This is a genomic window from Acinetobacter sp. TYF_19 (assembly GCF_043105125.1).
GTDB lineage: Bacteria > Pseudomonadota > Gammaproteobacteria > Pseudomonadales > Moraxellaceae > Acinetobacter > Acinetobacter johnsonii.
This window is the reverse complement of record NZ_JBICLH010000075.1, coordinates 1-57671: the sequence shown is the minus strand read 5'-3', so window position 1 is coordinate 57671 and position 57671 is coordinate 1. Positions and strand designations below refer to the sequence as shown.

The 57671-nt window shown below is 41.8% G+C and carries 51 protein-coding genes and 2 pseudogenes (1 of these 53 running past the window's edge); 28 read left to right on the top strand and 25 right to left on the bottom strand.

Annotated features, from left to right (window positions below):
• A protein-coding gene (locus tag ACF8FD_RS11090; RefSeq protein ID WP_205667964.1) for an HlyD family efflux transporter periplasmic adaptor subunit crosses the window boundary here: on the bottom strand, window positions 1-223 show its 5' portion. 800 nt of this gene lie to the left of the window's left edge; 223 of the gene's 1023 nt are visible here — the first part of the coding sequence; it begins with the start codon at window positions 221-223; its stop codon lies off the left edge, out of view.
• Window positions 224-333: 110 nt separating this feature from the next.
• Here ACF8FD_RS11090 and ACF8FD_RS11085 point away from each other — a divergent pair, with 110 nt between their 5' ends.
• Window positions 334-969: a CerR family C-terminal domain-containing protein gene (locus ACF8FD_RS11085; protein ID WP_058869465.1), complete on the top strand. Its 636-nt coding sequence runs from the start codon at window positions 334-336 to the stop codon at window positions 967-969.
• Window positions 970-985: 16 nt separating this feature from the next.
• Here the strand turns inward: ACF8FD_RS11085 and ACF8FD_RS11080 are convergent.
• Together ACF8FD_RS11080 and ACF8FD_RS11075 are read right to left on the bottom strand one after the other, a co-directional pair.
• Window positions 986-1438 (bottom strand): annotated as a pseudogene (locus tag ACF8FD_RS11080) (transposase); the annotation flags it as partial.
• Window positions 1439-1614: 176 nt separating this feature from the next.
• Window positions 1615-3846: an NADP-dependent isocitrate dehydrogenase gene (locus ACF8FD_RS11075; RefSeq protein WP_125273353.1), complete on the bottom strand. Its 2232-nt coding sequence runs from the start codon at window positions 3844-3846 to the stop codon at window positions 1615-1617.
• 514 nt (window positions 3847-4360) lie between these two features.
• On the opposite strand from ACF8FD_RS11075, the gene uraH reads away from it, so the two are divergent.
• Entirely contained in the window at window positions 4361-4759 is a 399-nt protein-coding gene (gene uraH, locus ACF8FD_RS11070) for a hydroxyisourate hydrolase (protein WP_148825897.1), read from the top strand.
• Between the two features lie 81 nt (window positions 4760-4840).
• On the opposite strand, the gene ACF8FD_RS11065 is transcribed toward uraH, so the two are convergent.
• Window positions 4841-6544 carry a M61 family metallopeptidase gene (locus ACF8FD_RS11065; RefSeq protein ID WP_058869769.1) on the bottom strand — a complete coding sequence of 568 codons (1704 nt, stop codon included), beginning with the start codon at window positions 6542-6544 and terminating at the stop codon, window positions 4841-4843.
• 178 nt (window positions 6545-6722) lie between these two features.
• Between ACF8FD_RS11065 and ACF8FD_RS11060 the strand changes: the two genes are divergently transcribed.
• The 3 genes from ACF8FD_RS11060 to slyD all read left to right on the top strand — a co-directional run bounded on the left by ACF8FD_RS11060 (window position 6723) and on the right by slyD (window position 10081).
• Window positions 6723-8033 carry a D-alanyl-D-alanine carboxypeptidase PBP6B gene (locus tag ACF8FD_RS11060; protein ID WP_078424945.1) on the top strand — a complete coding sequence of 437 codons (1311 nt, stop codon included), beginning with the start codon at window positions 6723-6725 and terminating at the stop codon, window positions 8031-8033.
• Between the two features lie 125 nt (window positions 8034-8158).
• Complete coding sequence (locus tag ACF8FD_RS11055) at window positions 8159-9460, top strand: NAD(P)/FAD-dependent oxidoreductase (protein ID WP_234304851.1); 1302 nt, start codon at window positions 8159-8161, stop codon at window positions 9458-9460.
• Between the two features lie 138 nt (window positions 9461-9598).
• A complete protein-coding gene (slyD, locus tag ACF8FD_RS11050) occupies window positions 9599-10081 on the top strand; it encodes a peptidylprolyl isomerase (protein ID WP_004696728.1) in 483 nt (160 codons plus the stop codon).
• Window positions 10082-10146: 65 nt separating this feature from the next.
• Here the strand turns inward: slyD and ACF8FD_RS11045 are convergent, their stop codons facing one another.
• Together ACF8FD_RS11045 and ACF8FD_RS11040 are read right to left on the bottom strand one after the other, a co-directional pair.
• Window positions 10147-10425: an acylphosphatase gene (locus ACF8FD_RS11045; protein ID WP_234304850.1), complete on the bottom strand. Its 279-nt coding sequence runs from the start codon at window positions 10423-10425 to the stop codon at window positions 10147-10149.
• Window positions 10422-11891, bottom strand: coding sequence for an NAD(P)H-hydrate dehydratase (locus ACF8FD_RS11040; RefSeq protein ID WP_234304849.1), 1470 nt, complete (start codon window positions 11889-11891; stop codon window positions 10422-10424). The genes ACF8FD_RS11045 and ACF8FD_RS11040 overlap by 4 nt, the downstream gene beginning before the upstream one ends.
• Window positions 11892-11913: 22 nt before the next feature.
• On the opposite strand from ACF8FD_RS11040, the gene queG reads away from it, so the two are divergent.
• Both queG and bioB read left to right on the top strand, forming a co-directional pair.
• Window positions 11914-13008 carry a tRNA epoxyqueuosine(34) reductase QueG gene (gene queG, locus ACF8FD_RS11035; protein WP_392453391.1) on the top strand — a complete coding sequence of 365 codons (1095 nt, stop codon included), beginning with the start codon at window positions 11914-11916 and terminating at the stop codon, window positions 13006-13008.
• 301 nt (window positions 13009-13309) lie between these two features.
• Window positions 13310-14299 carry a biotin synthase BioB gene (bioB, locus tag ACF8FD_RS11030; protein WP_058869775.1) on the top strand — a complete coding sequence of 330 codons (990 nt, stop codon included), beginning with the start codon at window positions 13310-13312 and terminating at the stop codon, window positions 14297-14299.
• Window positions 14300-14366: 67 nt separating this feature from the next.
• Here the strand turns inward: bioB and ACF8FD_RS11025 are convergent, their stop codons facing one another.
• Window positions 14367-14603: a hypothetical protein gene (locus ACF8FD_RS11025; protein ID WP_159127959.1), complete on the bottom strand. Its 237-nt coding sequence runs from the start codon at window positions 14601-14603 to the stop codon at window positions 14367-14369.
• Between the two features lie 601 nt (window positions 14604-15204).
• Here ACF8FD_RS11025 and ACF8FD_RS11020 point away from each other — a divergent pair.
• Complete coding sequence (locus ACF8FD_RS11020; RefSeq protein WP_125273346.1) at window positions 15205-16842, top strand: long-chain-fatty-acid--CoA ligase; 1638 nt, start codon at window positions 15205-15207, stop codon at window positions 16840-16842.
• Window positions 16843-16910: 68 nt separating this feature from the next.
• Here the strand turns inward: ACF8FD_RS11020 and ACF8FD_RS11015 are convergent, their stop codons facing one another.
• The 4 genes from ACF8FD_RS11015 to prpB all read right to left on the bottom strand — a co-directional run bounded on the left by ACF8FD_RS11015 (window position 16911) and on the right by prpB (window position 20783).
• Window positions 16911-17837: an alpha/beta hydrolase gene (locus ACF8FD_RS11015; RefSeq protein ID WP_205668113.1), complete on the bottom strand. Its 927-nt coding sequence runs from the start codon at window positions 17835-17837 to the stop codon at window positions 16911-16913.
• 271 nt (window positions 17838-18108) lie between these two features.
• Entirely contained in the window at window positions 18109-18570 is a 462-nt protein-coding gene (locus tag ACF8FD_RS11010; protein ID WP_205667956.1) for a DUF2147 domain-containing protein, read from the bottom strand.
• Between the two features lie 189 nt (window positions 18571-18759).
• Window positions 18760-19896 (bottom strand): 2-methylcitrate synthase, encoded by a 1137-nt coding sequence (gene prpC, locus ACF8FD_RS11005; protein ID WP_058951806.1) that lies wholly within the window; start codon window positions 19894-19896, stop codon window positions 18760-18762.
• Window positions 19897-19898: 2 nt separating this feature from the next.
• Window positions 19899-20783: a methylisocitrate lyase gene (prpB, locus tag ACF8FD_RS11000; RefSeq protein WP_062033198.1), complete on the bottom strand. Its 885-nt coding sequence runs from the start codon at window positions 20781-20783 to the stop codon at window positions 19899-19901.
• A 246-nt stretch (window positions 20784-21029) separates the two neighbouring features.
• Here prpB and ACF8FD_RS10995 point away from each other — a divergent pair, with 246 nt between their 5' ends.
• The 3 genes from ACF8FD_RS10995 to ACF8FD_RS10985 all read left to right on the top strand — a co-directional run bounded on the left by ACF8FD_RS10995 (window position 21030) and on the right by ACF8FD_RS10985 (window position 23285).
• Window positions 21030-21680, top strand: coding sequence for a TetR/AcrR family transcriptional regulator (locus tag ACF8FD_RS10995; RefSeq protein WP_078388813.1), 651 nt, complete (start codon window positions 21030-21032; stop codon window positions 21678-21680).
• A gap of 121 nt (window positions 21681-21801) precedes the next feature.
• Window positions 21802-22722, top strand: coding sequence for an ornithine carbamoyltransferase (gene argF, locus ACF8FD_RS10990; RefSeq protein WP_004981801.1), 921 nt, complete (start codon window positions 21802-21804; stop codon window positions 22720-22722).
• A gap of 89 nt (window positions 22723-22811) precedes the next feature.
• Window positions 22812-23285 carry a hypothetical protein gene (locus ACF8FD_RS10985; protein WP_004981805.1) on the top strand — a complete coding sequence of 158 codons (474 nt, stop codon included), beginning with the start codon at window positions 22812-22814 and terminating at the stop codon, window positions 23283-23285.
• Window positions 23286-23312: 27 nt separating this feature from the next.
• Here the strand turns inward: ACF8FD_RS10985 and ACF8FD_RS10980 are convergent, their stop codons facing one another.
• The 8 genes and pseudogenes from ACF8FD_RS10980 to rpiA all read right to left on the bottom strand — a co-directional run bounded on the left by ACF8FD_RS10980 (window position 23313) and on the right by rpiA (window position 31239).
• Window positions 23313-23666 (bottom strand): YnfA family protein, encoded by a 354-nt coding sequence (locus ACF8FD_RS10980; protein WP_005401079.1) that lies wholly within the window; start codon window positions 23664-23666, stop codon window positions 23313-23315.
• Between the two features lie 87 nt (window positions 23667-23753).
• The gene (clpA, locus tag ACF8FD_RS10975) at window positions 23754-26030 is read right to left on the bottom strand and encodes an ATP-dependent Clp protease ATP-binding subunit ClpA (protein ID WP_234304848.1); all 2277 of its coding nucleotides are present in this window, start codon (window positions 26028-26030) and stop codon (window positions 23754-23756) included.
• A gap of 9 nt (window positions 26031-26039) precedes the next feature.
• Window positions 26040-26456 (bottom strand): ATP-dependent Clp protease adapter ClpS, encoded by a 417-nt coding sequence (gene clpS, locus ACF8FD_RS10970; protein WP_004981811.1) that lies wholly within the window; start codon window positions 26454-26456, stop codon window positions 26040-26042.
• Window positions 26457-26473: 17 nt separating this feature from the next.
• Window positions 26474-27220: a DUF6776 family protein gene (locus ACF8FD_RS10965; RefSeq protein ID WP_004696694.1), complete on the bottom strand. Its 747-nt coding sequence runs from the start codon at window positions 27218-27220 to the stop codon at window positions 26474-26476.
• A gap of 79 nt (window positions 27221-27299) precedes the next feature.
• Entirely contained in the window at window positions 27300-28355 is a 1056-nt protein-coding gene (argC, locus tag ACF8FD_RS10960) for an N-acetyl-gamma-glutamyl-phosphate reductase (protein WP_171522870.1), read from the bottom strand.
• A gap of 107 nt (window positions 28356-28462) precedes the next feature.
• A pseudogene (locus ACF8FD_RS10955) lies at window positions 28463-29575 on the bottom strand (GGDEF domain-containing protein).
• 181 nt (window positions 29576-29756) lie between these two features.
• On the bottom strand, window positions 29757-30440 hold the full coding sequence (locus ACF8FD_RS10950; protein ID WP_148825882.1) for a SprT family zinc-dependent metalloprotease: 684 nt from the start codon (window positions 30438-30440) through the stop codon (window positions 29757-29759).
• A 127-nt stretch (window positions 30441-30567) separates the two neighbouring features.
• Window positions 30568-31239 (bottom strand): ribose-5-phosphate isomerase RpiA, encoded by a 672-nt coding sequence (rpiA, locus tag ACF8FD_RS10945; RefSeq protein ID WP_125273336.1) that lies wholly within the window; start codon window positions 31237-31239, stop codon window positions 30568-30570.
• Between the two features lie 107 nt (window positions 31240-31346).
• On the opposite strand from rpiA, the gene ilvA reads away from it, so the two are divergent.
• A complete protein-coding gene (ilvA, locus tag ACF8FD_RS10940; RefSeq protein ID WP_205667953.1) occupies window positions 31347-32885 on the top strand; it encodes a threonine ammonia-lyase, biosynthetic in 1539 nt (512 codons plus the stop codon).
• 40 nt (window positions 32886-32925) lie between these two features.
• On the opposite strand, the gene ACF8FD_RS10935 is transcribed toward ilvA, so the two are convergent.
• Complete coding sequence (locus tag ACF8FD_RS10935; RefSeq protein WP_062033183.1) at window positions 32926-33420, bottom strand: hypothetical protein; 495 nt, start codon at window positions 33418-33420, stop codon at window positions 32926-32928.
• Between the two features lie 149 nt (window positions 33421-33569).
• Between ACF8FD_RS10935 and ACF8FD_RS10930 the strand changes: the two genes are divergently transcribed.
• Window positions 33570-34223: a TrkA family potassium uptake protein gene (locus ACF8FD_RS10930; RefSeq protein ID WP_058869788.1), complete on the top strand. Its 654-nt coding sequence runs from the start codon at window positions 33570-33572 to the stop codon at window positions 34221-34223.
• Window positions 34220-35569, top strand: a complete 1350-nt coding sequence (locus ACF8FD_RS10925) for a TrkH family potassium uptake protein (protein WP_234304846.1) — start codon at window positions 34220-34222, stop codon at window positions 35567-35569. Before ACF8FD_RS10930 ends, ACF8FD_RS10925 begins: the two co-directional genes overlap by 4 nt.
• A 61-nt stretch (window positions 35570-35630) precedes the next feature.
• Here ACF8FD_RS10925 and ACF8FD_RS10920 read toward each other — a convergent pair whose 3' ends face one another.
• From ACF8FD_RS10920 to ACF8FD_RS10910, 3 genes are all read right to left on the bottom strand, one after another.
• The gene (locus ACF8FD_RS10920; protein ID WP_392453386.1) at window positions 35631-36776 is read right to left on the bottom strand and encodes a phospholipase A; all 1146 of its coding nucleotides are present in this window, start codon (window positions 36774-36776) and stop codon (window positions 35631-35633) included.
• A gap of 17 nt (window positions 36777-36793) precedes the next feature.
• Entirely contained in the window at window positions 36794-39733 is a 2940-nt protein-coding gene (locus ACF8FD_RS10915) for an insulinase family protein (RefSeq protein ID WP_234304845.1), read from the bottom strand.
• 158 nt (window positions 39734-39891) lie between these two features.
• Window positions 39892-40341: a GNAT family N-acetyltransferase gene (locus ACF8FD_RS10910; protein ID WP_004696669.1), complete on the bottom strand. Its 450-nt coding sequence runs from the start codon at window positions 40339-40341 to the stop codon at window positions 39892-39894.
• Between the two features lie 139 nt (window positions 40342-40480).
• Here ACF8FD_RS10910 and ACF8FD_RS10905 point away from each other — a divergent pair, with 139 nt between their 5' ends.
• From ACF8FD_RS10905 to ACF8FD_RS10870, 8 genes are all read left to right on the top strand, one after another.
• On the top strand, window positions 40481-41485 hold the full coding sequence (locus tag ACF8FD_RS10905; RefSeq protein ID WP_078425062.1) for an adenosine kinase: 1005 nt from the start codon (window positions 40481-40483) through the stop codon (window positions 41483-41485).
• Between the two features lie 14 nt (window positions 41486-41499).
• A complete protein-coding gene (locus ACF8FD_RS10900) occupies window positions 41500-41811 on the top strand; it encodes a Rieske (2Fe-2S) protein (protein ID WP_010326961.1) in 312 nt (103 codons plus the stop codon).
• Window positions 41812-41829: 18 nt separating this feature from the next.
• Entirely contained in the window at window positions 41830-42447 is a 618-nt protein-coding gene (locus ACF8FD_RS10895; protein WP_010326962.1) for an OB-fold-containig protein, read from the top strand.
• A gap of 687 nt (window positions 42448-43134) precedes the next feature.
• Window positions 43135-43326: a cytochrome oxidase putative small subunit CydP gene (cydP, locus tag ACF8FD_RS10890; RefSeq protein ID WP_004696660.1), complete on the top strand. Its 192-nt coding sequence runs from the start codon at window positions 43135-43137 to the stop codon at window positions 43324-43326.
• Window positions 43326-44906, top strand: coding sequence for a cytochrome ubiquinol oxidase subunit I (locus tag ACF8FD_RS10885; protein ID WP_205667950.1), 1581 nt, complete (start codon window positions 43326-43328; stop codon window positions 44904-44906). The genes cydP and ACF8FD_RS10885 overlap by 1 nt, the downstream gene beginning before the upstream one ends.
• On the top strand, window positions 44903-46048 hold the full coding sequence (gene cydB / locus ACF8FD_RS10880) for a cytochrome d ubiquinol oxidase subunit II (RefSeq protein ID WP_004696656.1): 1146 nt from the start codon (window positions 44903-44905) through the stop codon (window positions 46046-46048). The genes ACF8FD_RS10885 and cydB overlap by 4 nt, the downstream gene beginning before the upstream one ends.
• Window positions 46049-46072: 24 nt before the next feature.
• On the top strand, window positions 46073-46174 hold the full coding sequence (cydX, locus tag ACF8FD_RS10875) for a cytochrome bd-I oxidase subunit CydX (RefSeq protein WP_002120988.1): 102 nt from the start codon (window positions 46073-46075) through the stop codon (window positions 46172-46174).
• A gap of 3 nt (window positions 46175-46177) precedes the next feature.
• The gene (locus tag ACF8FD_RS10870; protein WP_004696655.1) at window positions 46178-46480 is read left to right on the top strand and encodes a cyd operon YbgE family protein; all 303 of its coding nucleotides are present in this window, start codon (window positions 46178-46180) and stop codon (window positions 46478-46480) included.
• 54 nt (window positions 46481-46534) lie between these two features.
• On the opposite strand, the gene ACF8FD_RS10865 is transcribed toward ACF8FD_RS10870, so the two are convergent.
• Both ACF8FD_RS10865 and ACF8FD_RS10860 read right to left on the bottom strand, forming a co-directional pair.
• Entirely contained in the window at window positions 46535-47149 is a 615-nt protein-coding gene (locus ACF8FD_RS10865; RefSeq protein WP_004981851.1) for a MarC family protein, read from the bottom strand.
• Window positions 47150-47161: 12 nt separating this feature from the next.
• Window positions 47162-49222 (bottom strand): choline transporter, encoded by a 2061-nt coding sequence (locus ACF8FD_RS10860; RefSeq protein ID WP_234304844.1) that lies wholly within the window; start codon window positions 49220-49222, stop codon window positions 47162-47164.
• Window positions 49223-49769: 547 nt separating this feature from the next.
• On the opposite strand from ACF8FD_RS10860, the gene betI reads away from it, so the two are divergent.
• From betI to ACF8FD_RS10830, 6 genes are all read left to right on the top strand, one after another.
• On the top strand, window positions 49770-50396 hold the full coding sequence (gene betI, locus ACF8FD_RS10855) for a transcriptional regulator BetI (protein WP_178927704.1): 627 nt from the start codon (window positions 49770-49772) through the stop codon (window positions 50394-50396).
• On the top strand, window positions 50389-51861 hold the full coding sequence (gene betB / locus ACF8FD_RS10850; protein ID WP_234304843.1) for a betaine-aldehyde dehydrogenase: 1473 nt from the start codon (window positions 50389-50391) through the stop codon (window positions 51859-51861). Before betI ends, betB begins: the two co-directional genes overlap by 8 nt.
• A gap of 120 nt (window positions 51862-51981) precedes the next feature.
• Complete coding sequence (gene betA / locus ACF8FD_RS10845; RefSeq protein ID WP_392453383.1) at window positions 51982-53646, top strand: choline dehydrogenase; 1665 nt, start codon at window positions 51982-51984, stop codon at window positions 53644-53646.
• 498 nt (window positions 53647-54144) lie between these two features.
• Window positions 54145-55779 (top strand): malate dehydrogenase (quinone), encoded by a 1635-nt coding sequence (mqo, locus tag ACF8FD_RS10840; RefSeq protein WP_178927707.1) that lies wholly within the window; start codon window positions 54145-54147, stop codon window positions 55777-55779.
• A gap of 72 nt (window positions 55780-55851) precedes the next feature.
• The gene (locus tag ACF8FD_RS10835; RefSeq protein WP_392453382.1) at window positions 55852-57126 is read left to right on the top strand and encodes an MFS transporter; all 1275 of its coding nucleotides are present in this window, start codon (window positions 55852-55854) and stop codon (window positions 57124-57126) included.
• Window positions 57127-57182: 56 nt separating this feature from the next.
• Window positions 57183-57668, top strand: a complete 486-nt coding sequence (locus ACF8FD_RS10830) for a hypothetical protein (RefSeq protein ID WP_234304840.1) — start codon at window positions 57183-57185, stop codon at window positions 57666-57668.
• The last annotated feature ends 3 nt before the right edge of the window (window positions 57669-57671 follow it).

The window sequence follows — 57671 nt, the reverse complement described above, 5'->3', positions numbered from 1 at the left end:
GTTCGGCAAGAACCTGACCTTTTTGAACGCGATCACCTTCTTGAACAGCCAAGCTTTGAATACGTCCAGCCGTTTCAAATGCCAGCGAGACTTGTCGAATATCGACATTGCCATATAGCACCAGATGATCGGGATCGGCTTTGTCTCGACTGAACCACAAAAATGCAGCCGCTACAGCAATCAGCAATACCCCAACCAGCAGTATGAACTTACTTTTGTTCATGTACACCAAACCTTCGCTTAGTTTTAATACAAGTTTAAATTTAATTTAAACTATAACAATTCAATTAAGAAAGATATACTTCAAGTCTAAATTTTGATGCAGAGTAAATAATGTCTAGAGCTGGACGTAGCGATGGTGATTTAACCAAATCGAAAATTTTGGATGCTGCTGGCCGCCTAATTGCTCAGGATGGTTTTGCAAAAACCACGAGTAAAGCCATTGCCAAGCTGGCCGAAGTCGATTTGGCTGCCATTAACTATCACTTCGATGGTCGTGATGGCTTATATCGTGCCGTACTTGCCGAAGCACATACGCATTATATTGATGAACAAGAACTCTTGACCTTGCTTAACAGCTCTAAAACGCCTACTGAAAAACTGGAAGCTTTTTTTGAAAGCCTGATCGGTAAGCTGGTTGAAACCGATGTCTGGCATAGCAAGGTGTTTGTTCGTGAACTTTTTTCACCGACCACCCACCTATACACGTTTATGCAAAATGATGGTGCGCGAAAGTTTCTTTTTGTCAAAAAAATTATTAGCCAAGTTTCAGGCATTGATGAAAATCACCCTGCACTTTTGCCTTGTGTACTCAGCACAGTCGCGCCTTGTATGATGCTGATTTTGGCAGATGCAAATGGGCCAAGCCCACTTAAAAATGTCTCCAAGCTTGAACCTGCGCTTTTGGTCAAACATCTCATGACCTTTTCAGTCGCAGGTTTACAAGCCGCTAAACAACTTTATCTTTGATAAACCAACTGTCCTTATGTAATTTAAAACCATAAAACCAACCCGTACTACTTTTTCCACGGCCGGCCAAGCCTTTAAATACACAATGCCTTTTAATCCGAAGATTATGGCAAACTACCAATTTAGTGGAGTCAATGATACTGATTCCCGTATCTTTTCCTTTCACCTGGTGGAAGAAACTACTCAGAGCTTGCAAACAACGGGGCATGATTTCAATAAATCGGTTGTAGCTAAGCAGTTTAGTAAAAGCAGATTTCCAGAATGGAACGATCATTTGGCAATAAAAATATTTGAAGAATCTAAAACCAGATTGATGAAATAAAATGACAATGGTCATTGCTTCAGACAAGCTCAAGGCTGACTTTTTCAGCTTGGATTTTTGATCAGAAATTAAAGCTTTTTCTAAAGATTCATTAAATGTTTTGCAGAAATCGTCCAAAATACAAAATAATTCGGTAATATGATCCATCGAGAAGCCTTGTTTTATAACATTTTGTATTGAGAACCAATATGTTATAAATTCAGGGCTTTTTTTCTACTCTTTTTTATATCGAACTCAGGTTAATTATATATTTATGAAAAAAAGCCGACGCATATGCATCGGCTTTTTCACTTCATCGGTAAATTTACCGATTTAGTTATGACTTAGATCGCGTCAAGTGCAGCATTCAAAGTCTCACTTGGACGCATTACTGCATTCACTTTAGCTTGATCTACTGCGTAGTAACCACCGATATCAACCGATTTACCTTGTACTTCAGTAAGTTCAGCAACAATTTTGTCTTCGTTTGCAGCTAAAGCTTGTGCAAGTGGGGCAAACTTCGCTTTTAACTCAGTATCTTCATCTTGTGCAGCAAGTGCTTCTGCCCAGAATTTTGCCAAGTAGAAGTGGCTGCCACGGTTGTCCAATTCACCAGTACGTCGTGATGGAGACTTGTCATTATCCAATAATTTGCTGGTCGCTTGATCAAGAGTCGATGCAAGTAATTTTGCACGAGTATTATCTTCTTTAATCCCCATTTCTTCTAAAGAAGCAGCAAGTGCAAGGAACTCACCTAAAGAATCCCAACGTAAGTGGTTTTCTTCAACAAGTTGTTGTACGTGTTTAGGCGCAGAACCACCCGCACCAGTTTCATACATACCGCCACCCGCCATTAACGGAACGATAGACAGCATTTTCGCGGAAGTACCAAGTTCCATAATTGGGAACAAGTCAGTGAGGTAGTCACGTAAGATGTTACCTGTTACAGAAATGGTATCTAAACCACGCGCAACACGCTCAAGCGTATAACGCATCGCACGCACTTGAGACATGATTTGAATGTCTAAACCAGTCGTGTCGTGATCTTTTAAGTATTTTTGAACTTTTTTGATCACTTCGTTTTCGTGTGGACGGTACGGGTCTAACCAGAAGATCGCTGGCATGCCAGAGTTACGTGCACGTGTTACTGCAAGTTTAACCCAGTCGCGAATTGGTGCGTCTTTCACCTGACACATACGCCAGATATCGCCTTCTTCCACGTTTTGAGTCATCAACACTTCACCAGTGTCAATGTCGGTGATGTTTGCAACACCCGCAGCAGGAACTTCAAAAGTCTTGTCGTGTGAACCGTATTCTTCAGCTTTTTGCGCCATCAAACCTACGTTTGGCACAGTACCCATCGTACGTGGGTCGAAGTTGCCATTCCATTTACAGAAATTGATCATTTCTTGGTAAATACGTGCGAAAGTCGACTCTGGCATTACAGCTTTACAGTCATAAGGCTTGCCGTCAGCACCCCACATTTTACCGCCACCACGAATCATTGCAGGCATAGAAGCATCTACAATTACGTCGTTTGGAGAATGGAAGTTGGTGATGCCTTTTGCAGAATCCACCATTGCAAGTGCAGGGCGGTGTTCTTGGCATGCGTGTAAATCTTCGATGATTTCTTCACGTAAAGAAGTTGGTAAGGTTTCGATCTTTTCATAAAGACCCGCCATACCGTTGTTGACGTTAATGCCAAGTTCTTCAAACAATTTACCGTGTTTTTCAAACGCTTCTTTATAGTAAATTTTCACACAGTGACCGAAAACGATCGGGTGTGAAACTTTCATCATGGTTGCTTTTACGTGTAAAGAGAACAAAATGCCTGCTTCTTTACAATCATCCAGTTGTTTTTCATAAAAGTCGCAAAGTGCTTTTTTGCTCATGAACATAGAGTCGATGATTTCGCCATCAAGTAACGCTACTTTTTCTTTCAATACAATGGTTTCACCAGAATGAGTGATGAGTTCCATTTTTACGTTACGTGCGCGGTCAAGCGTCATCGATTTTTCGCCATGGTAGAAGTCGCCTTCATTCATGTGTGAAACGTGAGTTTGTGACCATTGCTTCCATTCACCCATAGAGTGCGGGTGTTTTTTCGCGTAGTTTTTCACTGCAGCAGGTGCACGACGGTCAGAGTTACCTTCACGTAATACAGGGTTTACAGCTGAACCAAGACATTTGCCATAGCGTGCTTTAATCGCTTTTTCGTCTTCAGTGGTCGGGTTTTCAGGATAGTCAGGAATCGCGTAGCCTTTTGATTGAAGCTCTTTGATACATGCTGTTAACTGAGCAACAGAGGCACTAATATTCGGGAGTTTAATGATATTAGTATCTGGATCTTGGGTAAGACGACCTAGTTCTGCAAGATTGTCTGGGACTTTTTGCTCTTCTTTTAGGTATTCAGAGAATTCTGCGAGAACACGTGCGGCAACAGAGATATCAGTTTTAACGATCTCTACACCAGCAGGTTTAGTAAAGGTCTCAATGATCGGCAGTAGCGAATAAGTCGCTAGCAATGGCGCCTCGTCGGTCAGTGTGTAAATGATGGTTGACTTTCCACCAGCCATATATAGCCCCTTGCGTTAGATTGAGTTTTTTAGGGTGATGAGCTTCTGGCTCAACCCCTGCGAACCGATGTGCTTGAATAAAACCCTGAAAGTATCGTCCCTCAGGGCTTTACAGTCAACGTAATATCCAGTGATAACGACATTTCGCCAGAAAATACCACTACAGCCTTCGTTTTTCAAAATCACGTCTTTCCACAAGGCTTTAGCGTTTGCTTAGCAAATAAACAAATTTTTTAGCGAAATGTGTTGTTCACCTCATTTAGATCATAACACCTGATACTTTTCACATAATACAGTCTTCAAATACTTTTTATAGTCTTGTAGCCCTACATGCATAAGCATGACTTTTCTCAGCGCTAAATTTAAACAGGCAAAGCAACCCAACATGCCAAAGCTTAAATATTAATACATAAACCCTCTACGCCTACTCCTCTATTTTTACATTTTTAAACCTATGTTTTTTATAGGGTTGGTTAAACTGAATCTTTTTTCTGCAACGGTAAGGGTCAATTCAATGCTAAAAATGCTGCTTCCGCTCATTGGACTTGGTTTTTCTTCTTGGTGTTTTGCTCAAAATCCATTGAGCGTTCATGTGCTGAATTTGGAAAATGGTCTCCCTTCTGCCAATGTCAAAGTGACACTTGAAGCCCAACAAAATGATAAATGGACAGAAATCAGCTCAAGCACGACCGATGACCAAGGTCGAATCAATGATTTATATCCCAAAGATACGGCCTTACAAAAAGGTGTATACAAAGTTACCTTTAAAACGGGTGATTGGTTTCGCCAAAAAAATCAGCGCTCATTCTTTCCAGAAGTGCCCGTGGTATTTGTAATTGATGGCTCATTGGATCATTACCATATCCCGCTGTTAATTAGCCAATATGGCTATTCCACTTACCGTGGTAGTTAATGCACATAAATAAGCGCATAAAAAACCGATGTCTAGGCATCGGTTTTTGTCTGTACAGAATCAAATAAAGTGGCTTAGGGATTAAGCCTTGAACCACTTCTCTGCTTTCGCTTGGTCTTCAACTTTTAATTCAACTTCAGTCAGCTCTGAGCCAGCAGCTTTTACGTCAAAGCTCATCAACTCATCACGGCGGAATGCCAAAATGTTATACGTACCTTCTTGCTTGGCATACTTTTCTACCAGTTTCACCGTTGCTTTGAGACCATCAATCGCAATGATCACATCATGGGCAGAAAGGCCAGCTTGAGCAGCAGCACCATCACGACGTGCGCTTTGCACCAATACACCTTCTGGCTTATCTACAAGCTTTAAACCTAACGGCAATGACTTATCATTTTTCAGGCTATAACTTAAACCAAACTCAGGGAAAAGTTGATCCAGCGGCAACTCATCTGTGGTGTTAATTAAGTGATTGATTTGCTCAATCCAGTTGTCACCTGTCAGTTCATTACACAACTCAACAATCGTACGCTCATGTACTTGTATGCCTTTTTGCGCGTTCTCATAAAGTTTACGCATAAGTGCGTCTAGGCTTGAACCACGTAAGCGCAAACCTAAATCTAAGCATAGTGCAACCAAACAACCTTTGTTGTAATAGCTGGTGCCTGCATTGTTCGAGTTTTCATCCTGACGGTAAAATTTCACCCATGCATCGAAGCTAGACTCAGACACCGACTGAACTAAACGACCCGGGTTTTGTAAATAACGATCAATCTGCGTTTTGAGTAGTTTGATATATGAGGCTTGGGAAATCACACCACTACGTAGCAAAATCAGGTCATCATAATAAGACGTGAAACCTTCAAAAATCCAAAGCAAAGAGGTATAGCCTTCTTTGTTCAGATCATAATTAACAAAATTTTCAGGACGAATGAATTTGACCAACCATGAGTGGAAGTATTCATGGCTACATAAACCTAAGAAACGTTGATAGTCTTCAGACGGCTCTTCAGGCTCATTGGCTTTTGGTAAGTCTTCACGTGGGCTAATCAAGCTGGTTGAATTTGGATGCTCCAAACCACCATAACTATTTGCTGTCGCCATCGTCATAAAGGTGTAGTTTGAAAATGGCGCTGAGCCAAACATTGAGATTTCCGTTGCACAGATTTTTTCAATGTCTTGCTGCATACGTGCAGCATTCATGGCATGTTTACCTGACACCACAAACTCGTGCGGAATACCATTGGCTTCAAAACCAAACCGAGTCTGTTCAGCCAACTCAAATGGTGCATCAATCAACTCGGCATAGTTTTTGGCTTTTAAGGTAAAACGACCTTTAACGAGGCTTTTTGAAGCCATACCAGTAGCCAATTGGAAGTGTTTTAGCTCATCAGGAAGGAACAGTTCAACTTCAACTGCTTTGTCCTCTTGACCCTCCAAACCTAAGCAAGCACATGCAGGATTTACATATAAACGGGTTTGATCTACATACGCGCCGCGCACCGACAGATCATAGGCATAGACATCATACTCAACCGTAATCAGTTCATGGTCGGTATTAAAAAGACGCCATTTATTCTTTTCAAATTTTTGAATTTCTAACAAACGCCCTTCTTCATCATAAGCACGAACCGACTCTATATGCTTTGAAAACTCGCGAATGAGGTAACTACCCGGAATCCAAGTCGGTAATGAAAGTACCTGTGTTGGGTCTGCTACAAAACGTAAAGTCACGTGTATAAGGTGCTGACGATAATCGTCAAATTCGATCTGATAATGCAACATAATGGGCGATACAAAAAAAATGAAAGGAGTTATAACTTAGCTTAGCATTATTTACGCCAGTTTTGCGTCACAGTCACATTTGTCTGCATTTTTGACTGGTCATTGAGGAAAAAAAGGCATAGCATTTGCAGCTGTTTTAGGTTTAAAAGTCACGGAATGGCTTGGTTAGGGAATTTCATTGAAAGCTGTCATCTACTTCATCGCTACACTCTTCGCCTTATGTTCAAGTTTCACTCAAGCGGCATTGCTCAATATTGTTCCTGAAACAGTTGAAGCTCAAGCTTGGACAGTTTTTGACAGCCAATCGGGGCAAGTCATTGCAGAGCATAATAGTCATGTTCAACGTGCGCCCGCTTCGCTCACCAAAATGATGGTGGCGTATATTGCACTCAAAGAAATTAATGCAGGGAAGCTCAATAAGAGCGAAATTCTTACCGCAACACCTGTGGTCAGTACGGTGATGTGGGATGAGTCCCAAATGTACTTAAAACAAGGTGAACAGATTTCTGTGGATCAACTTCTAGCGGGTTTAGTGGTCATGTCTGCCAACGACGCAGCAGTGACTTTAGCGGAACGCATCTCGGGTGATATTCCAAACTTTGTTGCACGAATGAACCAAGAAGCCAAAGCACTGGGAATGACTGAAACGCATTTCCAAAATCCTGCGGGTATCACCATGCCAGAGCACTATTCGACTGCACATGATTTAGCGCTATTAGGCCAAGCCTTGGTGAATGAAACACCAGACTATTTACACTATTCAAAACAGCAAAGTTTTAGCTATAACCAACGCTTTCACCGTGCAACCAATATTCTGTTAAAACAAGACCCGACAGTAGATGGCTTAAAAACAGGTTATACCAAAGCAGCGGGATATAACTTAGCACTGACAGCAAACCGCCCGACCATGAATCCAGACAATCCAAACCGTCGCTTGGTGGTCATTGTTTTGGGTACAGAAAGTGCAGCTAAGCGTGCTGAAGTTGCACACAACCTCATGAATTTGTCTTATACCTATACTCGTAACGAAGTTGCGCTGAAAGATAAGCAAATTATTGCTGAACTGCCAGTAGTCAAATCGACGTTGAAAATGTTCAAAGTGGAAAGTAAGCAACCGAAAATTGTGACTACATCACTGTACGATCAACCATATGCCATTGACTTACATGCCTTTGACCAGACCAACCAACGCATTATGCTCAATACAGGCAATGGTACTATTCAACGCATTGATCCATTAGAGTCCACAAAAACGCATTTCAATATTGAAGTGTTGCAAAACAAGCTGACCGCTCCGCTGGCTGAAGTGATGCAACTGGCGAAAGTGCAGGTCTATCAAAACAATCAGCTCATTCAAACGTTCACCATTGAAGAAGATGTACAAATTGAAGAAGCCAATATTTTCCAGCGTCTAATGTTTTGGTTCAAAGGCTTGTTTCCATTTTTATCAAGCGATGAACCTAAAGTAAAAACCTATACACTCGGTTAAGTTCGAGCAGTATCCCGAGTTTTATACTTTATGTAACTTGTAAGACAATCTAATTATCAATAAATCAAGAAGATGGCATATTCAATGTCATCTTCTTTTTTTTAATAATAAATAGGTTGCTTTATATGGCTGTACAAACAGAACAAGTGCCACACCATATTGTTATTATTGGCGGTGGAGCTGGTGGTCTAGAGTTAGCAACGCAACTCGGTGACAGCTTCGCAAAATCCAAGTGGGTGAAAATCACCCTCGTCGATCAAAACCTCACCCACATCTGGAAACCCTTACTCCACGAAATTGCGGCAGGTACACTCAACCCAAGTGTTGAAGAAATTAATTATTTTGCACATGCGTCTAAGCATCACTATGAGTTTGTTTTGGGTCGTTTTGTCGGCTTAGACCAAGAACATAAACAAGTAAAACTTGAAGCACGCCAATATGCCAAACAAAGCACGGAAACCACGCAGTTTGAACTCAACTACGACACCTTAGTCCTAGCCGTCGGTTCGACCTCTAACGACTTTGCGACCGAAGGCGCTAAACATTACTGCCACTTCCTCGACAGTCGCCAGCAAGCTGAAATTTTCCAGCAAGACCTTCTACATTTGTATTTAGATGCACAAAACCGCCCCGAAACACGCGCACTCAATATTGTGATTATTGGTGCAGGTGCCACAGGAGTCGAGCTTGCTGCCGAATTGGTCCATGCGAAAAGTACCTTTTTTAAATACGGTCTCAATAAAATTGACCCAAACAAAGTCAAAGTGACCTTGATTGAGGCAGCGGATCGCATTCTTCCCGCCCTATCCACCAAAATGGCAACACACACACATACCCAATTGGAAAAGCTTGGCGTTGAAGTCCTCACCCATCACCGTGTTGCCAAGTTAGATAAAGACCATGTCTATTTTGCCAATGGCTCACAAATCGATGCCGATCTTAAAGTTTGGGCAGCAGGCGTCAAAGCACCTGTCGTTTTAAATGCGCTTGAAGGTTTTGAAAAAGATGCGATTGGCCGTCTTAAAGTCTATGCGACTTTGCAAACCCGTTCCGACCCCAACATTTTTGCCTTTGGTGATTGCGCCCACTGCCAGCCTGCGGCCGATGAACCAGTCCTTGGCCCACGCGCTCAAGTGGCCAGCCAACAAGCTGCCTTTTTGGTTCGAGCGCTCAAAGCGCGCATTCGTGGTCAGTCTTTGCCGATGTTTAAATTTTCTGACAAAGGCTCTTTGGTTTCCCTCAGTCAATATAAAGCTGTGGGCGAGCTACTGGGCCAAGTCAATGTGCAAGGCGTGCTGGCAAAAACCATGTATGTTTCTTTATATCGACTCCATCAGGCCACCTTACATGGCTATACCCAAGCTGGGCTGATGACTGCAAAAGACCTGATGAATAAAAAAGTCGGTCCGAAAATAAAATTGCATTGAAATCTAAAAATGCGTCCCCACTAATAAAAAAACGCCATAAGAACGTGGAAAATGCAGTTTTTTGCTAAATTTAGTCTACAAAAGCTGCTTTTCACTTTATGATATACCCCTTAAATTCTAAATGAATGGACGAAAAACATGACTGCTATCGCAAATGATCACGTGGTTTCTTTCAACTACAAATTGACTAACGCTGAAGGCGAAACGCTAGACCAATCACAAGGTGAACCACTTGCATATTTGCACGGCGCAGGTAACATCATCCCAGGTTTAGAAAATGCATTGCTAGGCAAAACTGTAGGTGAAAAATTCACTGTTACTGTTCCTGCTGCTGAAGGTTATGGCGAATACAACCCTGAACTCGTTCAAGAAGTTCCAGCGCAAATGTTCCAAGGCGTAGACAACATCCAAGCGGGTATGCAGTTCCAAGCTCAAACTGATGATGGCGTTCAAATCGTAACTGTAAAAGCAGTTGAAGGCGAAAACGTAATTGTTGATGCGAACTTCCCACTTGCTGGTCAAGACTTAACTTTCGAAGTTGAAATCGTAGAAATCCGCGATGCAACTGAAGAAGAATTACAGCACGGCCATGCGCACGGTGCTGGTGGTCACCACCACTAAGATTTAACATCTTAAAAAAGGGCGAAAGTTAAACTTTCGCCCTTTTTTTATTTTTGAATACTTAGTCATTCGCGACGTATTTGAAAATCTGTAAATCTTTGCTGTTCTGAAGCAAGTTCTATGATGAACACATCCGTGACTACCGCATGAGTTGGCCCGACTTTAGCGAGATTCACCAGTTCGGCAACCATACCATCATCACCCAAAAGCAACGCTTCAACTGCACCTGAAGCCAAATTCAGTACATAACCCTTTAAACCTAAAGCAACAGCATATTGTGCAAACCAGCGTCGATATCCAACACCCTGAACTTTTCCCGATATGGTCAGTTTTACTGCTTTCATACTGTATGCTCTCGGTTCACGACCGTATAAATAGCTTGACTCATTTGCTGCGCTTGTAAACCACGCTCACCTTGCTGAGCCAAAAGGTCACCTGCTTGGGCATGTAAGGTCACAATTTGATGTAATGCAATGTCATCTTTCAACTGTGCTTTTAAACTGGCAATCATGCCTGCCAATACATCACCCATTCCACCTGTCCCCATCCCCGGATTACCTGCGGTACAAATCCAAAGTTGCGTATCTAAAATCAAGCTTCCTGAACCTTTCAGCACCCATTGCCCTGCATATTTTTCTTGTAAAGCATAAATAGCTGCGATACGGTCGGACTCCACCGCTGAAGTACTGATACCGAGTAAAGTCGCAGCCTCCCCAGGATGCGGTGTTGCGTACACCTGTTTACCAAGCTTTACTGGCTTCTCAGCCAAAAACCATAAAGCATCTGCATCTAATACCACCTGCAAAGCACTGGTTTGAATGAGTGGAAACCATGCATCAAACTGCTGCTGAGCCCACGAGTCTCTTCCCAAGCCCATACCAAAACTGACTGCATCCACATGTGCCACCAACGCTGTACGCTCTTGGAGCGACATTTGGTTAATATCGCGCAGCATAATATTGGGTGCACGAGCTAAAATTGCAGTATGGTGTTTTGCATCACATACCACGGTCACCTTGCCAGCACCCGCATGAAAGGCAGCTTCAGCGGCTAACATCACTGCACCCCCCATCTGTGCATGTCCCCCAATCACCAGTACGTGCCCATAGCTTCCTTTATGTCCAAAGGCTTGACGCGGTACAAGGTGCACATGCTGTGGAGCAAGTGAAGCTAAAGGTTTTAAAGCATTGTCTACAGGAAGTAGCGAAATAAGCTCAACGACTCCTGCATAAGCTTTACCCAGCCCAGTAAATAAACCCGCCTTTAAGCCCAGAGCCGTAAAGGTATAATCGGCGACAACTGCACAAGGTAAAGCTTGTCCCGTGTTGGCCTGCAAACCACTTGGAATATCAACCGCAATTTTTAAACCTGTTTGTCTATTAATCTGCTGAATCACTGCCTGCCAGTCTGAACTGAGTTCACGGTTTAACCCAATGCCAAACAAAGCATCAATATACGCATCATAAGGGTGTTGAAAAGCAAAACCGGTATGAATCATTATCCCCTGTTGCACAGCTGCTGCATGTGCTTGTTGCAGTGAAGTAGACTCTCCCAAAGCAGCTGCATAAATTTCAACGTCATAACCTTGCGCGGCTAGATACGATGCAATCAAGTAACCATCACCTGCATTGTTGCCTTGACCACAACACACCGCAACGCTTTTGACTTGCTGCTGTTTAAGCCTAGGCAGCATATGTTCAGTTGTTGCCCATGCGACTTGTTGCATCAGCCCATAAGCGCTATTTTGCTGCGCGAACCAACGTCCTTCCCATGCTTGAATCTCACTGCTGTGGTACACTTGCTGATGCATGATTTTTCCTTTGTTCTTGGTTATGACAACATCCACATCTTCCTCAAAAATCCCTGTAGATCAATATGATCCAGAGCAGCTTAAGGCTTGGATTAAAGCTGAAGCACTGGCTTTGGGATTTTCTGATTGTGTCATCGCCAAACCAGATGCTCAAGTTGAATTGCCGCGTTTTAAAAAATATTTAGAACTTGGTTATCATGGTGACATGCATTTTCTTGCTGAAAACTTAGAAAAACGCGCAGATCCAACACTGCTTGTTCCGGGCACCAAAAGTATTATTTGTGTGCGTATGGATTATTTGGTAGCCGTTCCTGAACCACGTCTTGTGCCTTTTGCACCAAATAGCGCCATCATTGCGCGTTATGCACGCGGACGTGACTATCACAAAGTCATGCGTGGGCGTTTAAAGACCCTTTCTCAGAAAATCAAAGCCAAAGTTAGCGATTTTGAATCTCGCCCCTTTGCAGACTCGGCACCCATTTTTGAAAAATCATTGGCTGAAAATGCGGGCATGGGCTGGGTCGGTAAACACACCTTACTCATTCATAAAACATCAGGCTCATTTTTTGTTTTGGGCGAGCTCTTCACCTCTTTAGAGCTACCTTTTGACCAAGCCACCACCAAACACTGTGGTTCATGTAGCGCGTGTATTGATATTTGCCCGACCCAAGCCATTGTTGAGCCTTATTTATTAGATGCGCGTAAATGCATTGCCTATTTAACTATTGAGTTTCAAGGCATTATTCCTGAAGAACTACGCCGCGGTATTGGTAACCGTGTGTTTGGTTGCGATGACTGTCAGCTCATTTGCCCATGGAATAGCTTTGCCAAAACCACACCAATTGATGATTTTAACCCGCGTCATGGTTTGGATGACATTCAACTAATTGACCTTTGGCAATGGGATGAAAACACTTTTATGGCAAATACAGAAGGGAGTCCCCTACGTCGTACAGGCTACCAAAACTTTATGCGTAACGTCGCGATTGGTCTAGGTAATGCACCATTTTCAGATGAAATATTGCAGCAATTACAAGCTTCTCGCCCAGAGCTTAACGATATTGTGCAAGTCCATATTGACTGGGCCATCCAAGAGCAACTGATGAAAAAGCACTAAAACTTGCTTCAAACAGACTCAATCAATAAAAGTTCAATCAAATAGCCATTTGCTTGCATAATTTTATTTATTTTATCTATTTAGCTGCATTTTCAGTGTAACTCAAAATCCAAATAAATAGAATTTTGTGGCCAAATTTCCGGAAAAACGCTCAACTTTGCAACTATTTTTACAATCTCATAAAAAGATAAAATTAAAAACATAATCGGGAGATACTATTAAAAATGAGCAATAATGCCTTTTAAGTTGGCACGTTAAATGTATGATGTATACAAGTTAGAATTAAAAATGGATCGCCATTATGAACCTACGCAATGATTGGACGCGTGAAGAAATCGAAGCTTTGTATGATCAGCCTTTTCTTGATCTCGTCTTTCAAGCGCAGACCGTACATCGCCAACATTTCCAAGCCAACACCATTCAAGTCAGTACTTTATTGTCGATTAAAACAGGTAAATGTCCTGAAGACTGTAAGTACTGTTCTCAGTCAGCACGTTATGACTCAAAACTTGAAGCCGAAAAACGCATTGCTGTAGACAAAGTGATTTCAGAAGCCAAAGAAGCTTTAGCCTCAGGCTCATCTCGTTTTTGTATGGGCGCAGCTTGGCGGAATCCACATGAACGTGACATGCCTTACGTACTAGAAATGGTTAAAGAAGTGAAAGCTCTTGGTTTAGAGACTTGCATGACTTTAGGGATGCTGAATGAGTCTCAAGCTGGGCGTTTAAAAGATGCAGGTTTAGATTATTACAACCATAACCTCGACACTTCACGCGAGTATTATTCACATATTATTAGTACTCGTACCTTTGACGATCGTTTAAATACCTTAGAATATGTCCGTCAAGCAGGTATGAAAGTGTGTAGCGGTGGTATCGTTGGTCTAGGTGAAAAGAAAGAAGACCGTATTGGTTTATTGCAAGAGCTTGCAACCATGCCAATTCATCCAGAATCTGTGCCAATCAACATGTTGGTTCCAATTGAAGGCACGCCACTGGCAGATGTTGAAAAACTCGATTTGACGGAATGGATTCGTACCATTGCTGTTGCGCGCATTATCATGCCGCACAGCTATATCCGCCTATCTGCAGGTCGTGAAGCACTTTCTGACTCAGACCAAGCACTTGCATTTATGGCGGGGGCAAATTCGTTGTTCTCAGGTGAGAAACTACTGACCACACCAAATGCAGGCGAAGGTAAGGACCGTCAACTGTTCACTAAATTAGGTTTAGTAGCAGAAAAGCCAAAACCAACGGTGGCAGACCTTAGCCTAGATGCCATGGCAAGCTAATTCCCAAGATTTACTAAGCATAAAAAAGCTCCTTATTCAGTATGGGGCTTTTTTAATGTCTATCTATTTAACCTTCAGGCGACCGAGCAAAATTATGCGCAGTAATTAAAATACCATAACTGGCATTCAGATAATCGCCTTGGAAGATCTCATCTTCACCATTGGCATGGCGTACAGTTAACGTTTGGCGAATCGCGTCATAGTGAAAAGAATCAAAACACTCTTGATGCTGACACAGCCAACTTAAGGTATCACTCAAATTATCATCGACAATATAAGTCTGTGCTTGAAAATTTTTAGTCATCATCCGAATACGCTAACACTGTTATTGGGCTATTGTAAGCCGTTCTGCGTCAATTCAGTCGAACTAAGCCATAAAAAAATACAGGCATTAAAAAGTGAGCCTACGCTCACTTTTCCTTAAGATGATTAGTCGGTTTTAGAATCACCACACTTTCGGCATTCCATATGCTCCCCTATTTCAGTCATTTGTTCATATTCATAAACGTGGATGCAAAATAATTTTTTAAACAACTGAAGCATTTTTAACTCCTGTAAATGATTTTTTAAAAATTCGCTTCTTAAAATAGGTATATCTTCCTGAAATACCCACAACTCATATCTCATGAGCTATACACAGTTTTAAACATACTTTTTATAAATTTCAAGTGCCTTTTGTCGAATAACAGCATAAAGTGATAAATGGTCATTTACTTTTTTAAATGATGCTTTTCATTTACTTGTGGTTCTGCATCACATCATTTTTTAAATGATGCTGAGATTGAAAGAATGCTTGATTTAAATTTGGATCAAGCTAGGATAAAAATACACTGAATGCTCAAAACAGATGTTTCGAGCAACCAATAAAGAATTTGATAAAAAAGCAACGATAAGGATATTTATACATGCTTGGACGTATGATGTTTCAACCGCTATTAATTAGCAATCTTATTGATCACGCAGAACGCTACCATGCGGATACAGCCATTATTTCTAAAAATACAGACGGCAGTATCACTGAAACCAACTGGGCCAACGTCGCAGTCAATTCTAAGCGATTTGCCAATGTACTCAAAGATTTAGGGCTTTCTCAAAGTGACCGCGTGGCGACCATCGCATGGAACAACCATCGTCACCTAGAATCTTGGTATGCGATCTCTGGCAGTGGTTATATTTGCCATACTATCAACCCACGTTTATTTCCAGAACAACTGATTTTTATTATCAATGATGCCCAAGACCGCGTGGTGTTATTTGATAAAACCTTTGCGCCACTTATTGCTGCAGTAAAAGCACACTTACCCCATGTAGAACACTTTATTTGCCTAGATGCCACAGATGATGCTATTGCAGAAAAAATTGCCGATGTAAAATTTTATGATGACTTGGTCAGCAAACAGTCTGAACAGTTCACTTGGCCAAGCTTTGATGAGCAAACTGCAAGCTCTTTGTGCTATACCTCAGGCACAACTGGAAATCCAAAAGGTGTACTATATAGCCACCGCTCCACCATTTTGCATAGTTTTGCCATTAGCCTACCCGATTCTCTCAATCTGTCTGCAAATGACATTATGTTGCCTGTAGTGCCAATGTTCCATGTTAATGCTTGGGGTACACCTTATGCAGCAGCTATGGTCGGTTGTACGGTTGTATTACCAGGGCCAGGCTTAGATGGGCCAAGTTTAGTGAATATGATTGACACATATAAAGTCACTGTGGCTTTGGGTGTACCAACCATTTGGCAAGGTTTACTGGCAGCAGCCAAACAAACAGGCAGCCAGCTAGCAAGTATGAACCGTAACGTTGTCGGTGGTTCAGCCTGCCCACCATCCATGTTAGCGGCCTTTAAAAATGACTATAACTGTGACACCATCCATGCATGGGGCATGACCGAAACCAGTCCTTTAGGCTCTGCCAACCAACTTAAAGCCAAACATCAACAGCTCTCTGAACAAGAGCGTTTCAAGCTACGTCTTTCTCAAGGCCGTCCGCCTTTTGGCGTAGATTTACGTCTTACCGATGAAGAAAAAGGCAACCATGAAATTGTCCGCGATGGTGAGCAGATTGGAAATCTACAAATTAAAGGCCACTGGATTATTGACAGTTACTTTGGTAAAGATGAATCTGCCCTCACGACCGATGGCTGGTTTGACACAGGTGATATTGCAACCTTAGATGAAGACGGCTTCTTATGCATCAGTGACCGCTCTAAAGATTTAATTAAGTCTGGCGGCGAATGGATTTCATCGGTTGAACTTGAGAACCTTGCGATGGGACATTCAGACATTCTTATGGCAGCCGTTATTGCAGCTGAACATCCAAAATGGGATGAGCGTCCTATTGTCATCGCTGTGAAGAAACCCGATAGCACGGTCACTGAACAAGGTGTCTTAGACTACTATACTGATAAAATTGCGAAATGGCAGATCCCTGACCGTGTGATTTTTGTCGACAGTATTCCACTGAGCGGTACGGGTAAAATGCTAAAACGTGAACTCCGTGCTCAATATGGCCAAGTACTACTGGAACAAAATCCTGTTTAACGTTGTTGAGAATAAAAGCCTGATCATATGGTCAGGCTTTTCTTTATGTTCGGATAGTTTAAATACCATCAATACAATTTATTTGAAAGCACGTCTAATAAAGATGCTTTAAACACCTCACCATGCTTTAGATTTGGATAGATTAAAAATTTAGCCTCTACGCCCTGCTGATCGAATATAGACAAAATTTCTCTATTTTTATTGATGCCATTTGCATCAAAATTAGCGCTTTGCTGTGCTCCAGTATGTATTAAAAGATCACCTTCCATCAGCCATACATGTTTTTGTGGCTCTTTGACTAATTTTACGGCTCTAATTTTTTGCATCATGCGCTCATCCGCCCAAGAAAGTGATGGACTTGCAGCAAAGAAATGGCTGAAATAACGACCATCGAGCAAGCTATCAAGCACAAAAAGCCCTCCATAGGAATGCCCCCATAACGCTCTTTTTTGCGCATCCAGCTTTACATTCTGCTCAACCCAAGGAGCGATGTCCTTCAAAATCACATTTCTAAAATCAGCACTTCCCCCGCTCATTCGCTCTGGATTTCGTGGATCTTGGGCGGGTTTTCCAGTTAATAAATCTGCTGGAGTATAGTCAAGTGAACGAAGAGCTGTGGCAAATGGCAAATTGGTTTTATAACCAATAGCAACCAATACAGGGGCATCATTTTCATACAAAGACTTAAGTATTTCTTCATTCAGATAGGACATCGCAGCGTTCCCATCCAGCATAAAGACCGATGCACACGCGTTCTGCTTCTTCTGTACTGTCTTTGGAATACCTAACCAAACGCTATAAGTTTTATTTGGATCTGTAGTTGTAAATTCTTTGACTTTAAAACTGTAATACGCCGAGCCTATTTCTGCAATATTGGCAGGCAAAGGTTTTATTTCAGGTTTCGCATAAGCACTTAAGCTTGTACCCAAGATCAACAACGAACCAAAAATTCGCAAAAGCACAGTAATAAAAATCTTTCTATAAAGATGAGTCATTTTTCGTATATACAGCCATGAGATACCGAAGCTTAATACACAATAATAGTTATCATTATCAATTAAGTAAATCTTAATCATCTCTCTGTCATGACGTACATCTCATCGATTAAATAGACTACATTTTCTTTGACCACGCACTCCGAAAGATGATTTTTCCTTTTTATACGGATTCAACAAGTCTAGAAAATACCCTTCCAGCTTTTTTATCACTAAAAAAAAGCCACCGCACTATGAAAGTTCAATGGCTTTATCGATACAAGCAAAAGACTTAAAGCTTTTTCCATGTCATGTTGCTCAAACCTTTCGCATCTTTTGCTGTGGCTTGTACCTTCATCTGATCTTTACCAGCATTTAACTGCGCAATATTGATGTTATACACACGGCCATCTTGAGGATTCAGCCATTGACCTTTTGCGAATTTTTGACCTGTTGCATCACCCACTAAGCCATTCAGCACTTGCATACCAAAAATCGGTTTATCCTTAAGTCCACCCTGACACTTACTGCACACATCACTTACAGGCACCCCAGCCAAAGGATAGTACTTGGTCACCACTGCGCTATATTGTGATGTTTTAGAATTCTTACGAATCACAATATCTGAAATGTAATACCCAGTCCGATCATCAATCACTTTCCATGTTCCAATAAGCGGGTCAAATGGCATGGCTAAAGCAGAATGAGACAACCCCAAAAACAGTGCTGATGCACACAAAAACTTATGTTTCATAAAGTAAATTACAATAAAAATGAAGAAATAAACGGTCGAGATTATAGCAACTCTATTCTTTTATTTACAGATTATTTCATTAAAATTAAATATTTATATGAATTAACCCCTGAGAAAAATCAACAAAAAAATTGCATATAAAAAAAGCCTCCGAAGAGGCTTTTTTTAATAATGTATCAGAGCTTTATATTAAGCCGCTGAACGTTCTTCAATTGGCACCACTTTACGCAGTTCAGGCCCCGTATAATCCGCACTTGGGCGAATAATACGGTTGTCCGCACGTTGTTCCATCACATGAGCAGCCCAACCCGTGACACGGCTCATCACGAAGATTGGTGTGAAGAGTTTGGTCGCAATATCCATGAAGTGGTATGCCGATGCATGGAAGAAGTCTGCGTTACAGAACAGTTTCTTCTCACGCCACATCACTTCTTCACAACGGACTGAAACTGGGTACAGGACCGTGTCACCGACATCTTTGGCTAAGCGCTCTGACCAAATTTTAATGATGCCATTACGTGGGTCATTGTCTTTGTAGATTGCATGTCCAAAGCCCATGATCTTTTCTTTACGTTCCAATTTGCCCAGCATTTCACGCTCAGCTTCTTCAGGTGACGTCCAGTTTTCAATCATTTCCATCGCTGCTTCATTTGCTCCACCATGTAATGGACCACGTAGTGAACCAATTGCACCGGTAATGCATGAATGCATATCGGATAAGGTTGATGCGCATACACGTGCGGTGAAGGTCGATGCATTGAATTCATGCTCTGCATAGAGGATCAGTGATACGTTCATCACTTGCTCATGCAGTTCATTTGGTTTTTCACCACGAAGTAGGTGTAGGAATTGAGCACCGATTGAATCGTCATCGGTGTTTTCTTCAATGCGTACGCCATCATGGCTAAAGCGGTACCAGTAGCAAATGATTGCTGGAAGGGTTGCAAGAATGCGGTCTGCAACATCTTGCTGTTCTGCAAAAGATTGTTCTGTTTCTAGGTTGCCCAGCATCGATACGCCCGTGCGCATCACATCCATTGGGTGTGAATCTGCTGGGATACGCTCAAGGACTTCTTTAAGTGCTTGTGGCAGTTGGCGCAGTGATTTGAGTTTAGCTTTGTAAGCGGTGAGTTGTTCTGCTGTTGGCAGTTCACCAAAGAAGATTAGGTAAGCGACTTCTTCAAACTGGCAGTTTTCTGCTAAGTCTTGGACGTCATAACCACGGTAGGTTAGACCTGCTCCGCTTTTGCCTACGGTTGATAGTGCTGTCTTTCCTGCGACTTGTCCGCGCAATCCTGCGCCTGTGAGGACTTTTCCTTCAGCCATTTTTAATTCTCCTGTTTAAACAGCTTGTCTAATGTGTTTTCAAAGGTGTGATAATCCAGAAATTCGTAGAGTTCTTTGCGCTGTTGCATTTTGTCGAGAACGTTGACTTGGGTACCGTCATTGCGAATGGCATGCATGACTTCCAGTGCTGCTTTTTGCATGGCACGGGTCGGTGACAGTGGGTACAGCACCATCGAGATGCCTTGTTCTGCCAGTTGTTCTTTGGTGTAGTATGGGGTATCGCCAAATTCGGTGATGTTGGCCAATACAGGGACACCGACTGCATCACAGACGGTTTTGTACATGGTAATGTCAGTCATGGCTTCGGCAAAGATCGCATCAGCACCGGCTTCTACACAGGCACAGGCACGGTCAATTACCGCTTGTAGGCCTTCTTTTTGTAGAGCATCGGTACGTGCCATCACCACAAAGTTTGCATCGGTTTTAGCATCGACAGCCGCTTTTACGCGGTCGACCATTTCTTGTTGGGTGACGATTTCTTTGTTTGGACGGTGGCCACAGCGTTTTTGTGCTACTTGGTCTTCGATGTGCACTGCGGCTGCGCCTGCGGCAATCATTTGTTTCACAGTGCGGGCAATGTTAAATGCCCCACCCCAACCGGTGTCGATATCGACCAGTAATGGGGTGTCTACACGTTCGGTAATACGACGTACATCTTCCAAAACATTATCCAGACTGGTCATGCCTAAGTCAGGCAATCCATAAGAGTAGTTGGCTACACCAGCACCCGAAAGGTAGATGGCCTTGTAGCCCACCTGTTTCGCCATCATTGCTGCATAAGCATTGACTGTACCGATAATTTGTAATGGTTTTTCCACTTCTAGTGCTTGTCTAAATCTTAAGCCTGCAGATTTTTGTTCTGTCATCGTCCTTTCCACGGCATTTACTTTAATTTTCGAGTTTTGAGTATAGCCATAATGACTGAATTGGCTATGACATTTTAGAATGAAAACTCTAAAACTTTAGTCCCATGGTTCACGCTTTTATTGTGTAATTTTCTTCCACGCACTGAGGTTTAGTGGTAAACAGTTAAGCCCCAAAACAACAATGTGTACATATTTTTGCTATGATAGCAACTAGAGATCCACATTTATTAGGCTGTTGTTAGTTATATGCACGACTCAGTTCAACTAGAACCCCTTACACGTGACATACCTCACACAAAACGAGGTCATGAACGCTGTCTTGCATTTTTATTAAGTGCAAACGAGTTGTTTTTGCAACATGGCTACGATGCAGTTTCACTTGATGATATTGTCAATCATGCGGGTGGTTCAAAAGCATCGATTTACAAATATTTTGGAAATAAAGACGGTCTTTTTACAGCCATTTGTGACTACCGTCGTGAGCTGTTTTTTAAAGATATTTGTATACCTTTTGATTTTACTAAGGACAATTTGCGCGTTTATTTAATACAAACCATTTTAAATATTCAAACGCATCTTGTGCTTCCAGAAAATGCCTCTTTTTTAAGACTCATTATGGAACAAGTACAACGTAATCCACAGTTGGCCTTTCATATTCACAAACAAGGGCCTAAACATATTGAAGATGCCGTGGCTTGTGTTTTAACCAAAGCAGATGAAATAGGCATTATTCGATGTGAACACCCGAATTATTCTGCACAGCTTTTTTTTGGCATTGTGCGTGAATTAGAGTGGCGAGTACTCATGAACATCTATGTTGAAGAAAATGAACAAGAAAATCTAGAATATGTTCATTATTGTGTAGATCGTTTCTTAGCAGGTCATCAAAAAGTCTAGTTTTTTTGCAATTTCCTTTGCATATAGTATATTAATCGACTCTCTTTTTTCTTTTCACCAACCAACAACTAATTGTTGTTCTGTACCTATTTCGGTTTTCAGCAATTATTGTGGAGTAACAATGGCTCTACGTCACTTTCTTACCTTACGCGATTTATCTACTTTAGAACTGAACCAAGTTGTGCAACGCGGTATCGAACTAAAGCGTAAACAGCACAACAGCGAAGTATTCCAACCGTTTGTTGGTAAAGTCATGGGTATGATTTTTGAAAAATCGAGCACCCGTACCCGTGTATCGTTCGAAGCAGGCATGAGCCAGTTTGGTGGCAGTGCAATTTTCCTCTCTCCACGAGACACCCAATTGGGTCGTGGTGAACCCATTGAAGATTCAGCACGCGTGATTTCAAGCATGTTGGATATTGTGATGATCCGTACTTTTGGACATGACATTGTTGAACGTTTTGCCTCTTATTCAAAAGTTCCTGTGATTAATGCTTTAACCGATGATCACCACCCTTGCCAACTACTTGCAGATGTTCAAACTTTTGTTGAACACCGTGGGCCCATTGCAGGCAAAACGGTCGCGTGGATTGGTGATGGCAACAACATGTGTAATTCATATATTGAAGCTGCACATATGTGGGGCTTCAAATTAAAAATTGCTGCGCCTAAAGGTTATGAACCCAAAGCAGAATTTTTAAGTGAATTTGCGCATTGTGCAGAACTGGTGAACTCAGCTGAAGATGCTGCCGTAAATGCAAACCTCATCGTGACTGATGTATGGGCAAGCATGGGCCAAGAAGAAGAGCAAAAAATTCGTGAAGCTGCTTTTGCAGACTATCAAGTGAATGAACGTCTTATGGATCTTGCTCATCCTGATTGTTTATTTATGCACTGCTTACCTGCGCATCGCGGCGAAGAAATTTCTGAAAAGATGCTCGACCATAAAAATGCTGTAGTTTGGGATGAAGCTGAAAACCGCTTACATGCTCAAAAAGCACTGGTTGAGTTTTTAATCAATGAAAATACCAAGAAAGATTAATTAATTTTCCAACGAAAAGCACCTAAGGGTGCTTTTTTTATACGGGCAAAGCTATAATCGGAACATAATTTTTATAAGCGACACTTTCCATGCATTTCAAAAAAACTGGCCTGTGCCTTGCTACAATTCTAAGCTCTACTTTTTTTCAGGTTCAAGCCTCAGAGTTTGATGACTACTTACAATCCAAACAAATCATTGATCAAAATTTTAAAATTAAGCAACCAGAAACGTTGAATGAAATATTAACGGTATTAACCGCAGAAGATTCTCGAACCCTCCCAATTGAAATTGATAACAACACCATCATTGAACAATTTAACCTATATGCAGACCGTACCGAGCTTAAGGGTTTGATCATTACCCCTGATTTCGCGCAGTTTGAACAAGATTTAGGCACAAAAGAAGTTCAAAAAGTGATTAAAAAGAATGTTGTGCAAAACTGTAATACTTTCTTCGAGCATCAATATCAACGCCATAACCCCTACATTGTCAAATTACAGCTCAGCTCTGAGAAAAATAGCTACGATTTAGAATTAAAGCAAAAAGATTGTGGCATCAAATAGTACCTTTTTAGCGATTGGTTCCCTACTTTAGCGAACCAATCCTTGCGGTTGTAAGATAATCATGGCCGCACCAATCAACACCACTGCCCCACCCATTATGTCCCAACGGGATAAATAAACTTGATCGACATAACGCAACCATAGCAATGCGGTAAAAATATAAATTCCGCCATAAGCGGCATAAATACGTCCTGATGCAGCCGGATGTAAAGTCAACAACCAGACAAAAGCACCTAGCGCTAAAGCTGTAGGAATCCACAACCAATGACTTCTTCCCTGATTTAAAATCAAATAAGGGAAATAACAACCTAATATTTCCATCACAGCGGTTACCAAAAACAGCACAAATGTACTTAAAACTTTCGTCAATTGAATATCCATGCAACCTACTTTTATTACTTCTAACTGTTAAATACTTCTTCAATAAAAAACCCGTGCGAACACGGGTTTTAAATTATGTAGCGATCTTTAAGCAGGTTCAGCCGTTTGATCTTCAAAAACTTCAAGTTTTAAACCCACCGCTTTACCATTTTCGTTCTTCACAGAGACCGCAACATTACCACCATGTTCTGCAAGCTCACCAAATAGAATCATTTCAGCCAGTGGTTTTTTCAAATGCTCTTGGATGAGTCGTTGCATTGGGCGAGCACCCATTAAACGGTCATAGCCATTTTCAGCCATCCACTCACGCGCACTTTGATCCACTTCTAGAATGACTTTTTTCTCATCCAGTTGCGCTTGGAGTTCAGTTAAGAACTTATCTACTACGTTTTCAATTACTGTCGTTGGTAAAGCTTTAAACTGAATCACGCTGTCTAAACGGTTACGGAACTCAGGAGAAAATGCTTTCTTCATCGCATCTTGGTTATCATTACTGTTGTCTTGATCCATGAAGCCAATACTCACGCGAGAAATACTTTCCGCGCCAATATTTGTGGTCAAGACCAACACCACATTACGGAAGTCTGATTTACGACCATTGTTATCGGTCAATGAACCATGATCCATGATTTGTAGCAATAAGTTAAACACGTCTGGATGCGCTTTTTCAATCTCATCTAGTAATAATACACAGTGCGGATTTTTATGAATCGCATCGGTCAACAGACCACCTTGATCAAAGCCCACATAACCTGGAGGCGCACCGATCAAACGTGAAACCGCATGGCGCTCCATGTACTCCGACATATCGAAACGAACCAGCTCAACACCCAGTAATTTCGCAAGCTGCTTGGTGACTTCTGTTTTACCTACCCCAGTTGGGCCTGCAAAAACGAAACTACCCACAGGTTTATCTGGTGTTTTTAAACCAGCACGCGACAGCTTAATTGCTGAGCCTAAAGCTTCAATGGCTTCATCTTGACCAAAGACCACACGTTTTAAATCACGTTCAAGATGCTCAAGAACGGTCTTGTCATCTTTTGACACAGTTTTGGGTGGAATACGTGCAATTTTCGACACGATATCTTCAATATTTTCCACGGTAATTAAGGTGTCATCTTGTTCGGCTTTCAGACGACGTTGCGCCCCTGCTTCATCAATAACATCAATGGCTTTATCCGGCAAGAAACGATCATTAATGAACTTCGCAGACAGCTCAACCGCAGAAATTAAAGCTTTGTCATCATATTTAACATGATGAAAATCCTCAAACTTGCTCTTCAAACCACGTAGAATATCAATCGTTTCTGAAATAGACGGCTCATTGACATCAATCTTTTGGAAACGGCGTGAAAGTGCATGGTCTTTTTCAAATACCTGACGATACTCTTGAAAAGTGGTCGAGCCAATGCAGCGCAAAGTACCATTTGCCAATGCAGGTTTAATTAAATTCGATGCATCCATAGTGCTGCCCATGCTTGAGCCTGCACCAATAATCATGTGTATTTCATCGATAAATAAAATTGCATCAGGTTTCTTTTTTAAGGCATTTAATAGTTGTTTTAAACGTTTTTCAAAGTCACCCCGGTATTTGGTTCCTGCCACCAAAGCCCCAATGTCCAAACTATACACTTCAGCATTTGCCAATGGTTTCGGTGCTTTACCATTAACAATGAGCCAAGCTAAGCCTTCAGCAATCGATGTTTTACCGACACCAGGATCACCGACCAATAACGGGTTATTTTTACGACGACGGCATAGAATTTGTGCTGCACGCTCAATTTCTTTTTCACGACCAATTAAAGGATCCGTTTTACCCTTTTGTGCCTCAACATTTAAGTTGCTCGTATACAGCTCTAAAGGGCCTACGTTGCTTGAACTAGCAGATTCACCATCGAGATCTTCAATTTCTTCTTCCACTTGCACTTCGTCTTTACGTGTGCCGTGGGCCAAGTATTGTGTCAGAGTTAAACGGTTAATTTGATGGCGTTTTAAGAGGTAGACTGCAAAAGAGTCACGCTCAGAGTACATAGCCACTAAAATATCTGCGCCTTCAACTGTACGATCACCACCACTTGATTGCACATGGAAAATTGCACGTTGTAAAATACGGTCAAAACTTTCAGTTGGATGCGGAGCTTGGTCACTGTTTTCGCCCAGTTTAGGGGTGTGCTGCTCTACATATTCTTCAAGCTCTTTGCGAAGCACAATAATATCTGCACCACAGGCTTTCAATGCATTTACGGCCGAATCATTATCGAGTAAAGCCAATAATAAATGTTCAACGGTTAGGAATTCATGTCTCTTTTGTCGAGCCATACTAACAGCCAAACGTAAGGATACTTCTAATTGACGACTGAGCATGGAACCCCCTTAATCTTTCGGCTCAATCTGACAAAGTAAAGGATGACCTTGAGACCGAGCGTAATTATTGACTTGGTTTGCTTTTGTTTCCGCGATGTCTCTCGGGTAAACGCCTGCAACACCTTTTCCTTCATAATGTACAGTTAGCATTACTTGAGTGGCTTGGTCAAGATTCAAAGCAAAGTATTGTTGTAAAATTTCAATAACAAAGTCCATTGGGGTGTAGTCATCGTTCATTAAAACGACAGCATAGAGTGGCGGACGCTTAAGTTCTGGTGGCGCGGTTTGGACAGCGACATCCCCATTTTCTTCTTCATGCGGTTCATCATTGCTCAAGCGCGGGCTGATATGCCAATCGACATAGCCAGATTCATGAAAAGACTGCTTGATTTCATTTAAACACGTTGAACGCTTAGAGATACCCATAAACTTACAATTCACAATTATTGTGCATTCGCCTCAGCCTGAGGGATTTCAGAGACAAATGCAGATTGACTTTCTACGGCCTCACCACGTGACCAACTAAAGCGTCGTGTCACTGGTGTGCTACCTGTTAAACGGACTTCGATAAACTGTGGCGTAAAGCCTTTAGGCATCGTCCAACGCCCTGTTAAGCGCTCATAGTTTTCAAAGTTAAAGTTTTTGTCTTCAAGAGGCACAACTAAAACCTCTGTACCACGAATGAGTCGGAGTTCAACTGTACCTGAAGCTGCACGTTTAGATGGACTAACTTGAACCAAGTCAAGTTGATATTCAAATGCATTTTCAGGCAACGGTTTAATCGCAATATGCTGCACAGCCAGTGGAATACCACCGCGTTGACGCAAAACCTCACGGTAAATCACAGCAGTGGTTTCAGATTGCGCTTGTTGATCCAAAGCTTTTTGCAATGACAAATACAGCTCATTTGAATTGGTTACAGCAACGTCACGCTCCTGAACAGCAGCATTATAGTTTTTATTTAAAGCATCCAGACTGGTCTTTTGCTTTTGTACCACTTCCACCAGTTGCTCAGCATCTGCATCAAAACCTACCACCGTTAAACCCTGACGATGTCCGACGGTATAGCCCAATACCCCACTTGCAACCATCAATATTGCAGCACCAATTGCCAAGGGCTTATTGGTCTGTAAAAACGGCTTTGCAGGTTCAGGCTGTTGTGACGTCATATTTGTGTCAGTGTTCGGCATCGTCATCTCTTATTTTGATTCAATTCAAAACACACATTTAAATCGAAATCTAAATGTGTGTGAAGTTTTAAAACGTTTTTTATGGTAATAAACCAATTCCGTCTAGGCCTGCAGTTTCAGCAAACCCAAACATTAAGTTCATGTTTTGAACGGCCTGACCTGCTGCCCCTTTAACTAAATTGTCTTGTACAGAAATGACCACTAATTTTTTCGGTTGTGGTTTATACAGCGCAATACGTAGTTGATTTGCACCCCGCACAGAACGTGTCTCTGGTGAACTTCCCGCAGGCATCACATCGACAAAAGCTTCATTGGCATAAAACTGTTCATATAAACTTTGCACATCAGCAGCTTCACCCGCATCGGTTAAGTCCACATAAATCGTGCTCAGCATGCCACGAATCATGGGCACCAAATGCGGAACAAACAAAATGTGGTTAAACACCTCTTTTAAGCCTGAAATATTTTCCAACGCTTCCACAATTTCAGGATGATGACGGTGACCTGCAACGCCATAAGCTTTGAAATTATCTGCATTTTCAGAATAGATCATACCAAGGCTGGCTTTACGACCTGCACCAGACACACCCGATTTTGCATCAATAATAATACTTTCAGGTTTAACCAATGTGTCGTTTTGCTTAAATAACGGCGCTAAACCCAGTTGTACTGTCGTTGGATAACAACCAGGGTTACCAATGACATTGGCTTGTTTAATCTGCTCACGGTTTAATTCTGACAAACCATAAACCGAGTCTTTCAGTAGCTCAGGGCACGCATGTTGCATACCATACCATTTTTCAAACTGTTCTAAGTCTTGTAAACGAAAGTCTGCGGCAAGGTCAATCACTTTAGTATTTGCAGCCACCAGCTCTTCGGCATACTTCATGGCAACGCCATGCGGTGTCGCAAAGAACACCACATCACATTTTTTCAGTTCATCAATATTCAAATCTGAGTATTTAAGTTCGGTATGTCCACGTAGGCTTGGGAACATATCATCTACACGGCGACCGTCTTCTGTACGCGATGTTAATACGCTTACTTGCACATTTGGGTGTCGTAGTAAAAGACGCAACAATTCAACGCCTGTATAACCTGTACCGCCGACAATACCAACTGAAATCACGTGTATTACCTCAAACTTAAACTGTCCATTTCGTAACTGCCTAGTATGACAGGAAGTTTCTGCTTTCTAAACTGTTTTACTTGGAATTTATGCGTTTTTACTGCTATCGACACCTAATGAGACACATCCAATAGGCTCTGTGCAGGCTCAAAACCAATCTGATTTCGCCCCGCATGTTTCGCCTGATATAACAATTGATCGGCAGCATGTATGGCGTATTTTAAGTTGGAATGATGTACTGCAGCCAGTCCAAAACTTGCTGTCACGGCAATATTTTTTGAGGATAATCGTGCATCGGCAATACCTAAACGAATACGATTGACAATATTTTAAGCCAGCATGGGGTCATCAATTTGCAATAAGACAATGAACTCTTCCCCGCCAAAATGCCCCACCAAGTCGTGCGCACGAACATTTTGCCCAATAATTTCACCGACTTGTTGTAAAATTTGATCACCCACCAAATGCCCATAGGTATCATTTATTTTCTTAAAATGGTCAATATCACACATGAGCAAGAAATAAGGTTGTTTAGAGAGCTGATGCAACTTTCGTTTAGCGGTTTCGTTAAAGCCACGTCGATTGAATAAATGTGTTAGCGGATCTCTTAGCCGCTCATCATTGAGTTGATGGATAATATCGCGTACCAAGGTTCCGAGCAGCACTATTGCAAACCACATACTTAAGATAATGCTCGCAGCAAGCATCATCAGCCACCAAACTGAATTTGCCAGCATGTCTGCTTCGATATTTCTTAAAAAGAGAAAAATAATGATTCCGCGAACAAAGGTATACAGCACAATAAACAAGTAAGAAAAATCGACTATTTTATTGAGCAAATCAATCCCTTGATAATGTTTAAACATTGAAAACAAAACCAAAGACTCAACTAATGCAATTGAAATGTTCAGAATCAGCATTCTGATCCACAGTTGATCATCTACATAGGAATAATAACTGAGTGAAAGTAAAGCCATCACGACCAAGGCCAAACACCAATATGGACGTGCATTGGCATTCTTTCTTAAGCCCATGGCATAGGCGCTGGCCCATGCACCAAACAAATACATACTGCCTAAAATGGGTGCCGACAAAGCCAACTGCTTATTCGACATAAAACTTTGTGCCGCCACAGAAAACGAAGGCACAATATATCCAAGCCCGAGCCACAATAAATATGAGGGAGCTCTAAAAGCAAAATGACATATTAAAAGCAAACTTCCCATTAAAATCAGGCAAGCTGGAACGATTAATATAAAATAGTGGATATCTGTAAAATTCACATTTGAGGTCTTTGGACTGAAATTGAGGAATGTTTACCTTAGATCATGAAGTTTAGAGCATTTTTTGAATAACGCTCAATCGGTCAAAAGAAATTATTTTTAAATTTTGCACGTAAAATTAACTTTAAACGCTTGCCCACCAATACGGCAATGCGGTTGTTTTTAAGGTTTTTCGATGCTGTTGAAAAGCGGCATCATATTTAGCAACTTCAGCCCAAAAACGTGCACTATGATCAAAATGTTGCGTATGTGCGAGTTCATGCACACAGACATAACGGGTAATGGCTTCAGGAAACAACACTAAAGCACTGTTAAGCATAATGTCGTGTTTGGCACTACAACTCCCCCAGCGGGTCTTGGGTTGACGAATTGAACATTGTGCAAATTTTAAACCAGTTTCATGACTAATCTGTTGCAAATAAATAGGCAAGTGCTGTTTGGCATATACAATCACAAAAGATTTTAAATAACTTTCAGGCTGACGGTCACTGATCCAAAGCTGGTGATTATCCTGATCCAAAATATACGCATTTTTTTGTGTTTTATAGCTCACCGTTAAAGCATTTTGGCGATTAAATAAGCGCAACTCTATGGGAAGGGTTTGATCTATCTGTAGCAGACTGGCTTGTTGCTTCTGCCACGTTTCAACCATCCACTGTTCAGATTGATTTAAAAAATCCTGAATTTGCCGTTTGCTACAAAATTTAGGCACGGTTAAACGAATTTGAGTCGGTTCAACACGAAGTCGTAACCGGGTCGCACGTGCATGATGGGTGATTTGAATTTCAGGTAGGTCTGCTAAGGTCATTAATATTATTCTTTTATTGAATCATCCTCCCGACCCTCCTTTTGAAAGGAGGGAGAAAAACATAAGATAAAAATGTTTTTGCTTTTAGCCCCTCTTTTTCAAAGAAGAGCTTAGGGAAGATTTAAAATTAAACAGCGGTACGTTCTTCAATACCGCTGTCTGTTGCAACAACTGCCACATCTGCTTTATTGATTGCAAAAATACCATTACACACTACACCTGGAATGTCGTTAATGGTTTTTTCAAGCTCAAGCGCATTTAAGATGTTCAGGTTATAGACGTCTAAAATCACGTTACCGTTATCCGTCACCACGCCTTCACGGTAAGCAGGATCACCACCGAGCGCTACAATTTTACGTGCCACAGCTGAACGAGCCATTGGAATCACTTCAATCGGAAGTGGGAAGTCACGCCCCAATTGATCAACCCACTTAGAATCATCAACGATACAAACAAATTTTCTCGCAATTGAAGCCACAATTTTCTCGCGAGTAAGTGCGGCGCCACCGCCTTTGATCATATGCATATGACGGTCAATTTCGTCTGCACCATCGACATAGGCATCTAAACCGCCGACAGAGTTCATATCAACCACTTCAATGCCTAATCTCTTTAAACGCTCAGCCGTTGCTTCTGAACTTGCCACAGCCGCTTCAAGCTGAAGTTCTGGTAAAAGTTCAATTAAGAAATTAACGGTGCTGCCTGTACCCACCCCTAAAATGCCACCTTTAGGTAAGTGCTTTAAGGCAGCTTTTGCAGCAGCTTGCTTTTTTTCATCTTGGGTAGCATACAGACTCATAATTTGGCTCAACTATTTTTTGACATTTGTTGCTGATTTTACAGCCCAAATGTACAGGGGTTTGTTACAATGATCTTCTATTTTAAACTGTTAAATGGGAAATTAACATGCTGTCTCGTTTGGTTCGACAAATATTACAAGCAACAGTCTACGATGTTGCAATCGAAACTCCACTCGAAGCGGCACCTCGAATTAGTGAGAAACTCAATAACAACATTCGTTTCAAACGCGAAGACTTACAACCCGTCTTTTCATTTAAGCTGCGCGGTGCCTATAACCGCATTAGCCAACTTCCTAGAGCTCAACTTGAACGTGGTGTGATTACTGCATCTGCTGGCAACCATGCCCAAGGTGTAGCACTGTCAGGTAAAAAACTCGGCATTCGTGCCATTATTGTGATGCCGAAAACCACCCCAGATATTAAAGTCCAGGCGGTCAAACGCTTAGGCGGTGAAGTGGTTCTCCACGGCGACTCTTTTGATGTTGCAAACAAATACGCAATTCAACGTGCCGCAGAAGACGGTATGAGCTTTATTCCACCCTATGATGATGAACTGGTCATGGCAGGTCAAGGCACGATTGGCAATGAAATTTTGCGTCAATGGCGCGATGTCGACTACGTTTTCGTCGCTGTGGGTGGTGGCGGTTTGATTGCTGGTGTAGCAGCCTACTTAGGCGATGTTGCACCACATGTCAAAGTCATTCCTGTTGAGTATGACGAATCTGCCTGTTTAAAAGCCGCATTTGAGGCGGGTGAACGTGTGGTGTTGCCTCAAGTCGGTCTATTTGCCGATGGTACGGCTGTCGCGCAAATTGGTGAAAAACCATTTGAAGTGATTCAATTACAAAAGTCGGATAACTCAGGCCCGATCGTTGAACGTGAAGTGGTTTTGGTCAATACCGATGAAATTTGTGCCGCAATTAAAGACACCTATGATGAATGCCGTAGCATTGTTGAACCATCAGGTGCAATGGCCTTGGCAGGGATTAAAAAATATGTTGAAACTCACGAGTTGATTGGGCGAAACATCGTCTCAATTGTATGTGGTGCCAACATGAACTTTGACCGTTTACGTTATATTGCAGAACGTACTGAATTGGGTGAACGTAAAGAAGCTATTTTTGCTGTGACCATTCCAGAGAAAAAAGGTTCATTCCTGAATTTCTGCCGAGCACTACAAGGTCGTAATATCACCGAGTTTAACTACCGTGCGAGCGATGCCAGTGCAGCACAAGTCTTTGTCGGGATTAGCTTAAAAGGCGGCGAAAAAGAGCGTCACGATATTTTTGAAGCGCTGAAAACTCAGTTCGATGTCGATGACTTATCTGATGATGAAGTGGCAAAACTGCATATTCGCTACTTGATTGGTGGTCATGCAGACCTTGAAAATGAGCGCTTGTTCCGTGTTGAGTTCCCTGAACGTCCAGGTGCGCTGTTAATGTTCCTCGAACGCCTTGGCCCTACGCATAACATTACCCTATTCCACTACCGCAACCACGGTGCTGCGGAAGGTCGTGTCCTTGTTGGTTTAGAGGCAAGTGATGCTAAACAAAACCCAGATGGTTTGATTGAAACCTTAGAAAGTATTTCGTATCCATATGAAGAAATTACCAATAACCTAGGTTATCAACGTTTCTTAAAATAAAAGATTCAATACATACATAAAACCGCCCTTCGAGGCGGTTTTATTCTATGAGCTGCATCGGCTCTTCATCACCGAACGTGTGATTATATGTAACAATAATTCTATCGATCAGCTCATCATTATGCGGTACCAACAGCCAATAAGGGTTTTCCCGCTCAATAACCAGCAAACTGAGTTCATATGGCTCGATAAAAATTTTAATGTGGTTAAAAATAACATCAAAACTAAACTCAAAATCATAACCATGCATGTCTGAGGTTTCTTCTTCCTCACTGTCATACATTTGATAAAAAGACGCCATATCATCATTAATTTGGTTTTTCAGCTCGTCTAAGTCAATACCTAACTGTTGGAGTCGATGGCATTCATCAATACCATTTTGTCGAAAATCATCGAGTTCTATTTTTTGAATGTTTGAATAATCGCTATTCAACCAACGTACAAAGTGCTCGAACTCATCTTGTTCTTCTGGAATTGCGGTATCATTCAATTCTGGAAACGCGATCCTGAGGGATTCATACAGTGTCTTCCGCATTTATATACTCCTTTGGATGAGTGATATATTGGTATAAGGCAAAGCGCGGTTGAGCGAAAATAGCGTGTCTGTATAAAGATGACATCTTGTGAAATTTGGCACAACATTCGTTAACAATCGATGTATAAAAAATTTAAAGGAAAGATGACATGGCGCAATTTGCAGTGATTGGTTTAGGAAGCTTTGGAGCCACAGTTGCAACTCAACTCATTGAACTGGGACATGATGTCATTGGTATCGACAGTGAAAAAAAATATGTTGAAAATATTTCTGAGCAGGTGACCCATGCTGTCATTGCCGATGCAACAGATGAACATGTCCTCGATGAATTAAATATTAAAAACTGCGATGCCGTGGTGGTCGCAATTGGTGAAAATATTGAAGCCAGTATTTTGTGTGTACTGCACCTCAAAAATATTGGGGTTGAAAAAATTTGGGTCAAAGCCAAATCGAAGTCGCACCATATGATTTTAAGCCATTTAGGGATTAGTAAAATTATTCACCCTGAAGAGGACATGGGCGTGCGGATTGCGCAGTCTTTATGCTACCCCATGGTCAGCCGCTATATGGCACTTGAAGATAACCACTATATTGTCAAAATTGAAATTGATGAAAAACTACAAGGGACTCGCTTCCGCCAACTGATGGATCAAGCACCTGATGTGAAAACCTTACTCCATAAACGTGGCAAAGACGTTTTGTACAGCATTGACCCCAATTTAATTTTACAAGTGGGTGATATTCTAGTTGTTGAAGGTTTAGTTGAAACATTACGTCGTCTTTCAGCACGGTTCAAATCATGAAAAAAGTCAAAGAATGGCAAACCCCCAAAAACAGCACCATTAATTTAAGCCCGCCCAGCCTGCTGGCTTTGGGTTTTTTGAGCTTTATTATTATTGGGACTCTATTATTAAAGTTACCCATTTCACACTACGGTGAACTCAGTTGGATTAACTCTTTGTTCACCGCCAGCTCAGCAGTCACCATTACGGGACTGTCTGTGGTGAATGTCGGTGAAACTTTTACCGTAACAGGTAAAATCATCATCATGCTACTGATTCAAATTGGTGGCTTAGGCTTTATGACTTTTGCAATTTTAGCCGCACTGAGTCTGTCGACCAAACTCGGTTTAAAGCAACAAATCATGGCGCAAGAGACCATTGGTCAAACCAGCTTATCCAAAGTATCCTTCACCATTAAAGGTGTACTGCTATATTCCTTCTTTTTTGAGGCGATCGGCACGGTTATTTTGACCATTGCATGGTTAGAAGATTACAATTTCAATCAAGCTCTGTTTTATGCGGCTTTTTATAGTGTATCCGCATTTAACAATGGTGGCTTTTCACTGTTTCCCAACAGTCTAATGAACTTCTCGGGTCAGTATCTCATTACCTTTACCATCAGTATGCTATATATCATTGGTGGGACAGGTTTTGTGGTGTTAATGGACATTAAGCGCAGCAAGCGCTGGAAAGGCTTAAGTACCAATAGCAAACTGATTTTATCCACCATTGCCGGTTTGAACCTGATTGCTTTTGTTCTTTTATGGACGATTGAATCGAACAATCCCCTCACTTTAGCGCCAATGAGCTTAGGTGACCAAGCTTTAAATGCATGGTTCCATGCCACCGTGCCTCGTTCATCGGGTTTTAACAGCCTCGATTTGGCACAAATGAAAGATGCCTCGACCCTCGTGACCATGTTACTAATGTTCATTGGGGGCGGCTCGATGAGTACCGCAGGCGGGATTAAAGTAGGTACTTTTATTATTGTTTTACTCAGCGTGATTAGCTTCCTTCGACGTGAAGATGAAATTCGCGTGTTCAATCACTCCGTTTCTCAGAAAACCTCTTTCAAGGCGATGGCTGTTGTCTCTATTACCGCGGCACTTATTTTCTTAGGCATCTTTAGTTTATCTTTAATCGAACCTAATCATCAGTTTATGGATTTGTTATTTGAAGCCATTTCCGCTGCTTGTACTGTCGGTTTGTCACGTGGCATCACCGGTGAACTTCAACCTGCAAGTTTATTTATTCTGATGCTCTTGATGTTTGCAGGTCGTTTAGGTCCTTTAACGCTAGCCTACCTAATTGCGACACCGAAAAAGAGCCGCCTAAAACACCCAACTGCCGATATTCAAATTGGTTAAAACACCTAACACTTAAACATAAAAAACCACGTATCAAACGTGGTTTTTTTATGTTTCTAAATTAGTACCAATTCATTAAGGAAACACCCAAGCCCACATAAGTCGCTCGGTGGTTATAATCAATTAAGCTTTCGCCATAACCATCAAATAACTGCAAATGGCCACGCAACTTCCCTGAAATAGGGAAAGCCCAGTCAAACTGTGCAGCACCACGTGAATCATCACCACCTTTTAAACTATGGCGAAGCATGAGTGAAAAATCATGTTCATTCCAACGGTAGAATGCAGTTAAGTCACCCCGTCCGACATAATCCTTAATATCAGGGTTATTATCATCACCTGCATCTTCGTCTAGACGGTACCAAGGGCGCAGCATGAGCGCAAAGTTGTCTCTTTCAAAACCCACATTCAACATGACACGGTTCCAACTACGTGACAGCGGATCGGAACGACCATTAGACTGGTGGTTGAAAGTTAATCCCAGTAAGCGACCATTTAAACCCAACAGTTCATAATTGGTACGGAAAACCAAACTGGCTTCAGGCTCATAGTTGGTTTCACGGAACGGACGTGATTCTTCACCGTTATACACCTGCCAACGAGAAGACTGGGTATAACCCAACCAAACATCGCCATTGTCTCCAAATAAGTTCTCGACTGCTTTGGTTTTTAAAGACAGTTGAAATTTCGCTTCCATCGACTTCAGGTTTTGCTCTCGATCGGCATTTACAGTATTGTTTTCATTTGGGCTCGATGGACGTTCATTTTTATCTGTCGTCCAAAAACCAGGCATTAAGTACACAGGTTGATAAGCACGAATATTCCAAGTCCCTAATTTACTTTCGGGTGAAAGCTCCCAACGGCTATCCATTAAAGATAAATTCGGGGATATTTTAGGACCTTCAGAAGCGAAAACAGAGCTCACACCTTGTGCAATCTTCCCTGTGATATTTTCAGGTTCTGGCGCAATTTCCATGGCTGCACGTTGCTCAGAAACAATGCGCGGCTTTACTGCTTCAGGAATTTTGAATAATGCATCATAACAAGCCAAACGGTCTGCATTAGATGCTAATGCAACACATGCCTCGGCTGTTGCAGGAGTTGCAGGTACTTCGGAAATTTGTGCATGTGTTTTAGCGACACCCAAAGTACTGAGCACAGTCATGCTCAGTACTAAAGTTGAACGCTCAAATGATTTGAACGCCATATGACCCTCTTATTGTTTTACTGAACTTGTTGAATACTAAAACCTAACTCAATTAAAGTATCACGCTTCGCCATAGGTGCAACCACGGCTTTCGTTGGTTTTTGTTCAAGCAAGTATTGTACCGCCACACGTTGCAAGTCCTCTAAACTCACAGCCAAAAGACGGCTACGTAACTGCTTACGGAAGGCTGGTGTACGTGCATGTAAAAGTGCATAACATGCCGTAATCGCTTCACCCGCTGGTGAACCTGGTTTGTCCATACCCGCAATCAAACCTAAAATTGCTTCTTCAAGCTGATGAGGCTTTTGCTCAGTATTGAGCAACCATTGCACACTGGCTTCAAAGTCATTGAAGGTTTCAGCCAAACGCGGGTCACGATAGCTATAGAAGCGGAATGAACATGCATTGCCGTCATAGCTTGCGCCACCACCATAAGCCCCACCTTTTTCACGAATCGCACTGTGTAAGAAACCATTACGCAAGTACGCTGCCAGTACCATTAGCGGTGCAGCATCTGGATGTGACACCTCAACGGCTTGATAAGCCGATGAACAGAATTGAACATTGGCTTGAATTAACCACGCCTCATCTGCATCGGTATCGATCTGCTCAGCCGTTTTCAAACTCACAGTTTGCTCAGGAATGGCTAACTTGTCCCACACATTTTGAACTTCTTCAACCAAACGGTCTGACTGATGTTCTTCACAAACCAGTAAGAACTGTTTTGGTGCTTGTAAAAGTTTCAAATGAATCGCTTTTAATTCATTGATCAAATCATCATAAGCTGCTGCATCTTTTTCAATACGGCTGACTAAATCGCCTAACCAGTTTAATGCACCCAAGCCTGTGTTGTGATAATCACGTTTTGCCAAAGCACTGTGGTTACGTCCTGCAATTTGCATGGCATAACTGTGTCCTGAACCTGACAGACGAGATGCCCAACGCGTTTTACGTTGTTGCAATAACTCAACAATTCGATCTTTTTCGTCAAAACGCAGTTGTTCAAATGCCAGTTTCAACAAAGCGATACTGTCAAAATTACTCACCAACGATTTTGTGGTCAGCGTTAACCATGCACTGATTTGATTTTTGTCATTTACTTGAGAACGTAAAGAGGCACCCATACCTAAACCACCACTCACCGCAGTTTGCAGTTGTTGTAGTTCTAGATAGTCATATTGACCTGCACCAACTTCACCCATCAAAATGGACAGCAAGTTAAAGTAAGGCGACTGCACTACATCTTGCGGAATTTGGATCAGCACTTGATTGTAGTAAATGCCGTTCGTACCTGCATGATAAAGATTTAACGGATAATCGATACGATTTGAGATAATCTCACGCAACTGCCCTTGTACGATTTGCAGTTCAGCAGGCACATCTTCCAAACCCACTTTTGGCAGAAGGTTAAGGTCATCTGGGGTATCTTGACGGACTTTGAGTGCTTCAGTTTGTGCTTCAATTTCTGCTTTTTCAGCGTCTGTTAGCTGCGCACCAATTTCGGCTAAACGTGCTTTTTCTGCCGCCGCTTCCACCGCTGATTTATTGGCATCAGGCACCAAAGTCATTTGTACACGGTGCGGGTTATCAATCAAATAGGTTTTGATTAAGTTTGACAACCACATTGGATCTTTCAGTTCTTCTTTTACCGCAGCAATGGCTGAGTCCACATCCCATACAGTGACTGGGTCGCTGTGGTGAATCGCACTGCCCAAACCATTTAAAATCAGGCTTAGACCATAAGGCATGCCGTCGCCATTGATTTCACGTTGGTGCAATTCAATTTGATGTAAAATCGCATCGACCATGTTTTGATCGACAGGTTTTGCAGCAACGTCTTCCAAAACTTTAAACACACCTGCTTTAAACTCAGCTGCATGTTCTGGGTTTGAACCCTGTACGCCACAGTAGAAGGTCATTTCATAATTTGAATCATCTACTCCCATAATCGGGCCAGTAGACTGTGCATAACCACAGGTCTCAAGGTAATGACGTAACGGAGAAGCCGAATCTTCTAACAATACACCTTCGACAAGGCGCATACCTAAGCGTAGTTTGATCTCACTGGCTTTAGGCAATAACCACGAAATGATGTGATAAGTTTTGTCTTTTAAATCTTCTGCATCTACCGCATAGGTTTCAGTCACTTCTAGCGGCGCAGTCAAACGGCGCTCTTCTTTAGAAAAGAGCGTTTCACCTTTTGAAAACTTGGCCAAGGCTAAAGTTTCAAACTGCTCTTGTAGATTGTAAGCAGGCTCATTACCAAAGGTCATGAAAACTGCGTTACTTGGGTGATAATGCGACTTGTAGAAATCCACCAACTCAGGATAAGTCAAGTCTGGAATATCTTTAGGGTCGCCACCTGAGTTGTAGTGATAAGTGGTTTCAGGGAATAAGTGGTGCGCTAACTGATGATACAACTGGTCTGAAGGCGAACTCATAGCCCCTTTCATTTCGTTGAAAACCACACCTTTATAAACAGGCTCACCGTTTTCAAGCTCAATGCGGATCCCTTCTTGGGCAAAATCCAACGGATTCAAATTGGCTGCAAAAGCCGCATCTAAATACACTTCGAGTAAATTTTGGAAATCTTTTTTATTCTGAGTCGCAAATGGATACGCTGTCCAGTCCGCCGCAGTAAAGGCGTTCATAAAAGTATTCAGTGAGCGACGAATCATTAAAAAGAACGGATCACGAACAGGGAATTTTTCCGAACCACACAGTGCTGTGTGTTCTAAAATATGCGCTTCGCCTTTTGAATCCATAGGTTGGGTGCGAAATGCAACCAAGAATACATTTTCATCATGATTGGTGGCCAAGTGATAATGCACTGCCCCGGTGACTTTATGTTTATATTCAGACACTAAAATGTCTAAAGCTTCAACATGGTGTTGACGTACCAACTGAAACGCAGGATGTACAGTTTGAGAAATGGTTTCAGTGACATCTACAGTCATGTGATCTCCTAACAATAATTAATACACTGCCTGCATTATAGCTGTAGTTGTCAAAAGATTTCACGCTGAAAACCCGAGTAATTTGCTGGAAATTTGAAAAGCATATCACTGCTTTCCAAATTTCAGTCTTTTTGAGGGAAGCGTTCTCAAAAGTAAAACTAGATGAGATATTTAAAATAATTATAGTTCGGGTGATTTTCCACAAAAACATAGTTTTGCTTCTGATAGAAACTGGCTGCGGACAAATCCGCGGTATTTAAACACAGCGCAGAAAAGTTCGGACGTGCACATTTTTCTAAATGTGCCAACAACTGACGACCCACACCGCTCTTACGGTATTTAGGATGTACATAAAAACGGCGTACGCGCCCAATCCGCGCCTCGATTTCATTTTCACCCCATTGTTGATTTAAACCGCCACAGGCAATTAATTGGTCTTGATCATAGGCCAATAACAACACTTCACCCTTTTGATCAAAACGATTTTTTCCGCTTTGATATTCTTCGATCAAGCGCGTCAACGGTTCATATCCTTCTTTTGCTGCGAGTTGTGCCAAAGCTTGTATTTGAGGAGGTAATTGTTCTGCCGCTTGAATTAAAATTTCCATCTAAACTTCCTTGAATATGAGCAAAGCCATTTCACTACATTTGCCACGTAAATAAAATGAATTTTCCTCAACAAACTACAGCAATCTTGAGCATTGGTGTAAAATGTCGCTTTATTTTCAATACGTGACGAAAAAAGACATGGCAACTGTTGATCTTTTTGCAATTGGTAATGCACTAATCGACCAAGAATTTAAAGTCTCTGACGACTTCCTTATTCAACAACATTTGCAAAAAGGCACTATGCAGTTAACTGATGGTGAAACACAAGCAGATCTTTACAAAAAATTAAAAGAAACACAAAGCTATAAAGGTCAGGCTTCAGGTGGTTCAGCAGCCAACACCACCGTTGCTTTTAGTGCCTTGGGTGGTTCAGCATTTTATGCATGCCGCGTGGGTAATGATGAACTAGGGCAAACTTACCTCAATGGTTTACACGAAGCAGGCATTAAAAACACTGAAAAATCAATCAGTGAAGGCGTAACAGGCACGTGTATGGTTTTAGTCAGTGAAGACTCTGAACGCACTATGCATACCTATTTGGGGATCACGGCCGAGTTAACTGAACAACAGATTGACTTTGAACCCTTAAAAACAGCGAAATGGCTCTATATCGAAGGTTATCTTTCAACCAGCGATAGCGCACGTGTAGCTGTCAAGCAGGCTCGTGAAATTGCCAAAGCTCATGGTGTTAAAATTGCATTAACCCTATCTGACCCTGCGATGGTGCAATACGCGCGTCATGGTCTAGATGAAATGATTGCGGATGGTGTGGACTTATTGTTCTGTAATCAGCAAGAAGCCATGATGTACACCGAAACTGAAACAGTTGAGGCGGCTTTAGCAAAACTCAAAACACTGAGCCAGCATGTGGTGATTACGCTTTCGGCGGAAGGTGCACTTATTTCAAATGCACAGGAAACATTTAATGTCGTGGGTCGTAAAGTACACGCTATCGATGCCAATGGTGCAGGTGATGCCTTTGCTGGTGCCTTCCTTTATGCAGTGAATGCGGGCTTAGGCTTACATACAGCTGCGCAACTTGCAATTTTGATTTCAAGTGAAGTGGTGTCACAGTTTGGCCCTCGTTTGGCTGTGGCAAATTACGCTGAATTGTTCCAACAACTGCAAAAGGAATGTGCATGATGCAAAAAATTTGCATGACGGAAGACATCCCAGAACGCGAAGCGCGCTCTTTTGAAACACCTAAAGGGGATACGATTTTTATCACCCAACGTGACGGTGCCTTCTTTGCTTACCAAAACATTTGCCCGCATTTGCAAGTTGAACTTGAATTTTTGGAAAACCAGTTCTTAGACCGCGACCAAGAATTTATTGAATGTTCGACCCATGGTGCGTTGTTTATGGTGGAAACAGGTGAATGCATTTCTGGCCCCTGCCAAGGCGAAGCACTTGAAAAAGTAGCGATTACCGTGCATTCTGACGGTGGGATTTATCTCACAGAAGAATAATGAAATTGGACGTTCACCATGTATGAGTTGCTACATCACCCTGATTTGATGCTCTTTCATTTCAGCTTATTGACTTTAGTCATACTCAGCATGGTGGAAACCTTAGGCTACTTTTTTAAATCTCGCCCAAGTCATTTCCTTAAAAGGCTCTCGCCACAAAAACTGACTGAATCTCCGCTGCTGGACGTTAAGTTTTCTAAAGTACTGATTGTAGTTTTTCTCTTACTTAATTTTAGTGTTGCAGGTTATTTCCTTCAGTTCTGCATCTACGCCAAAGAACAGGCCTTTACTTCGGCTTACTACCTGATTTTGCCTGCGCTGATTATTGCAATTTTCTTTACCGTTTTTATGATCCACTGTTTGGATCAAGTTATTAAACCCAGACCAGATAAAAAACAAACCAACTTACTGGGTCGTCTGGCGACTATCTCCAGCGGGAATGCACGTCCTGGTTTTTCGGCTCAAGCTCGCGTTCGCGATGAATATGGTCAACTCCACTATGTGCAAGTTGAACCTGAGTTTGGTGAACTTGAATTTCAGTCACAAATTATTCTCATTCGTCTAAAAAAGTCGCATTATATAGCAAAGAAAATTTCAAAATCTAATCAACTTTTTAGTGGTGAAAGTACGCGCTAAACAAACACCAAATCCAATCCTATTTCAACGCTGCACGTCTATATAAGCATGTCTATCCTTTGCCATACCTACTTACTGCGTCAGTCTCCAACAAACGCCTCACAACGCGCTGTTTAAATCAAAGCCTTGCATCATCTTCTTGCTCAATCTTTTCAAAGCAATCTTTCATTTACAATCCAGCTTTCTGGATTCTAAGAAAATTTACCCAGAATAAGCTCAGGATGAGAATTTTACTCCCCGCCTCTGCCTTCAAGCTTAGATGACACAATAAAAGACTTTTTAAATATTAATTCGATTTTTAATTCCTAATTTCCTTGTGGTATATGCAACAGATCAAATCATCCATGATTCATATCCGTTAAAATCCATCATTTAAAAGCCCTATCACTTTTATATTCTTAAGATGAATTATCAATAAAATAACGATGAACGTTAAATATAAGCGTTTTAGTCGGATTTAAAATAAATATATACAAGTATTTTAGTCAGGTATTTAAATATAAACATAAGTAATTTGGTCAACTTTAAAATACAAAAATATTAGTTTATTTTTCATCACACCATTATTTTAAGTATATGTATTTAAACAACTTAATAATATATTTTTTATTTAAGTTTAAAGACTATTTATCTTTTGTATGTTTTTGTTTAATAATATAAAGCAAGTTAAAAAATAGGCTTTGTGAAATGAGCTTAGTCCCCAAAAATCTCAATCAAAAAGTCACCAGAGAGATTGTGGCCATTTTAATCATTAAGGTGATTATTTTAATGGTCATTAAGAACATCTGGTTTGACGCCCCAACGATTCCTAAAAATTTTGACAATCAAGTTGCTGAGCGTATTGCAGGCAATCCATCCCCAATCAAGGAGACACGTTGATGATATCTGAAAGCGTGGTCGATCTTTCGCGGTTCCAGTTCGCTATGACCGCGATGTATCACTTTATTTTTGTTCCACTTACACTGGGACTTGCCTTTATTCTTGCCATTATGGAAACCACCTATGTGATTTCAGGTAAAGAAATTTATAAAGACATGACCAAGTTTTGGGGGAAACTCTTCGGTATTAACTTCGCTTTAGGGGTCACTACTGGCTTAACCATGGAGTTCCAGTTCGGCACGAACTGGGCATATTACTCACACTATGTGGGGGATATTTTCGGTGCTCCATTAGCCATTGAAGGATTAATGGCATTCTTCTTGGAATCGACATTCATCGGTCTTTTCTTCTTTGGATGGGATCGCTTATCCAAAGTGCAGCACTTATGTGTGACATGGCTGGTTGCACTCGGTTCTAATATGTCTGCCTTATGGATTTTGGTTGCAAATGGTTGGATGCAAAACCCTGTCGGTTCTGCATTTAACTATGAAACCATGCGCATGGAACTGGTAGATTTTGGTGCTCTCATTTTTAACCCAGTTGCACAGGTAAAATTTGTACATACTGTATCTGCGGGTTATGTGACAGGCGCTATTTTCGTCCTTGCTATTTCAAGCTACTACTTACTGAAAAAACGCGATATTCCGTTTGCGCGTCGTTCATTTGCCATTGCCGCAATTTTTGGTTTAGCTTCAACACTTTCAGTGATTTTACTGGGAGATGAGTCAGGTTATGAACTGGGTGATGTTCAGAAAACTAAACTCGCGGCCATTGAAGCAGAATGGGATACTCACCCTGCACCTGCACCCTTTACTTTGTTTGGTATTCCAAATAAAGAAACCATGACTACAGATTATGCAGTGAAAATTCCATATGTGATGGGTCTTATTGCAACACGTTCTTTAGACAAAGAAGTGACAGGCATTAAAGATTTGATCGTACAACACGAAGATCGTATTCGTAACGGTATGGTGGCTTACTCACAACTGGAAAAACTACGCGCGGGTGATACTTCTCCAGAGCTAAAAGCTGCCTTTGCTGAAACTCAAAAAGACTTGGGCTATGGCTTACTTTTGAAGAAATACACACCAAATGTAGTTGATGCATCTGAAGATCAAATTAAATCTGCTGCAAAAGACACGATTCCGCACGTACCAAGTTTATTCTGGGCATTCCGTGCCATGGTTGTATCTGGTTTCCTTATGCTGTTGTTATTTGCTCTAGCAACCTTTGCTGTGGCAAAACGCAATGCAGAAAACAAACCATGGTTACTGAAGTTCGCCCTATTCGCTCTACCTCTGCCATGGATTGCTGCACAAACAGGTTGGTATGTTGCTGAAGTAGGTCGTCAACCGTGGACGATTGGTGAAGTTCTACCTACACACTTGTCAGCATCAAGCTTAAGCACAGGTGATGTATGGGGTTCTATCGCTGCCTTAGCTGCGTTCTATACCGTTCTTTTGATTATTGAAATGTATTTAATGATCAAATTCTCACGTCTTGGTCCAAGTTCGCTTCACACTGGTAAATACCATTTTGAAAAACTTGAAGCAGCTCGTAATGAGGAGACTCAAGCATGATCGAATATGAATTACTCAAAATCATTTGGTGGGTTTTAGTCGGCGTCTTGCTGATTGGCTTTGCCCTCACCGATGGCTTCGATATGGGCTCTATGGCGATCATGCCATTTGTGGGCAAAACAGATGAAGAACGCCGTGCGGCCATCAATACCATTGCTCCGCACTGGGACGGTAACCAAGTTTGGTTCATTACTGCTGGCGGTGCATTGTTTGCCGCATGGCCAATGGTTTATGCAACAGCATTCTCAGGCATGTATTGGGCGCTACTGTTGGTACTGTTTGCCCTATTCTTACGACCTGTAGGTTTTGACTACCGCTCTAAACTGCAAAATACCAAATGGCGTACGTCATGGGACTGGGGTTTAGCAGTCGGTGGTGCTGTGCCTGCACTGGTCTTCGGTGTGGCTTTTGGGAACATGTTCTTAGGCGTGCCATTTAGTTTAGATGATACCGTCCGCTCAACTTATACAGGGAGCTTCTTCGCCCTGCTTAACCCATTTGCTTTAGTCTGCGGTCTAGTTAGTTTATCAATGCTGTGTGCACACGGCGGTGCATGGCTCATGCTTCGTACCGATGGTGACTTACGTAGACGCTCAGCACAAGCAACGAAACTTATGGGCATTGTTTATCTCATCTGTTTCTTAGGTGCTGGTGCTTGGTTGTACTTTGGTGGAATCGAAGGTTATACCTTAGTCACTCCATTTGACACCAACGGTGTTGCTAACCCATTGGCAAAAGAAGTGTTGACCAATGCCAACCATGGCTGGATGAACAACTACTCGACTTACCCAATTACTATGATTGCGCCTATCGCAGGTATCTTAGGTGGTTTAATTGTGGTGCTTGCAGCAAGCAAAAACAAAGCAGGCTTTAGCTTCTTGGGTTCAAGTCTAGCAGTCGTGGGGGCAATTTTAACTGCTGGTTTTGCGCTGTTCCCATTCTTAATGCCGTCAAGTATTCAACCTGTTGCAAGCTTGACCATGTGGGATGCAGTTTCAAGTAAAACGACGTTAACTGTAATGACCGTTGCGGCATGTATCTTTGTCCCACTCATTTTGTGCTATACCACTTGGTGTTACTACAAAATGTGGGGTGTTATTACCAACACACACATTAAAGAGAATTCACACAGCCTTTACTAAGGCTGTGTCTAAGGAGATGAAATTATGTGGTATTTTGCATGGATTCTCGGCATTTTGATGGCTTGCTTTGCAGGTGTACTCAGTGCTTTGTATATCGAACATCATCAAGACCTTGATGAGGAATAAACCATGACAGACGTTGCTATGGAAAACCAAACTGTAGATAAAAAGCCGAACAAATTTGCGATGCTAATTTCCTGCCTATTGGCCTTTCCACTTGCAGCGGTGTTGTTAGTGCATCCTGCTGCTATGTTGGATGACAATGGTCACTATAGCCACAGTGCGCTGATGTATATCATGATTGGTATCTCAGGCGGCTTTATCCACGGCGTTGGCTTCGTGCCACGCCACTGGATTTGGAAATGGCTGTTTAGCCCGTTTCTATCGTGGCCACTGATGATCTGGGGTTATTACACTTGGTTCTTCAGTTAAATAAAAAAGCCCTCATTGAATGAGGGCTTTTTTATGGTCCGCTATTCGTGAATTCTACATTTCAGCCATGACACCAATAATGCCATTAATAATCATATCTACCGCAATAGTCCCAATCAGTAAGGCAGACAGTCGCCCGACAATATCAACATAACGGTCAATATATTTGGCATGCTTATAGCGTAAATGATCATGTGCAAATTTCATTAAAATCATCAAGCCACAGGTCAACGCCAAAGTCAGGAAAATAATCATAGCTGCGCCGCTGATTGGCAATGCCATACCTGTCACCACAGCGGCACTGATGGTTCCTGGACCAATCATAAAAGGCATCGCAATGGTTCCTGCCAAATGCTCAGGCGCACCACGCATTTCACCAATGGTATCTGCCCCCTGAAACACGTAACGATAACCAATCACCAAGAAGATCAGGCCACCAAATATTTGGAAGGCTTCAAAGCGTACATTTAAATATTTACTAAAAATCGCTTCTCCACCCCATGCAAACAGCATAAATACTATAAAGGCAATGAGACAGCCCTGAATCAAGGCCTTATTAAACACTTTAGCTTCGGAGTTCCGAATCATGCCAATCATGTAAATACTCATTAAAAACGGATTCAGCAATGAGAAAAACAAAGCAAAAGCATGTAAATATGAGGTCAACATGGTTCCTCCTAATTATCCTTGAGGGTCTGGAAATAAGGGACGATTCCCTGGACTGATTCGATTGATATGTAAGAAGGTCATGTGACGCTCATAACGATCCAGCACATCATTAATCACTTGCTCTTTGGTATAACCAACAAGGTCGTTGCCTTGAGAACCTTCATACAAATAAGTTTCAAGACGGTAGTAGAAGCGTTTACCTAGTTTGCCACGCTCACTAAAGGTCGGCGCGATATAACGTACTGGCCAAATTTGATAGACAAAGTTTTGTTCTTCTTCCAAATGTATCATCAAATCTAAATGATACAGATTAGGATCTTCTTCTAGCGCACTTTCTTGAACACTGATGTCGATACCTCGTTTTTGCATTTCCTCTGCAACCGCCATCACAGCCGGTCGGCAGATGTCATCGAGCATACGCCGAGTATCAGTTGTTCCTGGATGATGCATGACTCGGGACAAACGTTTTTTCCAGTTGAGGATGTCGACATTGCCCACCACGGGTGCGGCATTTAAACTGCTACTGGCTTGTCGGTAGTCTTCTAACCGCAGTGATTTATACAATCCTGCCATCACCAAGAACATCACAAAACTAAACGGCAACCCCATAATGATTGTGGCGTTTTGTAGTGCCGTTACTCCGTTAGCCATCAACATTGCAAGGGTTAATAAACCAATGGCTATAGCCCAAAACACGCTCAACCATCGCGGTGCATCATGGTCGACATTGGTAAATTGAGTGGTGAAATTTCCCAATACCAGCGCACCAGAGTCCGCCGAGGTCACATAAAATAGTAAACCAGTAATTGTGGCTACACCTGCAATAAATGGAAACCATGGATACTGAGCCAGCAAGTCATAAAAACCATGTGCAGGGTTGGCAATGACACTTTGTGCAAGGGCTAAGTTACCATCAAAAATCACACTATGTAGTGCACTATTTCCAAATATTGATAACCACGTGAGTGTGAAAAATAAAGGAATAATGAGAGTTCCGCTAACAAACTCACGGATGGTTCGGCCACGCGAGATACGTGCTAAAAACAAACCTACAAATGGTGACCAAGCCACCCACCATGCCCAAAAGAACAATGTCCAACTGTTCATCCATTCTTTGGGTTGTTGAAAGGCAAAACTTTCCAAAGTCATACTTGGAAAACGGTTAATGTAGTCTCCAATATTTTGCACAAAAGCATTCAATAGAAATTCGGTATTGCCTAAAAACAAAATAAATAGCATCAAACCAACAGAGACATAAATATTGATCTCGGAGAGAACACGCAGTCCCTTATTCACCCCTGAAGTCACTGAAATAATGGTCATTGCCACCGCAACCACAATTAATGCGGTTTGCATCCAGAGGTTTTCAGGTAAATCGAACAACACATGTAAGCCATAGTTCAGCTGTACTACTCCAATCCCGCAGGTCGTCGCAATACCAAAAATAGTCCCGATGACCGCAGCAGTATCAACACTATGACCGATCGGCCCATGAATCTTATTGCCAAAGATCGGATATAAAGCAGAGCGAATAGTCAGTGGTAAGTTATAGCGATAACTAAAATAGCCCAATGCCATGCCAATCAAGGCATACATACACCATCCCGTTAGACCATAGTGAAACAGGGTCCACACCATGCCTTGACGTGCCGCTTCTAGGGTCTGCCCTTCACCCACAGGTGGATGCATATAGTGAGATAAAGGTTCCGCCACCGAGAAAAACATCAAATCGATGCCGATCCCAGCTGAGAACAGCATTGCAGACCAACTTAAAAGGCTAAATTCTGGCTTGGAATGTTTGGGACCTAATTTGATATTGCCATAGCGAGAACAGGCAATGAAAATCACAAAGACCATATACAAGGTCGCTGCGAGTAAGTAATACCAACTAAAAGTTGAACTCACCCACGCCAAGACTGTATTTAAGGTTCGGTTAGCAAAGTCATTAAACAAAATGGTGGTAACAGAAAAAATTAAAATAATGAGAGCTGAAATATAAAAGACCACACCATTTAAACGGTCTTTAGGCGCTAATGTTTGATCATCAACTGCTCTTGGATTATCTGTTGCCATACAATCCTCAAGAAAGTAAATAAAAAAAAGACAAAAGCCAATTTTTAAACTTCTCGTGGTCGAGAGCTTAAAAATCGACTAACGAAAACGACAGTATTTTTATCAGAAATAAAAACGCTATCTTCTTTAAACCCGAAGGTCTAAATCATTTATGCGGTGCATTTGCTACACAGGCTTAAAATGTGAGCCACCCTTGTTCATCGATATTTTGATAGAAATCTTACACATGTCTCCCTTCAACATGACTATAAAAGTTTTCTCAACTCGAAAAAAGTATAAAACCGTAAGCCCATAGCTCATCAGCTCACTTTTCTGAGTGATGTTCTGAGATTAAACCCTTATGACACATCCTTTTGATAAATAAAAAGTTATGTCGGATACTCAAAGCAATTTAGCAGTATTTTGCTTTGAATTTAACCATAAGTGTACTTTTTATTGATTGAACGTTCAATCAATAAAAAGTATCATAAAAAAATGCTATGATGCTTTCCATGTAAGTTATTGAATCTAACGCCTTTAAATTTAAGGCAAATTGTTCTGGATTGTCATGAATAAACGTAGAGTAAAACCTGAGCATGAGCGCCGTGAAGAAATCATTAATGCTGCCTATGCAGTCATTTATGAAGTGGGCTTATCCAACACCACCATTGCTCAAATTGCGAAAAAAGCACAGCTTTCTACGGGCATTGTGAGTCATTATTTTGGTGATAAACAAGGCCTCATTCACAGTTGCATGCGCCAAATGCTGAATGTCTTAGCCGAGACCACGGCAAGCTATAAGGAAAAGGTGGCGCACCCCAGTCCAGAACATTTGCTCAAAGCCATTATTGATGCAAACTTTGACATCAGTCAGGTTAACAACACGGCTATGCGGGTTTGGCTGGATTTTTGGTCTGCCAGTATGCACCTACCCGACTTAGGTCGACTGCAACGAATCAATGACCAACGGCTTTATTCAAATTTGAAGTTTCATTTCTTGCAGCTCATGCCAAAGGCCCAAGCAAGCCAAGCCGCTAAAGGGCTAGCAGCACTGATTGATGGCTTATGGTTACGTGGAAGTTTAAGTGGTCATCAAGCATTTGATCGTGATTTGGCACGTTCTATTGCATACGACTATGTCGATATGCAACTTCGCTTAATTCAACAGATACGGCAGGAACAACAAAATGAATGATTTACAGCTTCACTCGCTTTATATTCACGGACAATATTTCAATGCCACCAGTGGTCAAACCTTTGACAGTATTAATCCTGCCACAGGTCAAGTCATTGCCACCATTCAACAAGCATCCAAAGCTGATGTCGATTCAGCCGTGCAAAGTGCTGTACAAGGGCAGCGTAAATGGGCTGCCAAAACAGCGGTCGAACGTGCCCGTATTTTACGTCGTGCAGTCGATATTTTACGCACTCGTAATGACGAGTTAGCTCGCCTTGAAACACTCGATACAGGGAAAGCCTTCAGTGAAACCTCTACCGTCGATATTGTCACTGGTGCAGACGTTTTAGAGTACTACGCAGGACTTGCAACGGCCATTCAAGGTGAACAAGTGCCGCTACGTGAAAGTAGTTTTTTCTACACGCGCCGTGAACCTTTAGGTGTGGTGGCAGGCATTGGTGCTTGGAATTATCCCATCCAAATAGCACTTTGGAAATCAGCTCCGGCCCTCGCTGCTGGGAATGCCATGATTTTTAAACCCAGCGAAGTGACCCCTCTTACCGCCTTAAAGTTGGCAGAGATCTATACTGAAGCAGGCGTACCTGCTGGGGTTTTCAACGTGGTACAAGGTTTTGGTGCTGAAGTGGGTCAATGGTTGACTGAACACCCAGATATTCAAAAAATTTCATTCACAGGTGGTGTGGCAACGGGTAAAAAGGTCATGGCCAGTGCTGCGGCTTCTAGTCTCAAAGAAGTTACCATGGAGCTCGGTGGCAAATCACCTCTGATTATTTGTGCCGATGCCAACCTTGATCGCGCAGCCGATATCGCAGTAATGGCGAACTTCTTTAGCTCAGGTCAAGTATGTACCAATGGCACCCGTGTGTTTGTACCGCAAACCCTCAAGACTGCATTTGAACAAGCAGTGATTAAGCGTGTAAAACGTATCCGTATCGGTGACCCGATGCAGGTTGAAACCAACTTTGGACCTTTAGTCAGCTTTCCGCATATGGAAAAAGTCTTGTCTTATATTGAGTCAGGCAAACAACAAGGTGCGACCTTATTGATTGGTGGACAACGTGCCACCGAAGCAGCACTTGCTCAAGGTGCATATGTATTACCGACCGTTTTCACCGACTGCCATGACGACATGCACATTCTGCAAGATGAAATCTTTGGTCCGGTTATGAGCATTTTAAGTTATGACAATATTGAAGAAGCCATTCAACGTGCCAACAACACCAGTTATGGTTTAGCCGCAGGTGTGGTCACACAAGATATTTCCCAAGCACATCGCATTATTCATCTGCTTGAGGCAGGTATTTGCTGGATCAATACTTGGGGCGAATCCCCTGCTGAAATGCCTGTAGGGGGTTATAAACAGTCGGGCGTTGGACGTGAAAATGGTATCACCACACTTGAACACTATACCCGCATCAAATCAGTTCAAGTTGAATTGGGTGAATACCAAAGTATTTTTTAAAGTCTGAATTTTAACCATCTAAATCCTTACTTCCTTTTTATTTATTCTTTTTTTCATCCTCAACTCAACATGTGGCCACGTTCTCATGCAACGTGGCCCTGCCATAGAAAAAGGATCATTATGCATTCTCAACACTACGATTATATTATTATTGGCGCAGGTTCTGCGGGTAACGTACTGGCTGCTCGTTTAACCGAAGACCCAGATGTTTCCGTGCTCTTACTCGAAGCAGGTGGTCCCGATTATCGTATCGACTTCCGTACTCAGATGCCTGCTGCCTTAGCCTATCCCTTGCAAGGTCGTCGTTATAACTGGGCGTATTTAACCGACCCAGAACCTCATATGAATAACCGCCGCATGGAATGTGGTCGCGGCAAAGGCTTAGGCGGTTCGTCCCTCATTAATGGCATGTGCTATATCCGTGGTAATGCCATGGACTTAGAACAATGGGCTAGCTTGAAAGGCCTTGAAAATTGGAGCTATGCGGACTGCCTGCCTTACTACAAAAAAGCTGAAACCCGTGATATTGGTGGCAATGACTATCATGGCGATGCTGGCCCTGTTTCTGTCGCCACACCTAAAGCAGACAATAATGTTTTATTCAATGCCATGGTTGAAGCTGGTGTGCAAGCAGGCTATCCACGCACTGATGACTTAAATGGTTATCAACAAGAAGGTTTCGGCCCAATGGATCGAACCGTGACCCCCAAAGGTCGACGCTCAAGCACTGCACGTGGCTATTTAGATATGGCCAAAGGTCGAGCGAATTTAACCATTATCACCCATGCCATGACCAATCAAATTTTGTTCAGTGGCAAACAAGCGATTGGTGTTGAATATATTCAAGGTGCTAATCAAAACAACTTGCTTCAGGTCTATGCCGATAAGGAAGTTCTACTCTGTGCTGGAGCGATTGCATCACCGCAAATTTTGCAACGTTCGGGTGTGGGTTCAAGTACTTTACTTCAGTCTCTCGACATTCCAGTCGTGCATGACTTACCGGGTGTCGGTGAAAACCTGCAAGACCATTTAGAAATGTACTTACAATATAAGTGCAAGCAACCTGTTTCTCTCTACCCTGCTTTAAAATGGCAAAATCAACCTGCAATTGGTGCAGAGTGGTTGTTTAACGGAACAGGGATTGGAGCAAGCAACCAGTTTGAAGCAGGTGGCTTTATTCGATCATCTAAAGAGTTTGCTTGGCCAAATATTCAATACCACTTCTTGCCTGTTGCAATTAACTATAATGGCAGTAATGCCGTCAAAGAGCATGGCTTCCAAGCCCATGTCGGTTCGATGCGCTCACCTTCACGCGGTCGAGTACAGCTGACATCTAAAAACCCTTTCGACCATCCAAGTATTTTATTTAACTACATGTCGACCGAACAAGACTGGCAGGAATTTCGTGACGCTATCCGGATTACTCGTGAAATTATGAACCAACCTGCACTTGATCCTTATCGAGGCGAAGAAATCAGCCCTGGAAAAGATGTGAGTACCGATGCTGAATTAGATGAATTTGTGCGGAATCACGCTGAAACTGCTTATCATCCATCCTGTAGTTGTAAAATGGGCGAAGATGATATGGCAGTAGTCGATGGACAAGGTCGTGTGCATGGCATGCAAAATTTACGTGTTGTTGATGCATCGATTATGCCGCTGATTATCACAGGTAACTTAAATGCAACCACCATTATGATGGCTGAGAAAATCGCGGATCAAATACGTGGTCATCAAGCTTTACCACGTTCAACTGCTCCATTTTACCGCGCCGAAATCGCATAACTCTTAATGGTGTAAAACCTGACCTTTTATTCAACTTTAGAATAATTAGGTCAGGCAATTATTCATATTTTCTAAAACACCATAATCACAACTTGCTTTATCTTTAGGACTTACTTTCCATCTCAACTTATACATTTAAACGTTAAAAAGATTATGCTCTTGTATAGATATTCAACGTCTGTATTTTAAATACAGAAATTATACCTAAATAAAACTCAATAAAAACAATAGCTAAAAACAAACATCACTGATATTTATAATTCAACCCAAACCATTTACAATAAAAATTACTAAGTCAATATATATTTAGTCTAAAATATTCATAAATCAGAACTGTGTGATAGGCTCAAAAGTTATATTTTTTGTGTGCTTTTCAGCTTTTAAGTATTACTTCAACTATACCAAGCTGATCATTTATAAGCAGCTCTATCATTCTTCTTATTTTTATTCTATTCGCTATAAAGCGATCCAAAACCTGCTCCCCAAGGTCATAATCGCATGAAAAAATTTTTAAAATACCTTTTGGTATTAATCGTACTGCTTATTATTGCAGTCGTAATTTTCTTATTTAGACCTATCACGTCTAAAAAAATTCAAACCACCAGCAATGAGCCTGTTGTTGACGCAGTCCTAGTTGGTGGTGGCATCATGAGCGCAACCCTAGGCACATACCTTAGTGAACTTGAGCCAAACTGGCAAATTCGCATGTATGAACGCCTAGATAAAGTTGCACAAGAAAGCTCTAATGGCTTCAACAATGCAGGCACAGGTCACTCTGGCTTTATGGAAATGAACTACACCTCTGAAAAAGATGGGAAAATGGACATTACCAAAGCTGTAAAAGTGGCTGAACAATTTGAAGTTGCAAAACAGTTCTGGTCTTATCAAGTCAAAGAAGGTGTTTTGGGGCAACCAAATAGTTTCATCAACCCTGTACCGCACATTGCTTTCGTTTGGGGCGATAACGTGAATTTCCTCGAAAAACGTTACGCTGCAATGGTTAAAAACCCAATGTTTTATGGCATGAAATTCTCTGAGAATCCTGCTGAAATTAAACAATGGGCACCATTGGTAATGAATGGCCGTGATGCTGCACAAAAAGTAGCTGCAACACGCATGGATGTCGGTTCGGATGTGAACTATGGCTCGATCACCACTCAATTGGTCGATCACCTTAAAAAACAATCTAACTTCAAACTACAAACATCGACTGAAGTGACTGGCATTAGCCAAAACGATGATAAAACTTGGACGGTTGCATTTAAAAACCTTACTACAGGTAAAACAGATCACGTGAAAACGCGCTTTGTCTTTATTGGTGCAGGCGGTGCAGCGGTTAAGCTTTTACAAATGACAGGCTTACCAGAAGCGAAGCAATATGCTGGCTTCCCTGTAGGTGGCGTGTTCTTAATGACCGACAACCCGAAAGTCACTGAAGGCCATACTGCAAAAGTTTATGGTCGTGCTGAATTAGGCGCACCTCCAATGTCTGTTCCACATATTGATACGCGTTATATCGACGGTAAAAAATATGTGTTGTTTGGTCCATTTGCGACTTATTCAAACAAATTCTTAAAACAAGGTTCTCAGCTTGATTTATTGAAATCAACCACGAAGAATAACGTTTTACCAATGACTGCTGTGGGTATGGAAAATCTTGATTTGGTCAAATACTTGGTGAGCCAAGTCATGATGACCGATGAAGACCGTTTTAATGAATTGAAAAAATACTACCCTGATGCAAAACCAGAAGACTGGCGCATGAATCAAGGTGGTCAACGTGTTCAAATCATTAAGAAAGAACCAGAAAAACCTGCAAGCTTACAATTTGGTACCGAGATTTTTGCATCTCAAGACGGTGCTGTGACTGCCCTATTAGGTGCTTCACCAGGTGCTTCGACCTCTCCTTATATTATGTTGAGCTTGCTTGAGAAAGCATTCCCACAACAAGTAGAAGGTAAATGGAATCCGAAATTACATGAAATTGTAAAATCGTACCAACAAGAACTCAGCACTAATCCTGTGCTTCTTGACCAAGTTCGCCAATACACCAGCACAACCCTTGGTTTGAAATATACACCTATGGCTAAAGCTGCAAATGACGAAACTATTGCGGTAGCAAAAGCACAGTAATCTGCTTTAAACCCTAAAAAGGATGGACTTTGCGCCATCCTTTTTTAATTCATATTTGAAACTATTCTGTGTATGTCGCTTTTCCATTCCGATGCTTTTTTGGCTTTTCATTCACGTGATTTTTCACTTCTGAGTGTCAATCAGTTGTGCTTAATTCTAACCATCATGATTCAAGAAGTCGTCATTGCTTATAGTATCTATCAACTCACTCAAAATCCACTCAGCCTTGGCATGATTGCCTTAATTGAGTTACTCCCCTTTATTTGCCTCTCCCTGATCAGTGGCGACTGGGCTGACCGCTATAACAGACAAAAAATTGTGCAGTGGAGTTTTAGCTGTAGCACTCTAATTCCCTTATTATTTATTGTTCTTTTTTCTCAGTACCAACAACAGCACATTCAACAAAATACACTTTTATGCGGCATTTATAGCCTCATCTTTTGCTTAGGCATACTTAGAGGTATTTACAGCCCATCTTTTAATTCATTACGCCCTTTTCTAACCCCAGAGTCAGCCTATAGCAATGCAGCCACATGGACTGCTCTCATTTGGCAAATGGGCGGCATTTTAGCACCCTTATGTGCAGGACTGTTACTTGGCCAACTTGGGCTTGAAAAAACCCTCTTGATTGTTTTTTTCTTATGTTGCGTGGGTAGCATCTGCTTATTCGGATTAAGCGCTCGCGACTTCCCAAGCCCGCATAAACAACATTTAAGCAAAAGCTTAAAAGAAGCCTATTGGTTTATCTTTAAACATCCACTGATGTTTTGGAGTATGTTGCTGGATCTCAGCGCCATGCTTTTTTGTAGTGTCATTATCTTACTGCCTATTTTTGCACACGAGATCCTGCATCTAGGCGTTGAAGGCTTAGGTATACTCAGAGCAGCCCCAGCCATTGGCGCCTGTATCATGATGTTGATGTTGACCTTTTATTCTCCAATGCAAAATGCATGGAGAAACATGCTCTATAGTAGTTTTGCAATTGCTTTGTGTACTTTAGCTTTCGCACTATCCTCCCATGTTTGGCTCTCAGTCATCCTCCTTGTTTTGATTGGCGTCTTTGATAGTATCAGCATGGTCATTCGACAAACTTTATTACAGCAACTCCCCCCAAAAGTACTATTAGGACGTGTAGCCGCTTTAAATGGCATCTTAGTGACTTCAGGCAATCAACTCGGTGCCCTACACACCAGCCTAATGACGCGCTATTTTTCGGTAGTGCCAGCAGTACTTATTGGCGGGACGCTGTGTTTAATAATCTGCGGTCTAAGTTCTACTCGTACGCGACATTTATTCAAGCCATCTCCAACACTAAAAAAACATGCCACAGTGGCAAAAAATGAATAGCATGTTAAGCTTCAAATTCTCTTTTAATACGATGTGAGTTTTCAATAGAGCAAATTATGAAACAGATTCTCCCCTTTTCACACATTCTCTATACCAAACTCTATTCTTTCGTACTATCCGTGTTGTTGGCTTATTGCCTATTCAATGCAATCTATGGTGTGATTATTGGTGGAAAAAGCGCTTATCTTTTTAGTAGTCTGATTTTAATATTTCAAACAATTACTGTTTTTAAAGCATCTGTAAATAAAAAGATCTATAACTATATGGGATTGATTGGACTCATTTTAAGTCTGGTTTATCTCAATCATTGGATTTTTCTTTTGCAGCATGAAAGTATTGCGATTCTCCCCTCAGCCATACTCACCTCACTTAGCTTAGGCTATTTTTCACAACAACATTCGCGTTTAAATCTCTTGAAGGCGGCTTTAATTTTTGGGCTTTTAGTACTAGCCTATACGCAACACCATGACTTGAACACTCTGCAAAACTATTATGACAGCCTGCATACAGGCGAAACATGGCAACAATATGGTGCTTTATAAAGA

Excerpts from the sequence above, each read along its gene's own strand:
- ACF8FD_RS11085 (WP_058869465.1), top strand. The coding sequence starts at position 334 with ATGTCTAGAGCTGGACGTAGCGATGGTGATTTAACCAAATCGAAAATT.
- ACF8FD_RS11075 (WP_125273353.1), bottom strand. The coding sequence starts at position 3,846 with ATGGCTGGTGGAAAGTCAACCATCATTTACACACTGACCGACGAGGCG.
- uraH (WP_148825897.1), top strand. The coding sequence starts at position 4,361 with ATGCTAAAAATGCTGCTTCCGCTCATTGGACTTGGTTTTTCTTCTTGG.
- ACF8FD_RS11065 (WP_058869769.1), bottom strand. The coding sequence starts at position 6,544 with ATGTTGCATTATCAGATCGAATTTGACGATTATCGTCAGCACCTTATA.
- ACF8FD_RS11055 (WP_234304851.1), top strand. The coding sequence starts at position 8,159 with ATGGCTGTACAAACAGAACAAGTGCCACACCATATTGTTATTATTGGC.
- slyD (WP_004696728.1), top strand. The coding sequence starts at position 9,599 with ATGACTGCTATCGCAAATGATCACGTGGTTTCTTTCAACTACAAATTG.
- ACF8FD_RS11045 (WP_234304850.1), bottom strand. The coding sequence starts at position 10,425 with ATGAAAGCAGTAAAACTGACCATATCGGGAAAAGTTCAGGGTGTTGGA.
- ACF8FD_RS11040 (WP_234304849.1), bottom strand. The coding sequence starts at position 11,891 with ATGCATCAGCAAGTGTACCACAGCAGTGAGATTCAAGCATGGGAAGGA.
- queG (WP_392453391.1), top strand. The coding sequence starts at position 11,914 with ATGACAACATCCACATCTTCCTCAAAAATCCCTGTAGATCAATATGAT.
- bioB (WP_058869775.1), top strand. The coding sequence starts at position 13,310 with ATGAACCTACGCAATGATTGGACGCGTGAAGAAATCGAAGCTTTGTAT.
- ACF8FD_RS11025 (WP_159127959.1), bottom strand. The coding sequence starts at position 14,603 with ATGACTAAAAATTTTCAAGCACAGACTTATATTGTCGATGATAATTTG.
- ACF8FD_RS11020 (WP_125273346.1), top strand. The coding sequence starts at position 15,205 with ATGCTTGGACGTATGATGTTTCAACCGCTATTAATTAGCAATCTTATT.
- ACF8FD_RS11015 (WP_205668113.1), bottom strand. The coding sequence starts at position 17,837 with ATGACTCATCTTTATAGAAAGATTTTTATTACTGTGCTTTTGCGAATT.
- ACF8FD_RS11010 (WP_205667956.1), bottom strand. The coding sequence starts at position 18,570 with ATGAAACATAAGTTTTTGTGTGCATCAGCACTGTTTTTGGGGTTGTCT.
- prpC (WP_058951806.1), bottom strand. The coding sequence starts at position 19,896 with ATGGCTGAAGGAAAAGTCCTCACAGGCGCAGGATTGCGCGGACAAGTC.
- prpB (WP_062033198.1), bottom strand. The coding sequence starts at position 20,783 with ATGACAGAACAAAAATCTGCAGGCTTAAGATTTAGACAAGCACTAGAA.
- ACF8FD_RS10995 (WP_078388813.1), top strand. The coding sequence starts at position 21,030 with ATGCACGACTCAGTTCAACTAGAACCCCTTACACGTGACATACCTCAC.
- argF (WP_004981801.1), top strand. The coding sequence starts at position 21,802 with ATGGCTCTACGTCACTTTCTTACCTTACGCGATTTATCTACTTTAGAA.
- ACF8FD_RS10985 (WP_004981805.1), top strand. The coding sequence starts at position 22,812 with ATGCATTTCAAAAAAACTGGCCTGTGCCTTGCTACAATTCTAAGCTCT.
- ACF8FD_RS10980 (WP_005401079.1), bottom strand. The coding sequence starts at position 23,666 with ATGGATATTCAATTGACGAAAGTTTTAAGTACATTTGTGCTGTTTTTG.
- clpA (WP_234304848.1), bottom strand. The coding sequence starts at position 26,030 with ATGCTCAGTCGTCAATTAGAAGTATCCTTACGTTTGGCTGTTAGTATG.
- clpS (WP_004981811.1), bottom strand. The coding sequence starts at position 26,456 with ATGGGTATCTCTAAGCGTTCAACGTGTTTAAATGAAATCAAGCAGTCT.
- ACF8FD_RS10965 (WP_004696694.1), bottom strand. The coding sequence starts at position 27,220 with ATGCCGAACACTGACACAAATATGACGTCACAACAGCCTGAACCTGCA.
- ACF8FD_RS10950 (WP_148825882.1), bottom strand. The coding sequence starts at position 30,440 with ATGACCTTAGCAGACCTACCTGAAATTCAAATCACCCATCATGCACGT.
- rpiA (WP_125273336.1), bottom strand. The coding sequence starts at position 31,239 with ATGAGTCTGTATGCTACCCAAGATGAAAAAAAGCAAGCTGCTGCAAAA.
- ilvA (WP_205667953.1), top strand. The coding sequence starts at position 31,347 with ATGCTGTCTCGTTTGGTTCGACAAATATTACAAGCAACAGTCTACGAT.
- ACF8FD_RS10935 (WP_062033183.1), bottom strand. The coding sequence starts at position 33,420 with ATGCGGAAGACACTGTATGAATCCCTCAGGATCGCGTTTCCAGAATTG.
- ACF8FD_RS10930 (WP_058869788.1), top strand. The coding sequence starts at position 33,570 with ATGGCGCAATTTGCAGTGATTGGTTTAGGAAGCTTTGGAGCCACAGTT.
- ACF8FD_RS10925 (WP_234304846.1), top strand. The coding sequence starts at position 34,220 with ATGAAAAAAGTCAAAGAATGGCAAACCCCCAAAAACAGCACCATTAAT.
- ACF8FD_RS10920 (WP_392453386.1), bottom strand. The coding sequence starts at position 36,776 with ATGGCGTTCAAATCATTTGAGCGTTCAACTTTAGTACTGAGCATGACT.
- ACF8FD_RS10915 (WP_234304845.1), bottom strand. The coding sequence starts at position 39,733 with ATGACTGTAGATGTCACTGAAACCATTTCTCAAACTGTACATCCTGCG.
- ACF8FD_RS10910 (WP_004696669.1), bottom strand. The coding sequence starts at position 40,341 with ATGGAAATTTTAATTCAAGCGGCAGAACAATTACCTCCTCAAATACAA.
- ACF8FD_RS10905 (WP_078425062.1), top strand. The coding sequence starts at position 40,481 with ATGGCAACTGTTGATCTTTTTGCAATTGGTAATGCACTAATCGACCAA.
- ACF8FD_RS10900 (WP_010326961.1), top strand. The coding sequence starts at position 41,500 with ATGACGGAAGACATCCCAGAACGCGAAGCGCGCTCTTTTGAAACACCT.
- ACF8FD_RS10895 (WP_010326962.1), top strand. The coding sequence starts at position 41,830 with ATGTATGAGTTGCTACATCACCCTGATTTGATGCTCTTTCATTTCAGC.
- cydP (WP_004696660.1), top strand. The coding sequence starts at position 43,135 with ATGAGCTTAGTCCCCAAAAATCTCAATCAAAAAGTCACCAGAGAGATT.
- ACF8FD_RS10885 (WP_205667950.1), top strand. The coding sequence starts at position 43,326 with ATGATATCTGAAAGCGTGGTCGATCTTTCGCGGTTCCAGTTCGCTATG.
- cydB (WP_004696656.1), top strand. The coding sequence starts at position 44,903 with ATGATCGAATATGAATTACTCAAAATCATTTGGTGGGTTTTAGTCGGC.
- cydX (WP_002120988.1), top strand. The coding sequence starts at position 46,073 with ATGTGGTATTTTGCATGGATTCTCGGCATTTTGATGGCTTGCTTTGCA.
- ACF8FD_RS10870 (WP_004696655.1), top strand. The coding sequence starts at position 46,178 with ATGACAGACGTTGCTATGGAAAACCAAACTGTAGATAAAAAGCCGAAC.
- ACF8FD_RS10865 (WP_004981851.1), bottom strand. The coding sequence starts at position 47,149 with ATGTTGACCTCATATTTACATGCTTTTGCTTTGTTTTTCTCATTGCTG.
- ACF8FD_RS10860 (WP_234304844.1), bottom strand. The coding sequence starts at position 49,222 with ATGGCAACAGATAATCCAAGAGCAGTTGATGATCAAACATTAGCGCCT.
- betI (WP_178927704.1), top strand. The coding sequence starts at position 49,770 with ATGAATAAACGTAGAGTAAAACCTGAGCATGAGCGCCGTGAAGAAATC.
- betB (WP_234304843.1), top strand. The coding sequence starts at position 50,389 with ATGAATGATTTACAGCTTCACTCGCTTTATATTCACGGACAATATTTC.
- betA (WP_392453383.1), top strand. The coding sequence starts at position 51,982 with ATGCATTCTCAACACTACGATTATATTATTATTGGCGCAGGTTCTGCG.
- mqo (WP_178927707.1), top strand. The coding sequence starts at position 54,145 with ATGAAAAAATTTTTAAAATACCTTTTGGTATTAATCGTACTGCTTATT.
- ACF8FD_RS10835 (WP_392453382.1), top strand. The coding sequence starts at position 55,852 with ATGTCGCTTTTCCATTCCGATGCTTTTTTGGCTTTTCATTCACGTGAT.
- ACF8FD_RS10830 (WP_234304840.1), top strand. The coding sequence starts at position 57,183 with ATGAAACAGATTCTCCCCTTTTCACACATTCTCTATACCAAACTCTAT.